The 48,892-nt window shown below is 73.6% G+C and carries 38 protein-coding genes and 1 tRNA gene; 24 read left to right on the top strand and 15 right to left on the bottom strand.

What is annotated here, in order from left to right:
• Positions 1–590 precede the first annotated feature (590 nt).
• Entirely contained in the window at positions 591–2,150 is a 1,560-nt protein-coding gene (locus JQN84_RS30720; RefSeq protein ID WP_239486516.1) for a helix-turn-helix domain-containing protein, read from the top strand.
• Positions 2,147–3,025 carry a PfkB family carbohydrate kinase gene (locus tag JQN84_RS30715; protein ID WP_204962083.1) on the top strand — a complete coding sequence of 293 codons (879 nt, stop codon included), beginning with the start codon at positions 2,147–2,149 and terminating at the stop codon, positions 3,023–3,025. The genes JQN84_RS30720 and JQN84_RS30715 overlap by 4 nt, the downstream gene beginning before the upstream one ends.
• Before the next feature lie 135 nt (positions 3,026–3,160).
• Here JQN84_RS30715 and JQN84_RS30710 read toward each other — a convergent pair whose 3' ends face one another.
• Complete coding sequence (locus tag JQN84_RS30710) at positions 3,161–3,490, bottom strand: HflX-like GTP-binding protein (protein WP_204962082.1); 330 nt, start codon at positions 3,488–3,490, stop codon at positions 3,161–3,163.
• Between the two features lie 111 nt (positions 3,491–3,601).
• On the opposite strand from JQN84_RS30710, the gene JQN84_RS30705 reads away from it, so the two are divergent.
• Entirely contained in the window at positions 3,602–4,183 is a 582-nt protein-coding gene (locus JQN84_RS30705; RefSeq protein ID WP_204962081.1) for a hypothetical protein, read from the top strand.
• Between the two features lie 192 nt (positions 4,184–4,375).
• Here the strand turns inward: JQN84_RS30705 and JQN84_RS30700 are convergent, their stop codons facing one another.
• Complete coding sequence (locus tag JQN84_RS30700) at positions 4,376–5,122, bottom strand: phosphotransferase family protein (protein WP_204962080.1); 747 nt, start codon at positions 5,120–5,122, stop codon at positions 4,376–4,378.
• Between the two features lie 448 nt (positions 5,123–5,570).
• Between JQN84_RS30700 and JQN84_RS30695 the strand changes: the two genes are divergently transcribed.
• A tRNA-Arg gene (locus tag JQN84_RS30695) sits at positions 5,571–5,643 on the top strand.
• 69 nt (positions 5,644–5,712) lie between these two features.
• Here JQN84_RS30695 and JQN84_RS30690 read toward each other — a convergent pair.
• A complete protein-coding gene (locus JQN84_RS30690) occupies positions 5,713–6,246 on the bottom strand; it encodes a hypothetical protein (RefSeq protein WP_204962079.1) in 534 nt (177 codons plus the stop codon).
• A gap of 179 nt (positions 6,247–6,425) precedes the next feature.
• On the opposite strand from JQN84_RS30690, the gene JQN84_RS30685 reads away from it, so the two are divergent.
• From JQN84_RS30685 to JQN84_RS30675, 3 genes are all read left to right on the top strand, one after another.
• A complete protein-coding gene (locus JQN84_RS30685) occupies positions 6,426–7,724 on the top strand; it encodes a hypothetical protein (protein ID WP_204962078.1) in 1,299 nt (432 codons plus the stop codon).
• Positions 7,725–7,878: 154 nt separating this feature from the next.
• A complete protein-coding gene (locus tag JQN84_RS30680; RefSeq protein WP_204962077.1) occupies positions 7,879–9,114 on the top strand; it encodes a hypothetical protein in 1,236 nt (411 codons plus the stop codon).
• 112 nt (positions 9,115–9,226) lie between these two features.
• On the top strand, positions 9,227–10,918 hold the full coding sequence (locus JQN84_RS30675; RefSeq protein WP_204962076.1) for a choice-of-anchor D domain-containing protein: 1,692 nt from the start codon (positions 9,227–9,229) through the stop codon (positions 10,916–10,918).
• 122 nt (positions 10,919–11,040) lie between these two features.
• Here the strand turns inward: JQN84_RS30675 and JQN84_RS30670 are convergent, their stop codons facing one another.
• From JQN84_RS30670 to JQN84_RS30655, 4 genes are all read right to left on the bottom strand, one after another.
• Positions 11,041–11,433 carry a PAAR domain-containing protein gene (locus JQN84_RS30670; protein WP_204962075.1) on the bottom strand — a complete coding sequence of 131 codons (393 nt, stop codon included), beginning with the start codon at positions 11,431–11,433 and terminating at the stop codon, positions 11,041–11,043.
• Positions 11,434–11,466: 33 nt separating this feature from the next.
• The gene (locus JQN84_RS30665; protein ID WP_204962074.1) at positions 11,467–12,255 is read right to left on the bottom strand and encodes a helix-turn-helix transcriptional regulator; all 789 of its coding nucleotides are present in this window, start codon (positions 12,253–12,255) and stop codon (positions 11,467–11,469) included.
• Positions 12,252–13,604: a COG1470 family protein gene (locus tag JQN84_RS30660; RefSeq protein WP_204962073.1), complete on the bottom strand. Its 1,353-nt coding sequence runs from the start codon at positions 13,602–13,604 to the stop codon at positions 12,252–12,254. Before JQN84_RS30660 ends, JQN84_RS30665 begins: the two co-directional genes overlap by 4 nt.
• Before the next feature lie 112 nt (positions 13,605–13,716).
• On the bottom strand, positions 13,717–14,337 hold the full coding sequence (locus JQN84_RS30655) for a Pvc16 family protein (protein WP_204962072.1): 621 nt from the start codon (positions 14,335–14,337) through the stop codon (positions 13,717–13,719).
• A 179-nt stretch (positions 14,338–14,516) separates the two neighbouring features.
• Between JQN84_RS30655 and JQN84_RS30650 the strand changes: the two genes are divergently transcribed.
• From JQN84_RS30650 to JQN84_RS30580, 15 genes are all read left to right on the top strand, one after another.
• Positions 14,517–16,082, top strand: coding sequence for a phage tail sheath family protein (locus JQN84_RS30650; RefSeq protein ID WP_204962071.1), 1,566 nt, complete (start codon positions 14,517–14,519; stop codon positions 16,080–16,082).
• 56 nt (positions 16,083–16,138) lie between these two features.
• Complete coding sequence (locus tag JQN84_RS30645; protein ID WP_088643766.1) at positions 16,139–16,621, top strand: phage tail protein; 483 nt, start codon at positions 16,139–16,141, stop codon at positions 16,619–16,621.
• A complete protein-coding gene (locus JQN84_RS30640) occupies positions 16,608–17,024 on the top strand; it encodes a hypothetical protein (RefSeq protein ID WP_204962070.1) in 417 nt (138 codons plus the stop codon). The genes JQN84_RS30645 and JQN84_RS30640 overlap by 14 nt, the downstream gene beginning before the upstream one ends.
• A gap of 948 nt (positions 17,025–17,972) precedes the next feature.
• The gene (locus tag JQN84_RS30635; protein ID WP_204962069.1) at positions 17,973–20,504 is read left to right on the top strand and encodes an eCIS core domain-containing protein; all 2,532 of its coding nucleotides are present in this window, start codon (positions 17,973–17,975) and stop codon (positions 20,502–20,504) included.
• Between the two features lie 101 nt (positions 20,505–20,605).
• The gene (locus JQN84_RS30630; RefSeq protein ID WP_088643770.1) at positions 20,606–21,091 is read left to right on the top strand and encodes a phage tail protein; all 486 of its coding nucleotides are present in this window, start codon (positions 20,606–20,608) and stop codon (positions 21,089–21,091) included.
• A complete protein-coding gene (locus JQN84_RS30625; protein WP_204962068.1) occupies positions 21,091–22,221 on the top strand; it encodes a phage tail protein in 1,131 nt (376 codons plus the stop codon). The genes JQN84_RS30630 and JQN84_RS30625 overlap by 1 nt, the downstream gene beginning before the upstream one ends.
• 13 nt (positions 22,222–22,234) lie before the next feature.
• On the top strand, positions 22,235–24,163 hold the full coding sequence (locus tag JQN84_RS30620) for a phage baseplate assembly protein V (RefSeq protein ID WP_204962067.1): 1,929 nt from the start codon (positions 22,235–22,237) through the stop codon (positions 24,161–24,163).
• 8 nt (positions 24,164–24,171) lie between these two features.
• Complete coding sequence (locus tag JQN84_RS30615; protein WP_204962066.1) at positions 24,172–24,600, top strand: GPW/gp25 family protein; 429 nt, start codon at positions 24,172–24,174, stop codon at positions 24,598–24,600.
• Positions 24,600–26,540 carry a putative baseplate assembly protein gene (locus JQN84_RS30610; RefSeq protein WP_204962065.1) on the top strand — a complete coding sequence of 647 codons (1,941 nt, stop codon included), beginning with the start codon at positions 24,600–24,602 and terminating at the stop codon, positions 26,538–26,540. Before JQN84_RS30615 ends, JQN84_RS30610 begins: the two co-directional genes overlap by 1 nt.
• Positions 26,540–27,088: a phage tail protein gene (locus tag JQN84_RS30605; protein ID WP_204962064.1), complete on the top strand. Its 549-nt coding sequence runs from the start codon at positions 26,540–26,542 to the stop codon at positions 27,086–27,088. The genes JQN84_RS30610 and JQN84_RS30605 overlap by 1 nt, the downstream gene beginning before the upstream one ends.
• A 610-nt stretch (positions 27,089–27,698) precedes the next feature.
• Positions 27,699–29,015: an NADase-type glycan-binding domain-containing protein gene (locus tag JQN84_RS30600; RefSeq protein ID WP_204962063.1), complete on the top strand. Its 1,317-nt coding sequence runs from the start codon at positions 27,699–27,701 to the stop codon at positions 29,013–29,015.
• 110 nt (positions 29,016–29,125) lie between these two features.
• Positions 29,126–30,547 (top strand): hypothetical protein, encoded by a 1,422-nt coding sequence (locus tag JQN84_RS30595; RefSeq protein ID WP_204962062.1) that lies wholly within the window; start codon positions 29,126–29,128, stop codon positions 30,545–30,547.
• 14 nt (positions 30,548–30,561) lie between these two features.
• A complete protein-coding gene (locus JQN84_RS30590; protein WP_204962061.1) occupies positions 30,562–31,317 on the top strand; it encodes a hypothetical protein in 756 nt (251 codons plus the stop codon).
• Between the two features lie 126 nt (positions 31,318–31,443).
• Entirely contained in the window at positions 31,444–32,769 is a 1,326-nt protein-coding gene (locus tag JQN84_RS30585; protein ID WP_204962060.1) for a hypothetical protein, read from the top strand.
• 12 nt (positions 32,770–32,781) lie between these two features.
• Positions 32,782–34,203, top strand: coding sequence for a hypothetical protein (locus JQN84_RS30580; protein ID WP_204962059.1), 1,422 nt, complete (start codon positions 32,782–32,784; stop codon positions 34,201–34,203).
• Here JQN84_RS30580 and JQN84_RS30575 read toward each other — a convergent pair.
• Positions 34,193–37,726 carry a BTAD domain-containing putative transcriptional regulator gene (locus JQN84_RS30575; protein ID WP_204962058.1) on the bottom strand — a complete coding sequence of 1,178 codons (3,534 nt, stop codon included), beginning with the start codon at positions 37,724–37,726 and terminating at the stop codon, positions 34,193–34,195. The two genes, JQN84_RS30580 and JQN84_RS30575, sit on opposite strands and share 11 nt — an antisense overlap.
• A gap of 481 nt (positions 37,727–38,207) precedes the next feature.
• On the opposite strand from JQN84_RS30575, the gene JQN84_RS30570 reads away from it, so the two are divergent.
• On the top strand, positions 38,208–38,834 hold the full coding sequence (locus tag JQN84_RS30570; protein WP_088647552.1) for a helix-turn-helix transcriptional regulator: 627 nt from the start codon (positions 38,208–38,210) through the stop codon (positions 38,832–38,834).
• A 73-nt stretch (positions 38,835–38,907) separates the two neighbouring features.
• Here JQN84_RS30570 and JQN84_RS30565 read toward each other — a convergent pair whose 3' ends face one another.
• From JQN84_RS30565 to JQN84_RS30535, 7 genes are all read right to left on the bottom strand, one after another.
• Entirely contained in the window at positions 38,908–40,098 is a 1,191-nt protein-coding gene (locus JQN84_RS30565) for a cytochrome P450 (RefSeq protein WP_204962057.1), read from the bottom strand.
• Positions 40,099–40,217: 119 nt separating this feature from the next.
• Positions 40,218–41,219, bottom strand: coding sequence for a MupA/Atu3671 family FMN-dependent luciferase-like monooxygenase (locus JQN84_RS30560; RefSeq protein ID WP_204962056.1), 1,002 nt, complete (start codon positions 41,217–41,219; stop codon positions 40,218–40,220).
• Positions 41,210–42,493 (bottom strand): condensation domain-containing protein, encoded by a 1,284-nt coding sequence (locus JQN84_RS30555; RefSeq protein WP_204962055.1) that lies wholly within the window; start codon positions 42,491–42,493, stop codon positions 41,210–41,212. The genes JQN84_RS30560 and JQN84_RS30555 overlap by 10 nt, the downstream gene beginning before the upstream one ends.
• Positions 42,494–42,501: 8 nt before the next feature.
• Positions 42,502–44,208: an AMP-binding protein gene (locus JQN84_RS30550; RefSeq protein ID WP_204962054.1), complete on the bottom strand. Its 1,707-nt coding sequence runs from the start codon at positions 44,206–44,208 to the stop codon at positions 42,502–42,504.
• The gene (locus JQN84_RS30545) at positions 44,205–45,920 is read right to left on the bottom strand and encodes a non-ribosomal peptide synthetase (RefSeq protein WP_204962053.1); all 1,716 of its coding nucleotides are present in this window, start codon (positions 45,918–45,920) and stop codon (positions 44,205–44,207) included. The genes JQN84_RS30550 and JQN84_RS30545 overlap by 4 nt, the downstream gene beginning before the upstream one ends.
• A gap of 158 nt (positions 45,921–46,078) precedes the next feature.
• The gene (locus JQN84_RS30540; protein WP_204962052.1) at positions 46,079–46,675 is read right to left on the bottom strand and encodes an ATP-dependent Clp protease proteolytic subunit; all 597 of its coding nucleotides are present in this window, start codon (positions 46,673–46,675) and stop codon (positions 46,079–46,081) included.
• A gap of 137 nt (positions 46,676–46,812) precedes the next feature.
• Complete coding sequence (locus tag JQN84_RS30535; protein WP_204962051.1) at positions 46,813–47,340, bottom strand: helix-turn-helix domain-containing protein; 528 nt, start codon at positions 47,338–47,340, stop codon at positions 46,813–46,815.
• A 271-nt stretch (positions 47,341–47,611) separates the two neighbouring features.
• On the opposite strand from JQN84_RS30535, the gene JQN84_RS30530 reads away from it, so the two are divergent.
• Entirely contained in the window at positions 47,612–48,628 is a 1,017-nt protein-coding gene (locus JQN84_RS30530) for a potassium channel family protein (protein WP_204962050.1), read from the top strand.
• Positions 48,629–48,892 lie beyond the last annotated feature (264 nt).

Below are 48,892 nucleotides of genomic sequence, written 5' to 3'. Positions count from 1 at the left end.
GACCAGCTCAATCGCGTCACGCTGAAACTCTTCCGTGTACTTCGATGGACGCCCCAACGGGGACACCCCTTCCTCTGGACCAACATCCAGTCTCAGGGTGTCCACATCTCAGGGGGAAGCCCAGTCCTCCTTGCGGTGCGGTCGGGGTCGGCCCCGGGCCACCAACTCGGCCGAGCGGGTTCTGTCCGTGTGTTGGGTGCCGATTGGCCCGGTGCTGACGGGCGCTCCGGCTACCTGTGCACCCCGTTCTGGCGACGACGACGCGCGAGGTGAGCAGACGACTGGCTGCTTGCGAGCCTGAGAGCGATATATGCCGGCACCACCGGCCACGATTCAGAGCATTCAGCCCTCCCAGTTCTGACATTCGAAAGCTCTACTTCGAGCGCTTGACGGCGCCGATCGAACTGATGGCACCGGCTGGGACAACACACAGGGCTCGTTATCGGACAACAACCCATTGGCTGTGCCGCCAGTGGCTTCTCTCGATCCGCTGTGGCAGGATCAGCACACCCGGTCGGCGGGAGTGTCGGCCAGCTCTGACAAACTGCCGACATTTCGAATGACAATTCTGATCACACAACTGGTCGGTGATGTGGATGCTGATTACGCCGGAGCAGGTGACCGAGTCACAGAAGGCGCTCGGCGCGCAGTTGACCGCGTGGCGGGCAGCCGCAGGGCTGACACAGGCCAGCCTGGCCGCGCGGATCCGCTACTCCCGAAGCACCGTCGCCAACCTCGAGATCGGCCGGAGCCAGTCACCCGCCAGTTTCTGGCAGCTCGCCGATCAGGCGCTCTCGGCAGACGGCGCGCTCATCGCGCAGCACCGGAAGGTCGCTGAGCTGCAGGCACGGTACCGAGCCCAGAGCGCCTTGGCCCGTGAACAGGCGCGGATGGCCCGGATCGCCGCTGCCCTGCCACCGATAGCCCGCGATGACGACGGTCCACTGTCGAGTTCGCGGCAGCCAGCGGTCGCTGCCGGCGCTGCGGATCCGCGCGCTCGCGCTCACCCTGCAACGCCGAGCAATGGTGTCCACGCGATCGTGGACACGATGCCCAACACTGCGGCACCGCTGTCGGCTGTTGCCGACATCGCCCTCACACCTGACGAGGAGCACCGTGACGGCGTCGCCACGGCTACCCTTGAGGTCATGTCCGACGGGCAGGCAATGTCATTCCGGGTGACCCGGCGGACACTGCTGGAACTCGCCGCCGGTCTCACCGCCCTGAAGGCTGCCGGCCCTGTTGGAGCGTCCCGCCCGACAGCCGTCGACCCCGCTGTCGTGGACCACTTCGCCGAACTCCGCGCCCTCCTGGTGCAGGCCGACGACAAGCTGGGCGGGCGCACCATCCTGGCGACCGTCGAGCAGCAGATCACGCAGATCGCCGCCCTCCGTCGACAGGCCCGGGGGCAGCTTCGCGACCGGCTTCTGAGCACCGAGGCCCGCTGGAGCGAGTTCGGCGGCTGGCTCAGCGACGACCTCGGCGACCGGGCAGCCGGGGACCGCTGGCTCGACCGCGCGTCCGGCATGGCCCAGGAGGCCGACGACCGGGAATTCAGCTCCTACGTGCTGGCACGCAGGGCGCAACGTATGGTCGGCACCGGTGACGACGACCGCATCGTCGGACTGGCCCGCGCCGCCTCCCGCCACCCCGACGTGCCCCCGCTCGTCCACGCCTTCGCCGCCGTGCAGGAAGCACACGGCAGCACCCTCGACAACGACACCGCCGGGTTCCAGACCGCAATGGAGCGCGCCCACACGCTCGTCGCGACCGACTCGGCCACCGACGACGAGCACGCACTCGGGTCCTTCTGCACACCGCCGTACCTGGCCGCCCAGGAGGGCGAGGGATGGCTCCGCCTCAACCAACCGCACCGGGCCATCACCAGCTTCACCACCGCCGTCAACCACTGGCCTGACCGCTATCGGCGGGAACGCGGCATGTACCTCTCCCGGACAGCACACGCCTACCTGGCCGCCGCCGAACCGGAGCAGGCCGCGACCACCGCCGACGAAGCGCTGACCCTCGCCACCACGACCGGCTCAGCACGCGTCCACCGGGACATTCTCGCCCTGACCCGGCAGCTCAAGCCCTTCTCTTACCACCAGCGGGTCCGGGAACTCCTCGACCGGGTCGCCGCCACCGGATGACCGACCACCAGCCCGACGGGACGTCCCCACCGCCACCGCAGGTGATCGTCGTCGGCCGCGCCAACATCGACATCACCGTCCGGATCCCCCGGCGACCACAGCCTGGCCGTACGACATTCGCCTCGGCACCCGCCACCACCACAGCCGGCGGTAAGAGCCTCAACCAGGCCAGGGCCGCTGCCGGCGCAGGTGCCCGGACCACCCTGGTCGCCAACGCCGGCACCGACGAATGGGGCACCTTCCTGCGACGCGCCCTCACCGACGCGGGCGTCGACGTGTCGCACTTCCAGCTCATACCGTCGGCGCCGACCGGCGTGGCGATCGTGGAAGTCACCCCCGACGCCGAGAACCACATCGTCCTCGCACTGTCTCCCGCGACAGAGCTCACCGCCGACCAGGTGCGCGACGCGCTACGGCGGCTGCACGCACCAACCGTGCTCACCCAACTCGACCTTCCACCCGATGCCGTCGACGCCGTTATCCAGCACCACCGGGCTGAGACACTTATCGGGAACCTCGTACCGCACGCCGCGCTCGGGTCAGCCGTGCTCGCCGCCCTCGACCTCTTCGTCTGCAACGAACACGAGGCCGCCGCGATCCTCGGCCGGCACCACGCCGATCCGACGATCGCGGCTCAGGAACTTTGTGGGCTGGGACCACGGGTAGCCGTGGTAACCGCAGGCGCTCGCGGTGCCGCCTACAGCACCGCCGAACACATCAAGCTGGTCCCCGCACCACACGTCCACGCCATCGACACCACCGGCGCAGGCGACCAGTTCCTCGGCACCCTCGCTGCCCGACTTGCCCAGAACACCCCGCTGGGGCATGCCGTCGCCGACGCGGTCTCCGCTGCGACGGCAGTGGTACGTGCTTAGCGGGGAGCCGTCGCCGCGCGCTGACGCGTTTGGTGCTGGCAGACACTGCGGGACCGTACCGCGATGGGCGGGTCCGGGCCGCTGACGCCAGCGGCCGATGACCTTCAGCGGCGCGAGAACGGCATGAGCGGATGTTCAGGTGAGGTCGTCGCCGCTGGCCACCGGGCAACCGAGTAGATCGCTGAGAACTGTCCGCTGATGCTCGGTCAACGGGTTGACAAAGACGGCCATGGCGACTGCGGCTGACCGGCAGGCGTCGGCGACTTCGTGGGCCTTGCCCGAGCTGAGCAGGGTTCGCCGAGAGAACGGCGACGTCATCCTGCTCGCGCCGCCGCGGGAGACGCCCCGCCGCTGGATCTGCCGGCCAACCACCCGTCCACCACGTGCTTCCACTGAAGCCGCCAGGAGGTCAAGTTTCGCGTCAACCCGCCTGTCCTTGGCGGAGAACAAGCCGACCAGCATCACGTCGGCGCCCGCCAGACGGATGCCTGGGCGCCCAGTTCGCCTTCCTGTCATACGCAACTCCGGACGAGGTATCTGGCGCTGTTCATACGTTTACAGTGGCAGGATCGTCCCGTGGGGGGTATCGATGATGAGCTTGGCCGCTTCGACTGGTCTCGGATCCAGACGTACCAGGGCTACGCCGAGATGGTGCCGCATGCCGTACGCGGGCTTGTAGCGGCCCCAGATAAGAAGGAAGCGGTACGGCTCGGTGAGTGGATCGAGCGCATTCTCCTGTCCGTGGCCGGTCCCTGTGAGGGCTGTACGCCAGTCGCCACCGTCCTGGTCGCGACGCTGCCCGAGATGACGTCGGCCGGGCGCAGCGTAGCCCTTGATCTCCTGTCACTCATAGGAACTGCCGAAATCACCGGACCAGCACACGAACAGATCGGCGCGGTCGACGTCGCCGAGATCCGGCAGGCTGTAGCGGGCGGCTTCCGGCACTACGTCGCGGTGCTCCAGACGGAATCCTCCTCGGAAGCCGACCTCTACTCCTGCATCGATCTCATGGACATCCTGGCGTTCGACGATCCCCGCCTGACGGCAGTCGCCACCGCAGCGCTCAAGGGGATCCGGACTGGCGGCCGCGACCCGGGCTTGGCTATGGCCATCGAGAACACGCTCGACGATCTGACCAATCCTTCGAGAAACTCCTGAAAGAGGCAAGCGGAACACTGTCATCGGCTACTCCGGAAGCTGGCGACCACCACCCTCACTCAGGATGACGATCCATTCGCGGCAGGTCCGGATGCCCACGCTCGGCGTCGCATACGACATGGCGACGGCACCGTTTGTGAGCCACGACAGCCGCGCCCCCTCACCGCCCGTGGCCCTCGGGCTCGTGCAGCCTCACATCCGGGATCTCAGTGCGTCGAACTCGCAGCCCGGCGAGGACGGGTCGAATCCGTGTTCGATCAGCCAGCGGGACGCCAGCAGGCTGCGCAGCGACCACCAGGCACGGATCATGTCCCGGTCGACCACGGTGCCGTAACCGGCGAGCAGATCGTCGAGCCGTTCCTCGTGTCCGAGGGTCAGGATGGCCAGGTCGAACAGCGCGTCGCCGGGTGCCGCCTCGGACCAGTCGATGACGCCGGTGACCTCGTCGCCGTCGGTGAAGATGTGGGTGATCTGCAGGTCGCCGTGCATGAAGACCGGCGTCCATGGCCGGATCGCGGCCTCGGCTATCTCGCGGTTGCGGTCGACCAGGTCGGCCGGCAGGACGCCGCTGTCGACGAGCCAGGCGCATTCGCGCTGGAGTTCCGCGTCCAGCCCGACGAGCTTCTTGCCGGCCCACGGCGGTGGTGGCGCGTCGTGCAGTTTCCGGATCGCAGCGCCTGCCGCAGCCCATGCCGCCGGTGACGCGGGCGACGGCTCGCCGAGCCGGCCGAGCGCTTGGCCGGGGACGGCGGCGATCGCGAGGACGGGCGGCCTGCGCCACAGGACCTCGGGGGTCGGTACGGGCGCCAGCCGCATCGCCTCGACTTCGACATCGATGCGCGCCTGATCGCTGTCGACCTTCAGGAACACGTCGCCGACGCGCAGGGTCGCGCGCTCGCGATGGGCGACGACGACCGAGACCTCCTCCACGCCGGCCATTATCGCGGGCTGATCATCAACCCCGCTGTGGGTTACTACGTGCGAGTCGAATGCGGTATGGCGTACAGGCAAGCGACCTGACCAACTCGCGCATTTCGGCATAATCAGACGCTCGGTGGAGGCCGTCGTAGTCGGTATGACGGCGGGGCGCGAGCTACCCCGGGGTGAGCGCTCCGTGCTCCTCTAGCGGCGACGCCGAAGGTGGGCATACAGACGGCAGGTCGTTGATCTTCGATGATGTGCGCGACGTGTGCTCGCCAGCAGATGCCAGCCCGGGTCAACCGGTACGAACGCGGGTGACCACAGCCGCTTGTGGTCGCAAACGGGGGTTCGTGTGCTCGAGCTGTGGTCCTGGGCTGGGCGAACGCAGGTCCGGGTGCTGCGGGGGAACGTGGGCCACTCCCTGCCACCCCAGGTGAACCCGCAGGTCGCTAGACTAGGCCGTCGCGCCCTCGTAGCTCAGGGGATAGAGCATCGGTTTCCTAAACCGTGTGTCGCAGGTTCGAATCCTGCCGGGGGCACCTCCAAGATCAGCACGCCGACATCCTTCGGTCACCCTGTGGCCCCAGCCCTGCGGCGCAGTCGCTGCTCTATCCGGGGCTGGGGACAGCATGGCGGTCGGCCCGCCGGACGATGTCCAGGAGCATGAGCAGCACCAGAGCCATCATGATGAACACCGCGAGGTAGAAGCCCCAGGCCACGTTCACCTCCCTGGCGGAGAGATGGTCACGCACGATGTCGCCGAGCCGGACCCCACCCGCGATCTCGTCCGCCGGGACGAAGCCGTACCCGCCCGGCGCGTCCACTGACGGGATCGCCAACCAGGAGACGGTCGCCACGAGCAGACCCGTCGTCCCGGTGAGCAGAAACAGCCAGCGCAGCCGTACCGACAGCGTCGGCCACCTGTTGGCGTAGACGCCACAGGTCACGTAACCGACCGCCGCGACGACGCCGAGGAGCACGGCCAGCGACCAGGCCGATGAGCTGTGCCACGCCGTGGCTGTGTTGACGTGGTGGGTCTGCTGTCCGCTGCCGTACCGGCTGACCGTCCAGCTCAACCGGTACCAGGGGAGGAAGCTGTCGGCCAGCAGCAGCACGCCGAGCGCCGCGATGGACCGCTTCAACCACGGTGAGCGGAGACGGCCGTGAAGGTTGTGCCGGATACCGGGTCGCATGGACGAATGTTGGCCTGTCGCGACGTTCCCCGTTGTCCGGGGTGCAGATCCGGCTACGGCTGTCCGGGCCGACAGGCGGGGGGCGACGAGGTCGGACGTCGTCTGGCGGTGCCGGATAGGGTGCTGTCGTGCTGACACTGCCGTGCGGGCATCCGGCGGATGCGGCCACCAGCCGGGTCTGCTCCCACCTGGTCGGCGTGCCGGAGGACCGGGAGGTGGCGTGCTTCCGCCTGCTGACCGGGCGCGGGCTGGCGTTCGACCTGGTCTGCCGGGAGTGCGGCGAGGCCGGTGGGTCGCCCGCGCTGGTCGTGGTGTGCGAGGGGTGCGTCGACCGGCTCGTCGAGGACGGGGAACTGCTCGGCTGGCGCGGCGAGCCGGAGATCCTGCAACGGCCGGAACCGCTCGATGCGACGGTGTCGGACTGGCCGCTGCCGGTGTCACTGGGGCAGGTGATCGATCTCGCCCCGGTCGACGACGCCGACGGCTCCCGCTGGCTGGTGCTCACCGCCGACGGCACGATCGTCGCGCTCGACCCGGACGACGACCGGGCCACCGTGCTGGCCACCGTCGAGTTGGTCGACGAGCCGGGGCAGCAGCCGTGGCTGGACCGTCGGCTACGACGCCGGCTGCACGTCTCCGGCTGTGGCCGCTTCGCCGCCGTGGTCAACGACTTCGGCCGGTACGGACGGGTGGTGGATCTCGGCCGGGGCGGTGTGGTGACGCTCGCCCTCGACGGCGGGGACTACCACGCGAACACGGTGCCGTTCGCGCTGGCCTTCGCCCGGGTCGACGGCCGACCGGTGGTGGTGCACCGCACCCGGTGGAACCGGCTCGACGTCAGCGACCCGGCCACCGGCGAACTGCTGACCGCACGTGAGCCGGAGACGACATCGGAGGGGGAGCGGCCGGCGCACCATCTCGACTACTTCCACGGCCGGTTGCTCTGCTCCCCGGGCGGTCGGGTCCTCGCCGACGACGGCTGGGTCTGGCATCCGGTCGGGGTGCCCTCGGTGTGGGCGTTACGCCCGTGGTTGGACGGCAACGTGTGGGAGTCCGAGGACGGGCCGACCCGCCGGACGCTGTGCCAGCGCGACTACTTCTGGAACGGGCCGCTCTGTTTCGTCGGTGACACGCTGCTGGCCGTCGGAGGGCTCGGCGACGACGACGAGACGATGCTGCCCGGCGTACGCCTGTTCGACGTGGCCTCGGGCCGCGAGCTGACCACCTTCGCCGGGCCCGCCGGGGCCTGGTTCTCCGACGGCCGGCGGCTCTACTCGGCGCACCCCGACGGCCTGCACGTCTGGGACCCGCTGACCGGGCACCGTACCGCGACGGTGCCCGGCTTCGTGCCGACCTGCCGGCACCGGGGCACCGGGGAACTCGCGGCGGTCACCGACGGGGTGTTGCGCCGGTGCCGGCCGGCGTGAGCGGGCCACCGCACGCGCGGCACCGACCCACCACCGGGCTTGCCCGCCGGGGCAGGGTGGACTGCCCCTAAGACGGTCGGTGGCCGCGTACCGTGCCGGCCGGGTTCGGGGCAGGGTGGCCGGGTCGACTGTCGCCGATCCGAAAAGAGCGGTCATGACCTGGGAAGACAACTACTGGGAAGATGCCACGCAGAGCCCGGACTACTTCCAGCTTGTCGAGTTCGCCACCGTCCTCGACGCCGACTACGGCACCCGGATGTTCGGCAGGTGGATCGAGCAGATGCACCCGGACCGCCACGACCTGATCCGCAGCCTGGAGTACCTGCTGGTCACCTACCGGCACGGCGACGACGCGCGGGCGACGCTCGACACGTTCGAGCGTCAACTGCCCCGGCCGTGGGACGACTGGGCGATGACCACGGCGCTGACGGAGACCGCCCAACGGTTCCCGGACGTGCCTGTCGAACTCCGCAACGATGACGACTTCACCGCGCTGGCCGCGTTGCTGCTCGACGACGAGCAACTGTTCGCGTTCTGGCGGGAGGAGGTGCAGCAGGCCGCCGTCCAGGCGCTGTCCGTGCCCGAGGTGATGCCCGCCTTCGTCGCCTCCTGCCAGGCCCTCGCCGAGGAGGCGCTCCGGTACCAGGGCAGGGGCAAGGAGGAGGAGAGCGACGAGGAGAGCGAGGAGAGCTACGACTACTCCGGGTACGACCGGGCGTTCGGTCACATCGCGTCCGACGACGACCTGGTGGCGCCCCCCGCCCCGGCGAAGTCGGTCCGGTTCGCGGAACCGCTGGTGGAGGGCGAGGACGCGCCGGAGTGGCAGCACAACGAGTTCAAGATCGGGGTGGCCTTCACCCTGAACCCGGAGGCCAACTCGAACCTGCCCGGCCACTACTCCTGGGCGCAGACCCAGGCCCTGGTCAGCCCGTGGGGGGTGGACGTGGACGAACTCGCCACCATGATCGGTACGGCGATGAACCGGATGCCCCGCATGTACCGGGACGATCGGCTGACCATCCACGTCTTCCCGCAGCACATCTTCATCACGGTGACCATCGACTCGGCCCTCAACGCGCACAACACCGGGATCATCGCCACCCTCACCGACGACGGGGCGTACGCGCACTACGTGCAGTTCAAGGACCTGGTGATGTTCTACACCGACGAGAGCGACATGGACACCCCGATCTACAACGTGCTCAAGACGTTCGGGGACCCGTGGGCCGGTGGCACGGCCGAGAGCTACGTGGTGCGCCACGGCCGGGGCCGCAAGGCGTACTTCACCGTCGACCCGGTGCGGACCAGCCACGAGCAGAGCGTGGCGGCGGTCGTCCGGCGTTGTTCCGGCGGGCTGGACGTCCGGGTGCTGACGGCCCGCCCGCAGTAGGGTGACAGCCGGCCGGGGCACCGGGTCGGTGCCCGAACGGGCAGCCGGGACTGCCCGCAGGATTTCCCGCGCGGTCGCGGTCGACCCGGTCGGGCCGCGTTCACTGTCCACCATGGCAGCGTCAGCGTCCCGTTCCCTGCGCGCCGCGTCGGCGTTCGCTGTGGTGGCACTCCTGGTGGCCGGCGTACCGCCGGCCGCGTACGCCGAGTTCTTCACGGCACCGCGACCGGCCGGTGGGCCGGCGTTGCGGATCAGCGTGGGCGACGGCGTCGCCCCCCTGGTCGGCGAACCGGCCGGGACGACCCTCGGGCTGACCCCGGGTGGCTCGGCGGTGGTCACCCGCACGGTGACCACCGCGACCATCCCGCCCCGGCCCGACGTGGTGCTGCTCGCCGACACGACAGGCAGCATGCAGGCGGCGCTGAACGACGTCCGGGTCAACGCGAAGCGGATCGTCGACGACATCAGCGGCGTCCAGCCCGACGCCCGGTTCGCGGTCGCCGAGTTCCGGGACGAGGGCGACGAGTTCGTCTTCCGGCTCAACCGGGATCTGACCGCCGTGCCGTCCGAGGTGCAGGATGCGGTGAACGTCTGGACCGCCGACGGCGGTGGCGACGACCCGGAGGCCGGGCTGAACGCCCTGTACTCCGTGGCCACCGGAGCGGTGAGCCTGCGGACGGAGAGCAGCCCGATCGTGGTGATCTTCGGGGACGCGCCGTCGCACGACCCGAGCGTCGGCCACGACCTCGCCGGCACCATCGGGGCGTTGACCGACCGGGGTGTCCGGGTGGTGGCCGTGGACGTCGGCAACCCGGGCAGCTACTCCCTCGACCAGACCGGACAGTTCACCGAGATCACCAGGCGGACCGGGGGCGTGCTGCTCAACGCCGCCGGCCCGTCCGAGGTCTCCAACGCCATCCTGGCCGGCGTCCGCGCCATCCAGAGCACCGTCGCCGCCCACGTCACCGACTGCGACCCGCAACTCACGGCGTCGGTCACCCCGGCCGAGCAGACCGTCGACAGCGGCGGCGCCGTCGACCTCACCGTCTCCGTCGCGGTCGACCCCGCGGCCCGCAACGGGGAGTACGCCTGCCGGCTCGACGTCTCCGTCGACGGCATCGTGCAGGGCGAGCCGGAACGGCTGACCGTGACCGTCAGCGGCGCGGCACCTGACGTACCCGTGCTGCACTCCGACGCCGCCACGCTCGACCTCGGCGAGGCCCCGCTCGGGGTGCCCTCGGCGGCCCGGACGGTGACCCTCACCAACACCGGCGACTACCCGCTGACCGTGGCCGCCGCCCTCGCCGAACAACCCCTCCCGGCGGTCTTCGCGGTCACCGGCTCCACCTGCGCCGGGGTGCTGGCCGTCGCCCGGTCCTGCACGATGGCCCTCACCGCCACCCCCCGGGCGATCGGCGCGGCCACGTCGGTGCTCAGCCTCGCCAGCGCCACCGACACCGGTGGGGTCGCCGCCCAGTCGCTGGCCCTGAGCGTCTCGGGCCGCAGCCCGACGTTGCAGTTCAACCCGGGCGTCGGCCGTCCCGGCCAGGTGGTCACCGCGCTCGGCCAGGGCTTCCCGGCGGGTGCCGAGGTGCTGGTCGGCTGGGTCGACGGCACCGGCACGGTGCCGGCGGTCGCCGACGCGTCCGGCCGGTTCGCGGTGCCGATGGTGGTCTTCGGGGAGGGGCTCGCCGGCCCCCGGGCCGCGCTCGCCTCGGTGCCGGCGGTGGGCCAGGTGACCAGCGGTACGTTCCTGGTGCAGTCGGCGACCGCCCAGCCGGGGCCCTTCACCCGCCGCCGCTGACCGGCCCGCCCGCATGACCGGCCCGGACCCGGGCCATGGCCGGAACGCACCGGGTCCATGGGTGGGCGCACCGGGACCCGGGCGACCCCCCGGTGGGGGTCGCCCGGGGCATGCGGCCCGGCTCAGCCGACCAGCACCTGACCGGTGGCGATGATGCTGCCGGCCGGCAGCGGCGCGGGATCGTTGCAGGTGTTGACCTTGTCGCCGTGCCGGGCCGCCGGCTTGCCGTTGATCAGCACCAGCGGGCTGCCGGCGATGATCGTGCCCTGGTTGTTCGGTGGCGTCTGGAACGGCCCACCGGTCGGCACGTGCGGCGGGGCGTTCACCGCGACGCTACCGACGACGGCGGCCGGCTTGCCCTCGATCAGCACGTCGGTGCTGCACCCGTTGGCGATCGTCCCGGCGAAGGGCATCGGAGTGGGTGTCGGCACCGGCCCGGTCGGTGAGGGCACCATGATGATGTGCGTGTCGGTGCCGACCACCTTGTCACCGAGCTTCGCCGCAGGCACGCCCACGATGACAACCTCCCCTGAAACGACGGGACCGGATCAGATCAGCCCCTCGCGGATGGCGTGCGCGACCGCCTGGGTGCGGTTGCGGACACCGAGCTGGGTGGTGATCTCGTGCACGATGTTCTTGATGCTGCGTTCCGAGTAGGACAGTTCCCGGGCGATCGTCGCGATGTCCGCCCCGGCGGCGATCATCCGGAGCACGGCGAGCTGACGTGGGGACAGCGGCAGGATGGTCAACCCCCGGGGCGCCAACACCTGCCGCTGCGCCCGACCGACCCGGGTCAGCAGCGAGCTGAGCAGGTCGGTGGGGAGTCGCGCCTCGCCCCGGGCGGCGGCCCGGACCACCTCGCGCAGCAGGGTGGCGGTGCTCTCCGAACGGCGTACCAGGTTGAGGCCGCCCGCCTCGATCGCCTGGAGGCCGGCGGTGTCGTCGAGCTGCCCCACCACCAGCACCGGCCGGGGGGCCGGCCGGCCGGTCAGGGCGTCGAGCTGGGCCAGCAGCCATCCGTCCACCGTGTCGGCGACGATCACCAGGATGTCCGGGTCGTCGTCGGGGCCGGCCACCACGACCGGCCGCGCCCCTGCGGGTTCCTCCGCCCCGACGGTACCGAGCTGGGCGGTCACCCCGGCCTGGGAGATCGGGTCGCGGGAGCGGACCGCCGCGCGGACCGGCGCGGGGTGGGCCCTGCCCGCCGGGTGGTCGCCGTCGGCAGGATGGTCGACGTCGGCAGGATGGTCGACGTCGGCCGGGTCGTCGGTGCCCGCCGGGTGGGCGGTGTCGACCCGGCCGGCGGGGCGGGGGCCGGGGGCCTGCGGGTCGCTCATCGGCTGGGGGAGGGGCTCGGGGTGGGCGCGACCGGGACGAGCTGACCGGCGAAGTAGGCGGCCGGGGTGCACGCCGTGGTGCCCGGGTTCGCACACTTCACCGCGACGGTCACCGGCTGACCGGCGGAGAACCGCAGCGGCTGGACGAAGTGGTAGTCCAGATCCCGGAAGTTGTTCAGGCCGGTCTCCAGCAGCACCGTGTCGCCCCGCCGCACCTGGAGCAGGCCGGCGTCGCCGTGCGGGTTCTGCAACACGATGTCGGTCACCCAGAGCACCTTCTTCTCGGCCGGCCGGTAGGTGGAAAGCGTGAACTCGTTGGTGGTGGTCGGCGACGCGCTGGTCGCCACCCGGAAGTCGGCGGCGGTCTCCGGGTCGGCGTTGTCAAGCGTCCCGCCCTGGGCACCCGGCCCGTTGCCGTTGCCCTTTCCGGTTTCGGTCGTCGGGCTCGGGGCCGCGCTCGGCTTGGGGCTGACGCCGGCCGCGACGATGGCCACCTTCTCGGCCTGCTCGGCGGTCTCCGCCGCCTCGCTGGCCTGGGTCTTCACCTCGGCCACCTCCTGGGACAACTCCTTGGTCTCCACCTGGGCGGCCTCCTTGGCGGTGGACTGCACGGTGGGCTTGAGCACCGCGAACCACAGCCCCACCAGGGCCACCGCCACCGCCGCGGCCACCAGCACCACCCGGGGCGACCAGGCCGGCAGGACGGACCGCTGCACCAGCAGGCCGTCGCTGGTGATCGGCTCGGCGTCGGGACGGGTCACCGCCACCTGGAACGGCAGGTTGCGGTCCGGGCCGAGCAGGAACCGCTTGCGGGGACGTACCCGCAGCTTCACGAACGTGGCCGTGCCCGGCCGCAGCACCGGCGCGGCCGGCAGCACCCGGAACGTCAGCAACCGGTCCGGGTCGGCGGGCAGCACCTCGACCGTGGTCTCCACGTTGCCGGTGTTGTCGATCACCAGCTGGTGCCGGGCGGCGCGTCGTGCCTGCGAGGTACGCGGCACCAGCTCCGTCGCCAGCTCCACGAAGGGCTGCACGGTGACCGTGCCCTCCTCGACCACCGAACCCTCGGGGTCCTCCCGCCCCCGCACCCGTACCCCGAAGTCGACGCTGCCGGCCGGCACGGTCGCCGCACGCGGCGGCGTGAACGTCACCCGCGCCTCCTGCTCGGTGCCGGGCAGCAGGTTCATCGTCGCCGGCTCGACCTCGGCCCACGGTGCGGCGTCGCCGACCACGTCCAGGGTGAACTGGTCGACGACGGCGGCGGTGTTACGCACCCGGACGGTGCAGCCGACCGTGCCACCGGCGGCGACGGTGAGGTCGGTCTCGACAAGTCCCACAGCGACACTCATGCCGGCAGTCTCGCCGCGCGGGCGGGGCCGGCAGAACCACGAACGAGGAACACCAAGGGGCAGCCGTGGCTACCTGAACGGGCAGCGGAACGCCTGATCGGGCACCGGGACGTCACCGGGGCTCGCTGATCCCGCCCCGGGGCCGGCGGCCTGGCTGCCCGAGCCCCGGGCCGGCGGGCCGGCCGCCGCCGCTGTTGACGCTGACCTCGCGCGGGGGCGGCGCCAGGTCGGTCTGCGTCTCCGGCACGAACGGCACGAGCAGTTGCAGGTGCAACCCGGTCCGGGCGGTCCCGCCGTACCCCACCCAGGCGGAACCGGCGTCCCCCTCGCGCCGGGGCGCGCTGCGCACCACCACCGGCTGACCGGCGCGGGCCACCGCGCCGGTCAGGAACCCGGACGGCAGGGCGGTGCAGCTCGCGCAGCCCACCAGCAGGTCACCCAGCAGCCGGTGCTCCCGCTCGGTGTCGGCCGCCCAGGCGGTCAACAGGTAGTTGAACCGGTACCGGCGGCCCGGCGGTCGACGCCCGACGAGCTGGCCGTCGGCGTCGCGCAGCTCGTCCCAGGTCGCCGAGACGCCTGCCGAGTCCTCCTCGACGTCCAGCAGGAACGCCGAGACCAGGTCACCGTCGGCGCGCTGCGCGCACCGGTCCGGCGGGTCGAAGACGACAGGCACGTCCGCCGGCAGGTAGTGGCCCAACCAGGCCCGGACCGACAGGTCGACATCCCAGATCATCCGTCCACCCTGCCGGCTGCCCGGACGGGAGCGCGGCCGGCGACCGGGCAGGCCGTCGGGGCGGATCGGTTGCCCTTGGGGGCAGTGGTGGCTACCCCGGCGGCGTCCCGGCGGGCAGCCCTGACGGCCGGTCGACGTTGGCAGGCTCGGTCACATCACACCGTCGTACAGGAGGTTCGATGCCGACGTATCTGTCGCCGGGCGTCTACGTGGAGGAGGTTTCCTCCGGGTCGAGGCCGATCGAGGCGGTCGGGACGGCCGTCGCCGCGTTCGTCGGCTTCGCCGAGAAGGGGCCGGTCGACGAGCCCACGCTGATCACGAACTGGACGCAGTACACCCGCACCTTCGGTGGTTTCGTGGCGGGTAGTTTCCTGCCGCTGTCGGTCTACGGCTACTTCCTCAACGGGGGCGGCTCCGCGTACGTGGTCCGGGTGGGCGGTGGTGCCGGAGCGGACTCCGCCGCCGACGAAGCCGCCGGTGAGTCGTACGCGGCTGCGGCCGTACCGGCGGCCGGCGACAACGGCCGGCTCTCCTTCACCGTCCGGGCGGCGCTGCCCGGCCCGGCCGGCCAGGACCTCTCGGTCGAGGTCGCCGACGCCTCCGAGGGCGGCGACGACGCGTTCAAGCTCGTCGTCAAGCAGGCCGGCAAGCCGGTCGAGACGCTGGACAACCTGACCACCAAGCGGGGCGCGGGCAACGTGGTCACCGCCGTCCGTCAGCAGTCCAAGCTGATCCAGATCGAGGAGGCGAAGGGCGCGACCCTCGCCCCGCCCCGACGCGGCGCCGAGATCACCCTCGCCGCGCCCGCGCTGCCGGCCACCACGACCGGCACCGGCGACCTGCGGGTACGCGCCGAGGACTACGTGGGCGACGTCAGCGACCGGACCGGCTTCGCCGGGCTGGAGGCGATCGAGGACATCACCATGCTCTGCGTCCCCGACCTGGCCGCCGCCCACCAGCGGGGGGCCATCGACGACGAGGCGTTCAAGGCCGTCCAGTTGGCGATGATCGCGCACTGCGAGCTGATGGGTGACCGGGTGGCCATCCTCGACCCGCCGCCCGGCCTGCACCCGCAGCGCCTCAAGGAGTGGCGGATGGACGTCGCCGGCTACGACTCCAAGTACGCGACCCTCTACTGGCCGTGGGTCAAGGTGATGGACCCGGCGCAGGGCCGGGCGGTCTTCATGCCGCCCAGCGGGCACGTCGCCGGGGTGTGGGCCCGTAACGACGACACCCGGGGCGTGCACAAGGCACCGGCCAACGAGATCATCCGGGGTGCGCTCGCCCTGGAGAGCGGGCTCACCAAGGGCGAACACGACCAGCTCAACCCGATCGGGGTCAACTGCATCCGGGCCTTCCCCGGGCAGGGCATCCGGATCTGGGGGGCGCGCACCCTGTCCAGCGACGCCGAGTGGCGTTACCTCAACGTCCGGCGGCTGTTCAACTGGATCGAGAAGTCGATCCTGCTCGGCACCAACTGGGTGGTCTTCGAGCCCAACGACCCCCGCCTCTGGGACGCGGTGCGCCGGGTCATCACGATGTTCCTGCGCCGGGTCTGGCGCAGCGGCGCGCTGATGGGCGACACCTGGTCCGAGGCGTTCTTCGTCAAGTGCGACGCCGAGAACAACCCGCCGGAGAACCTCGACGCCGGCATCCTCACCGTCGACATCGGCATCGCCCCGGTCAAGCCGGCCGAGTTCGTGGTGTTCCGACTCTCCCAGCTCTCCCAGGGCTCCGGCGACTGACCGGCCCCGGCGGCGAGCACCCGACCTGAGCGACGACGAGACCAGGAGAAACGAGCATGGCCGGTCAGGGTACCCAGGACCCGAAGCAGAACACCCAGATCATCAGTGCCGCCGTCTTCCGGCTGGAGGTGCCGGGCATGTCGGCGATCAACTTCGCCGAACTGGTCGGGATCAGCAGCGAGGTGGAGAACGCGGAGTACATGGCCGCCGGCACCACCGGGCCGATCTTCTCCCGGCACTTCGGTCGGACCAAGCCGCCGACGGTCACCCTCAAGCGGGGCCTCGACCTCAACGGCGACCTGTGGCTGTGGCACCAGAAGGTGCGCAACATGATGTACGACGCCTACCGGGACTGCGCGTTGAAGCTCTACGGCCCCGGTGACGACCTCAACGGTGACGCCCGGTTGACGTACATGATGACCAACGCCTGGCCGTCGCGGGTGGAGGTCAGCGGGGTCAAGGCCGGGGCCACCGACATCGTCTACCAGACGGTCACCCTGATGTGTGACGACCTGTTCGACTTCAATGCGCGGATCTAGCCTCGCCGAGCCCGCCGCCGGACCGGCGGCGGGCCTGCGGACCGAGTACCCGTTCGTGCTGCCGCGCGGGCTGGTCGACGACCGGGGCGGGGTGCACCGCGAGGGCACCATGCGGCTGGCCACCGCCCGCGACGAGATCACCCCCCAGGGCGATCCCCGGGTACGCCAGAACCCGGCGTTCCTCGCCGTGCTGCTGCTCGCCCGGACGGTCACCCGCATCGGTGGGGTGCAGGCCGTGGACGTCGACGTGATCCAGCACCTCTTCGCCTCCGACCTGGCCTTCCTCCAGGACCTCTACCGGCGGATCAACCAGCAGGGGCACACCGGGGCCGAGGTGGCCTGCCCCGGCTGCGGGGGGCGCTTCGCGGTGGACCTGGCCGGCGGTCGACCGGGCGACGCCTGACCCACCCGGCAGCTCGACGCCGCACACCCGTACCGGAACCCGAAGGAGGTGGGCATGTCCTGGTCGTTACGCCCCGGACAGCCGTTCTGGCCGCGTCGTCGCCGGCCGGTCGGGGCACCGCCGCCGGTTCCGGTCGCGCCATCCGTTCCGGTCGCCGCGCCGGTGCCCACCGACGGGTACCCGGTCCTCCGGGGTCTGCCGTTGCTGACCGTGACGCCCGCCTCGGCGATGGTGACCATCCCGCCGCCGGGGACGGCCACGGACGGCCCGGCACTGCCCCCGACCGCCGCTGCGCCGGCGCTCGTCGGCCCGGCCCCGGGAGCCTTCGCGCCGTCCGTCGGGCCGGTCGCGGTCACCGACCCGACCCCGGTCCGGTACGACACCGACCCGCCCCACCGCCCGCCGACCGCTCCGCCCGGATGGACGCCTACCGCTCCCGCCGGATGGACGCCCACCGGTTCGGTCCGGCCGGTGGTGACCGGGCCGGATGACCCGTGGCCGGTCGGTCCGGTGGCGTACCGGGTACCGCCGAGCGGGGACGACGTGTCGCGGTTTCCCCGGGCGGGCGGCCACCTTCCGGGCGTCCCGCAGTCGGCGACCGGGACGTCGTCGCCAAACGATCCGACCTGGTGGGGTGGCCCGCCGCCGGGGGCGGTCGAGCTCACCCCAGCGCACGTCGGGCCCCGGGCACCGGAGCCGACCGCGTTCCCGGCCCCGACCGACACCTACGGCCCGACCGGGGTGCAGGGTCCGGCACCGAACCACGGGCTGACGTCCGACCACGGTCCTACTCCCGGCCCGGGCCCGGCCATCGATCATGGCCTGACCCCCGGCCACGGTTCGCCCCCCGGCCTCCACCTGGCTCCCGGGCCGGGCCCTGCCCCCGGCCACGGCCCGACTTCCGGCCACGGCCCGACTTCCGGCCACGGGCCGGCGCTGGTGCGGGGGGTGCTTCCGGGGTCGGCCGGGGACGGCGGCCCGGCGCTGGGCGCGGCTCCGAACGTCGCCGGTGCTCCCGACCAGGGCCCGACCGTGGAGCGTGGCCCGATCGGGGCGGCGGGCGGGCCCCGGGGAGAGGGCGCGGCTCCGACGGGTGGACCGTGGGAGCCGCAGGGACGAACGTCCACCGGGCGACCCGACGGTGCCGGGGCGGATGCCGCAACGGCCCGGACCGCAGCGCAGTTCGCCGCCGCCGGCCTGCCCACCGCACAGGTCTGGCCACCACCGGGATTCGAGGTCGCCTACCTGGCGGCGGAGGCCACCCGGGCCGCCGAGGAGGCCCGGGCGTCGGGCGGCGGCGGGCGTACCCGGTCGGCGCAGCCGGACACCGGCACCGGTCGGGGCGCGGTCGCCATGGCGGCGGGTCACGACGGTCGGAACGCTCCGGAGGGGACCCCGCCGTCGGCCGTCGAGGTGCGTCCCGTCGAGGTGGCCTTCGCCGGACGCCGGGGTCGCGCCACCCGGCCGGCGACCGCCCGACCGGGCCCGGAGCCGACGTCCCCGGCCGACCAGGGACCGGATGGCACCACCGCCGCTGCCATGCGACAGCTCACCGGGGCCGCCGGCCCGGAAGCCGGGTCCGCCGCCCAGGACCAGGTCGGCCCGGGTAGCCGGGTCGGCCCGCAGGATGCCACCGGCGGCGACCGGGGTGTCCCCGCCGACAGTCGGCGGGACGGCCCGACGCCCGTCGGGCCGTCCCGGCCGGTGGACGACCGCCCGCAGGCGACCGGGCCGACGGACCACCGGTCCGACGGGGCCGTGGCCGGATCGGCCCCCGGACAGCTGACTCAGCCGGCCGGGTGGACCCCGGGCGGCGTGACCTCGCCGGCCACGGATGCCACGGCACCGACCCTGGTCGCGGACCTCGTCGGGCAGCCGACCCCGGAGAGTCGGCCGGTCACGGACCGCGTCGACCGACCGACCCCGGAGAGCCGACCAGGCCCGGCGGGACCCGGCAGCACGGACGACCTGCCGGGTTCGGCGGCGCGGGGCGACAGCGGAGACGACCTGCCGGGTTCGGCGGCGTGGGTGGACGACCTGCCGGGTTCGGCGGCGTGGGTGGACGATCTGCCGGGTTCGGCGGGGAGCCGCGACACCGGGGACGACCTGCCGGGTCCGGCGGCGGGGCGCGACACGTACCGCCCCGGGCCGGTGCCCCCGCCGTCGTCCTTCTTCCTCACCCGTCGTCCGGAGCAGCCGCCGCCGGCCGGGCCGCCGTCGGGAGTGGACCGGGAGCACGGCCGGGCCGGTCAGGGAGCGCCGGGCCGGGGACACGCGGAAGTGGCCCCGCACCCGCCCGTACCGTCGGCGGAGCAGACCGGGTGGGTCGACCGGCCGCAGCCGCGGACGACGGCCGTGCCCACCGACGCGCACGTCCCGGCGTACCCGGTGGGGGGTGTGACCGCCGCGCCGGTGGTGGCGGACGGACGGCCCGGCCCGACACCGGCCACGCTGGAGGGGACCGTGCCGGCGGCGCACCGGGCGGCCCCGCCGACCGCGCCGGTGGGCGTCGGCGAGCTGCCGGAGCAGGTGCCGGCCGCGCTGGTGGACGGCTTCCGGCAACAGTACGGCGTGGATGTCGCGGCGGTGCCGGTGTGGCGGGGCGCGGCGGCCACCGAGGTGGTGCAGCAGGCCGGTGCGCGGGCGGCGACCCGGGGCGGTGAGGTGCTGCTGCCGGCCTCGGCGGGGCCACTGGACGCGCCGCCGGCCCGCGCGCTGCTCGCCCACGAGTTGGCCCACGTGGTGCAGCAGCGGGCGTTCGGGGCGGCTCCGCCGGCCGAGTCGACAGGTGCGGGTCGGGACCTGGAGGCGCGGGCGCTCGCCGCCGAGCACGCCTTCGGCGGCGGGCCGGGCGTGGGCGGTCCGCTGCCACCCGTCGCGCCACCGGCCGGCGGGGGTGCCGCACCGACACCCCCGGGCACCGTCGGCACCTGGGGGACCACCCCCGGCGGCGGGCTGACCTGGCAGGCGAACCCCGGTGCGGGCGGCGTACCCCCGGCCCCGCCGACCGGTCCGCCGGCCGCCGCCCACCCGCTCCAGCGGGCGTCGATGGACACCCCGGCGGCCACCCTCGACGACCTGCGGGCGCTGGTACGTGGCGAACTCGACCAGCAGCAGGACCAGGCCGCCGACCCGCCGGCCGGGCCACCGCCGGACGCCCTGCGGGCCGAGGTGGCAGCCGCGACGGCGGCACCCGCGATCGACCGCAGCGCGGGCCGGATCGCCGAGGTACGCGACGCGGTGGAGCGGCTACGGGCGGAGCTGCGCACGGTGGCCGACCGGGGGCGGGCCACGGCGGCCCGGCTGGACCGGGACGCCGAACTGGTGCCGGACCGGTCGCCGGGCCGGCCGGTCGACCTGGAGAACCCCGACGACCTGGAGGAACTGGCCGGCCGGCTCTACGGACGGTTACGCGGACGGCTGCGGCAGGAACTGCTGGTCGACCGGGAACGCAGCGGACGGCTGACCCAGTTCCGCTGAGCACGGCAGGCGGCACGACGCACGGCAGGCGGCACGACGCACGGCAGGTGGCACGACCGCACGGATGCGGGCCAGGACGAGGCGACGAGGAGGGCGAAACGATGGCAGGCGGTCTTTCCACCGCGGCCCGCTTGATGGGCGGCTTCTTCGAGGTCACCGGCGTCAACCACAGGTACCTCGTGGTCATCGACGACGAGCGGTACAACCTCGGCTCCTGGTCCCGGGTCTCCGGGCTGGGGGTGACCTGGCAGGTCTGCGAGTACCGGGCCGGGGACAGCAACGACGTCTTCACGTACGTGGGGGAGCCGACCTACAGCCGGATCCGGCTCAGCCGGGCGGTCTGCTTCGACTCGCAGGTCGTCCAGGAGTGGCTCTGCCAGCAGGCCAACCGGTACCGCCCGCTCAGCGGCACGATCCAACTCGTCGACAGCGTCGGCCTGAAGATCGTCGGCTGGGACCTGAAGCACTTCTTCCCGGTCGGCTGGTCGGTGTCGGAACTCGACCCGAGCCACAGCGGGGTGGCGGTCGAGACCCTGGAACTGGCGCACACCGGCTTCCTGCACGACGACGTGAAGTTCTCGCTCTGATGGCCGCGATCTCCGCAGGTCAGCTCGGCGGGATGCTGGGCGACCCGAGCCAGACCGCGCAGGGGCTCGCCGCAGGCGGCCTGCTCCAGATGTTCCGCGACGGGCCGGGGGTCAAGCGGACCCTCAAGCTCGGCCTGGCGATGCGGTTCCAGGTGACCATCGGTGACGTCCAGATCGGGCTGTGGCGTTCCTGCCGGGGCCTGCGGGCCGACTTCCGGCCCGAGGTGGTCCGGGTGACCGGCGACTACGTCGGCCAGTACCACCTGCCCGGCGAGGTCAGCTACGCCCCGGTCGTGCTGGAACGGGCGGTGCACCGGGAGAGTTCGGCGCAACTGCAACAGTGGCTGGTCGGGGTGCTGCGCTCGTGGCAGGACGGCACCGGCGACGACACCCGGACCACCGCCCGGATCACCCTGCTCGACGCCGACGGCGAACCGGTCACCAGTTGGCTGCTCTACGGCGTACGGCCGTCGTCGTGGACGGGCCCGGACCTCTCCTCGGACAGCAACCAGGTCGCGGTGGAACGGCTGGAGCTGGTGCACGAGGGGTTCTTCCCCGACCTACAGGCCAAGGCGGAGACGGCCACCCTGTCGTCGCCGACGCTCGGCCGGGTCGCGTTCTCCTACAACCCGGCCAAGATGGGCATCACCCGTTCCTCCCGGGCCTCCCAGCTCGTCGGCCGGGGCCGGGGCGTGGAACTCACCTCGGACACCGCCCTGCGGGTGATGGCCGGCGAGGTGCTGCTGGTCGGTGCCGGGGTGGCCCAGGACGTGCAGAAACTGATCGCGTTCTCCGGCCCGCCGAGCGTCGACGAACAGAGCCGCAGCGCGTCCAGCATCGAGCTGCCCCGGTTGACGTTCACCTGGGGAAAGCTGTCGATGGCGGTCAACCTGAGCACGCTGAACGTCAACCTGACCCGGTTCGACGGGGAGGGGCAGCCGGTGCGGGCCCAGGCCACCCTGGACCTGATCGTCATCGAGGGGGAGATCTTCCCCAAGCGCGGCGGCCCGGTGCCGACCCGGTCGGTGCGGACCGACCCGGCGCAGTGGCGGCAGCGGGCGCTGGCCAGCGGCCTGGACGACCCGATGCGGGCGCAGGCCAGGGGCGCGTCCGTCGGGGCGCGGCGGTAGTGGGGGCGCGACGATGACCGCGATCGACCGGCACGGCCTGCTCTGGGGTACGGCAACCCTGCGCCCCCGGGTCACCGTCGGCACCGCCGGCCGGGCGCTGCCGGCCGCCGCCGCCGACCAACTGGTACGGGTGGTGGTGGACACCCAGGCCGCCCTGCCGGACATGTTCGAGCTGACCTTCGCCGACCTGGACGGCAGCGTGCTGCGTACGGCCGGGCTGGAGCTGGGCACCGCCGTGCAGGTCTTCGGGCCGACCGGGGACGGCTCGGCCGAGCACCGGCTGATCAGCGGCGAGGTGACCGCCGTGGAGGGGCACTTCGTGGACGTCAGCGCGCACGTGGTGGTGCGCGGCTACACCCACGACCACCGGCTGCACCGGGTACGGCGGACCCGTACCTTCCTCAACCAGTCGGACGCCGACGTCGCCCGGCAGGTGGCGACCGCCGCGAAACTGACTGTCGGCACGATCGATGCCACCACCGGGCGGCTGGCCCACCTGTCCCAGGTGGCCCAGACCGACTGGGAGTTCCTCAGCGCCCGGGCCCGGGAGATCGGCTACGAGATCGGCGCCGACGGGGACCGGTTCCACTTCCGGCGGGCGGCCACCGCCCGGCGGGCCGGCAGCCCGGTGCCGTTGACCTTCCGGGGCAACCTGCGCCGCTTCCTGCCCCGGGTCAGCGCCGGCAACCTCGCCCCCGAGGTCGAGGTGCGGGCCTGGGACCCGGTCGCCGCGACGGTCGTGGCGAGCCGTACCGCGACCACCGCCGACGGGGTGAGCCTGGCCGGCCGGACGCCGACCGCCGCCGCCGACACCTTCGTCCCCCGGGGTGCGCCGGCACCACCCCGGGCCGGCAACAGCGCGGTAGGTGACGTCGGCCCGGCCCCCGGACCCCGCGCGCACGTCCTGGTCGGCCGGGGGCTGCCCGTGCCCGGCCGGGCCGACGGCGCGGTCACCCAGGCCGCGAAGGGGCTCGCCGCCAGCGTCGGTGGCGGGTTCGCCGAGGCGGAGGGGGAGGCGCTGGGCGACGCCCGGTTGGTCGCCGGCAAGGCCGTCAAGGTCGACGGGGTGCCCGCACCCTTCGCCGGCACCTGGACGCTCAGCGCCGCCCGGCACGTCTTCGACGAGACCGAGGAGGGCTACCGCACCGAGTTCACCGTCGGCGGTGCCGAGGACCGTTCGTTGCTCGGGCTGACGAACGTCGGCGGGACCGGCGGGGGCGGTGATCCGGCCCGGATCGACGGGGTGGTCTGCGGGGTGGTCAGCAACGTCAAGGACCCGCAGAACCTGGGCCGGGTCACCCTGGCGCTGCCCTGGCTGTCGCCCGACCACGAAACCGACTGGGCACCGGTCGGGCAGCTCTTCGCCGGCCCCACAGGTGGCGCGTTCTTCGTGCCGGAGCCGGGTGACCAGGTGCTCGTCGCCTTCGAGTTCGGCGACGTCCGCCGCCCGTACGTGCTCGGCAGCCTGCCCAGCCGGCACACCGGCTACGGCCTGGACGGCGGCCAGTCGTCGTCGACGAAGCCGGGGGCGAGCGGGGTGAAGTCGGTGGGGCAGACCAGTTCGGTGATCCGGCGCGGCCTGCTGTCGCCGTCGGGCAGCCGGTTGGTCTTCCACGACGAGGTGCCGCCCGGTGGCAAGGGGCAGCCGACCGCCGCCGACGTGGTCCTCGGTACCAAGGGTGACAAGTTGTCGCTGGCGATGGACCAGGTGGCCGGCACGGTGACCCTGCGCTGCGCCCCCGACAAACCCGGCAAGTTGCTGATCGAGTGCACCGGACAGACCGCCGTCGAGATCAAGGCGGGGCCGAGCGGCAGCCTCACCCTCGACGGCGGCACCAGCCTGAAGCTCAAGGGCAAGACGGTCGACATCAGCGGTACGCAGGTCAACATCAGCGGCACCGCGTCGACCGCCATCAAGGGCAAACCCATCCAGCTCAACTGAGGAGTGCCATGCAGGCCGACGTCATCGGCACCGGGTGTGCCTTTCCGCTGCGGGTCCAGCCCAACGGCCGGCTCGCCACGATCAGCGGCACCGCCCTGCTGGAGCAGGCGATGTGCGTGATCCTGGCGACCTACCCGGGCGAGCGCCCGATGCGGCCGGAGTTCGGCTCCCGGCTGCGGGACTTCGTCTTCGAGCCGGTCACCGGGCAGACCCGGCGGGCGGTGGCGGTGGAGGTGCGCGCCGCGCTGGAACGCTGGGAGACCCGGGCCGAGATCGACGACGTCGCCGTCACCGAGGACCCGGCCGGCGGCGACGGGCTGCTGCACATCGAGATCCGTTACCGGGTACGCGACACCGACGAGCCCGGCACGCTCGGGCTCAACCTGCGGACCCTGCCCGGCGACCGGGAACTGACCGGTACGGGGGTGCTCGGCTGATGGCGCTGCCCGCCCCCGACCTCGACGACCGGGGCTTCGACGACCTGGTCGGTGACGCCCGCCGGTTGATCGCCGACCGCTGCCCGGAGTGGACGGACCTGCACCCGGCCGACCCGGGGATCACCCTGATCGAGACGTTCGCCTCCCTGACCGACCAGCTCATCTACCGGCTCAACCGGGTGCCCGACCGGCTCTACGTGAAGTTCCTGGAGCTGATCGGGGTACGCCTGGTGCCGCCGACGGCCGCCCGGACCACGCTGACCTTCTGGCTGTCCACCCCGGCCCGCGCCACTCAGGTCGTGCCGGCGGGGACGCGGGCGGTGACCGTCGGCGACGGCGGGGACCCGCTGGTCTTCGCCACCCTCGCCGACCTCGCCGTGCCGCCCTGCGCGTTGACCCAGCTCCGGGTCCGGACCGCCGACGGGATCACCGACCAGACCGGCGCCCTGGAACTGGGCGGCCCGGTGGCCGCCTTCTCCCCGGTGCCGCAGCCCGGCGACGAGCTGCTGATCGGGCTGGACCGGGCGGTCGGCGGCTGCGCGGTGCGGCTGGAGTTCGAGGGACGCGTCGACGGCGTCGGGGTCAACCCGCTGCACCCACCGCTGCGCTGGGAGGCGCGCGGTGCCGACGGCTGGCTCGACTGCGAGGTCGGGCTGGACGAGACCGGGGCGTTGAACCGTCCCGGCGCGATCCTGCTGCACGTGCCCGCCGGACACCAGGCCAGCCTGGTCGACGGGGTACTGGCCGGCTGGCTGCGGGCCCGGGTGGTGACCCCGCAGGAGGGGCAGCCCGGCTACAGCGCCTCGCCGGTGGTCCTCGGGCTGGCCGCCAACACCGTCGGCGGCACCACCGACGCGGTGCACGCCGACCTGGTGGACGACGAGGAACTCGGCGACTCCGAGGGGGTGCCCGGTCAGCGGTTCGCGCTGACCCGCCGGCCGGTGCTGGCCGGCTTCGGTGACCCGGTGCTGGAGGTCAGTTCCGACGACGGCTGGCAGCGGTGGTCGCCGGTCGAGCACTTCGCCGGCAGCGGCCCCGAGGACCGGCACTTCCTGCTCGACGGGGTGGCCGGCGAGGTGGTCCTCGGCCCGGCGGTCCGGCAACCCGACGGTAGGTTGCGCCGCTACGGCGCGGTGCCGCCCCGGGGCGGTCGGTTGCGGCTGCGCCGGTACGCGGTCGGCGGCGGCAGCCGGGGCAACGTCGGCGTCGGCGCGGTCACCGCGCTGCGGACCTCGATCCCGTACGTCGCCGGGGTGGAGAACCGGCACCCGGCCAGCGGCGGGGTGGACGGCGAGACGCTTGACGAGGCCCGCCGCCGGGGCCCGCTGACCCTGCGCAGCCGCAGTCGCGCGGTGACCGCCGAGGACCACGAGGTGCTGGCCCGGGAGGCCGCCCCGGAACTGGCCCGGGTCCGCTGCGTGCCGAGCAACGGCGACGGTCCGCCGGTGGCGCGGCTGCTGGTGGTGCCGGCGGCCCCCGCCGAGGACGGCCGGCTGCGGCTGGAGGACCTGATCCCGGCCGAGTCGAGCCTCGCCCGGGTGGCCGCGCGGCTGGACGCCACCCGGCTGATCGGCACCCGGGTGGTCGTCGAGCCGCCCCGCTACCGGGGGGTGACCGTGGTGGCCCGGGTCGTCGCCCGGCCCCGGGTCGTCGTCGAGCGGGTCCGCGAGGAGGGCCTGGCCGCCCTGTACGGCTTCCTCAGCCCGCTGACCGGCGGTGGCCCGGACGGTCGGGGCTGGCCGTTCGGGCGTCCGGTGCAGGCCGGGGAACTCTTCGCCGTGTTGCAGCGGGTACGCGGGGTGGAGCTGGTGGAGGACCTGCGGCTGTTCACCGCCAACCCGGTGACCGGCGAGCGGGGCACCGAGGCCGGCCGGATCGACCTGGAACCGGACAGCCTGGTCTTCTCCTTCGACCACCAGCTCCGGGTGGAGGAGCACTGATGCGGGGCCTGGTCGACGTGGCGATGCCGTACCCGATCGCCGGTTTCCTGCCCGCCCTGTTGCAGGAGGACGACCTGCTGGTGCGCTGGACCGAGGGGCTGGACGAGGTGCTCGCGCCGGTGGTGTCCACCCTCGACTGTCTCGACGCGTACCTGGACCCGGCACTGACCCCGCCGGACTTCCTGCTCTGGCTGGGCCACTGGGTCGGTGCGCAGCTCGACGAGAACTGGCCGGTCGAGCGGCAGCGCGCGATGGTGGCCGGCGCGGTCGCCGCGCACCGGCTGCGCGGGACGGTCGCCGGGCTGCGGATGGCCCTGGAGCTGGCCACCGGGGGCGAGGTGGAGGTCCTCGACTCGACCGGGGTGTCCTGGTCGACCCGGCCGGAGCCGCTGCCGGCCGTCCTGCCACCGCCCCGGGTGCACGTGCGGGTGTGGGTGGACGAGCCGGCGACGGTGGCCCGGCACGCCCTCGACGAGCTGTGCCGCGCGGTCGTACCGGCGCACGTGACGACGACCCTGGAGGTGCTCGACCGTGATCATCTGTCGTGAGTGCGGCAACCACAACGGTGACGCGGACACCTTCTGCGGGTCCTGCGGCAGCTTCCTGGAGTGGACCGGCGAGAAGACCGTGCCGAAGATCCCGGTCGAGACGGTCCAGGAGGCGGAGCAGGAGCTCCGGCAGAAGCCCACGCTGCTGCAACGTATCGCCGGGGTGATCGCGCCCGCACCTGGCGGCTCGCCTGTCGACGAGGGTGTGGTGCGGGTCGGCAGCGGGACGGGCCGGGGAGCGTCCGGCCTGCCCGGCGGCCCACCGGGTTTGCGTCCCGGGCCGCCGGGGGCCGGTCCGGCGGGGGTCCGCCCGGGTCCGCCCGGGGTGGGTCCGCCGGGGACGCGGCCGGGTCCGCCCGGCCTGGGCCCGCCTGGTGCAATGCCGCCTGGTGCAATGCCGCCCGGTGCCGTGCCGCCCGGTGTGCGTTCCGGCCCGCCGGGGACGACGCCGCCTGGTGTCCGGTCCGGTCCGCCCGGGGCGCGGCCGGGTCCGCCGGGGTCCGGTCCGCCTGGTGTCCGGTCCGCCCCGCCGGGGCTCGGCGCTCCCGGGGTACGGTCCGCGCCGCCCGGCACGTCGCCGACCGGGCCCTCCGCCGCCGGCGCGTCGACCGTGACGGCTGCGTCCGAGGGCGGCGCGGCGTCGGGGTCGACGCCGCCGCGCCGGCTGCCACCGCCGCCGCCGGGGGTGCCGGCGGCCCGGCTACCGGACCGGGCGGCCCGCACCGTGCCGCCCGCTGCCCGCCCCGACCCGTCCGAGGCGGACCCGGCGGCCGCCGCCGCGTCGTCGCCGACCGGCGGCCCCCCGGCCGGTGTGCCGGTCATCGCCCCGACCGGCGTCGCCGGGTCGCCGCGCCGGCTGCCGCCCCCGCCGCCGGGGGTGGCCGGGGCGAAGCTGCCGACCGCTCCGAGGAATCCGGCTTCCCCACCCCGGCGCGACACGCGTGCCGCGCCGCACACCAGCGCCCTGGTCGCCGCCGACGGGTCGGTCGACTCCGTGCTGCCCGGCGCGCCGGCCACCGGCGGACGGGTCGGCTCCCGGGCCACCGCCGCGACCGTCGAGCCCGACGAGGTCAGCCCGCAGGCGGTCCGGCCCCGGGTGGCCACCGTCGGCGCGAAGGCACCCACCCGGCGACGGCAACCCGGTGACCTGATCTGCGGCGGGTGCGGCGAGGGCAACGCGCCGACCCGTCGGTTCTGTAGCCGGTGCGGCGACTCGCTGCGGACCGCCGAGGTGGTGCGTCGGCGCTGGTGGCAGCGCCTGCTGCCACGCCGTGGCCCCCGGGTCACCGCGGCCGGGACCCGCCCCGGCGCGCCCGGCGGCGGCCGACCGGGTGGGGTCGGCGGTGTGCTGCACACCATCTACCAGCGGTCGAACGCGGTCGCCGCGGTGCTGCTCTTCGCGATCGGGGTGGCGTACCTGGTCTACCCGCCGCTGCGGGAACGGATCAACGGGGCGGTCTCCGGGCCGGTGACCGGGGCCCGGGACTGGGCCGACCGGAAGATCAACCCCCGGTTCGTGGCGGTCCGGCCGGTGGAGGTGACCGGCGGTGCGTCGGTCCGCGACCACGGTCCGGAGCTGAGCGTGGACCAGTACCGCAACACGCACTGGCAGGTGCGTTGGGACAAGGAGAAGCCGCCGACGGTCACCCTACGCTTCGCGGCGAAGGTCGACCTGGAGCGGTTGATCGTGACCGCCGGTACGGCCGAGGACTACACCGCGACCCACCGGCCGATGACCCTGCACCTGGTCTACTCCACCAACCGGTCGGACACCCTCACCGTCGAGGACACCGGGGAGCCCCAGACCTTGAGCCTCGACGAAGCCGACGGGGTCACCAGCGTGCAGATCCAGGTCACCGACGTGCACCGGGCCGAGAAGGGCACCGACGTGACGGTCAGCGAGTTCGAGTTCTTCGCCCGGGAGTGAGTGTGCCGGGCAGTGGGTGACGTCGGGGCACCGGGCCCCGGCGGCGGCACCCGACAACCACCACCACCGTCGGCCGACCGGCCCGACGGTCCCACGTCGGAGGTGTATCCGTGACAGAAGTCGCCATCGCCCTGAACACCACCGCGAACATGATCGGGTTCGCGCAGGGGCAGGCCAAGGGTCTGACGGACGGGGTGTTCCAGGTCAACGGGTTCAGCAACGCCGGGTTCCGGACCGAGCTGCCGCTGAACCAGTTGATCTCACCGGTGCCGATCGCCCACGGCCAGCTCGTCATGGTCCAGGGCAGCCAGTCCCGGCAGCACGTCTACTGGCTGCGCTACCTGCGCCGGGGCATCGGGGTCACCGACAAGAAGCGGGTCTGCGTGGAGCTGCTGGTGCGCTTCACGACCTTCGACTACGTACCGAAGGACGGTGAGGGGGGCCCGACCGAGCAGGAGCTGGAGATCCTGCGCGACTACCCGCTCTGGGGGATCACCGACCTGAGCGTGTCGCTGATGGCGACCGGCCGGGGGCGGAACCCGTTCAACAAGTTCAACGAGTCCGGCAGCCTGACCTTCGAGGTGGCCGCCGTCAACGGCGGCATGCCCCACCTGCGGATCAACTACCGGGTGCAGCACCAGGCGAAGAACCTGCTCGGCGCGCCCCTCGGGTTGAGTCACAACGACGTCGGCGCGTTCCTGGTGCACAGCAACGGCAGCTTCGAGATCAATCCGGGGGAGGGGCGGACCGAGAAGCACTTCCGGATCACCCCGCTCAGCGGCAGCGTGCACGACCGCCCGACCCGCGTCGCTCCGGCTGACGAGGACGGCCAGCCGGTCACGACCGGCGTGCTCAGGGCCCAACGCATCGAGCTGGGTGGGATCGACCACGGTGGCCGGATGCTCGACCCGCACGAGCACAAGGGCATGAAGGTGATCGGCTTCGAGCGGATGGACGGCCCGAACACCATCACCGTCCTCAACGACGGTCAACCGCCGGTGGTCGCCTCGGCGGCGGACGACGAGGGGCACGAGACGTCGCTGCGGCTGGAGTACGTCCGTGACGGGGCCGTGCTGGGCCGGAAGGTCCGCACCAAGATCAAGGCGTTGCTGCTGCTGCGGTTCACCATGGTCCAGTACGTCACCGCGCCCGACGACGGCCACCGGCAGATGGTCTACGTGGGCGGGGTGCGCTACACCGCCTTCCGCAACGTGTCGCTGCGGGTGCTGGAGGTGGGACAGGGCGATCCGGTGGTGGTCGGCGAGAAGGGCCGGCAGTACGACGTCGACGCGGTCAAGAACCGGCACCACGAGGAGTCGACGCTGTTCTTCGGGCCGTACGTCGAGGAGGTGCCGGGGCAGGTCGGGGTGCAGCTGCGCATCGACTGGACGGCCGAGCACGCCGGTGCCGACGGGCGGAGCCGCCAGCACAGCAACAAGGGGCAGTTCCGCCTCGGGATCGACTCGTCAGGCAGTCCGGTGCTCCGCCTGCTCGACGCCGACAGCAACAAGTACTTCACCGTCACGGGCTGAGTGGGAGACGACCGATGAACTATCCGGAGACCTTCGACACGACCGGCCCGGCCGGCCTCGACGACGCGTACGCCTATCTGTGCTGGGCGGCGGTCAGCGCGCACGGAATCCTCGCCGAGCAGCCGGAGGCCGGCTGGGAGCTGGTGCCGGACCTGCTCGGGCAGGGCTGGGGCGACCCGGGCTGGTACCAGCGCAACGGCTGGCTGGCCGACTTCTACGACACCGTCTACCACCACGCCAGCGCCTACCCGCCGGTGCAGATCTTCGCGGTCGACGAGCTGGGTGAGCCGGCGACGGAGATGGCCCGGGTGATCGACTCGGTGACCCAGAACTGGATCGCCGCCGCCCACCAGGCCGCCGACCAGGAAGCCTACGACCAGGCCGGCTACGACCAGGCCGGCTACGAGCAGGCCGGGCAGTCCCACGACGGGCAGGGTTACGACCAGCACGGCTACGACCAGCAGGGCCACGACCAGCACGGCTACGACCAGGACGGTTACGGGCAGCAGGACGACGGGCCGGCCGGGTCGGCGTACCCCGGCGGGGAACCGGAACCGGCCGACCAGGTCGGGGCGGCCGACCAGGTCGAGCCGGTCGGGCCGACGCCGGAGCCGCTCGCCGACCTCGACCCGCAGACCGCCCGGGAGGTGCTCGACCGGGTGGTCGACGACGAGGTGGACGACCTCTCCGTGGCCGACCAGCGGGTCCTGGCCACGGTGCTGACCGTCGAGAAGTTCCAGTACCTGGCCCGCGAGTACGACCTGGTGTGACCCGCCCGGTGCTGGGCCGGGACCGCGTCACCAGCGGTTCCCGGCCCGGCACCGGCGGGCCCGATGGACCGACCGGCCATCGTCGTGCCCGGCCCCCGTCGACCGGTCGAGCAGGGACGTCACCCCGTGACCAGCATCGAGTACGAGCCGGAGGAACTGTCCGGCAACCGGTTCGCCGTGACCGGCTTCCGGGACGCCGGCCTGCCGGTCGGGGAGTTCCTCGCCGACGAACTGTGGCCCGACCAGTTCGACGGCGCGGTGTGGCTGGACCGGGGCACCCGGACCCACCGGCACTGCTACTGGCTGCGCTACCGCCACCGGGGGCCGGACGGTCGCAAGCTGGTCGCGGCGGAGTTCCTGATCCGGTTCGTCACCTTCCCCTACCAGCCGCGCCCCGGCACCGACCGGTACTCGCCCCGTTCGACGGCACCGCCGCCGGGCCTGTGGGGAATCGAGGACCTGAGCATCACGCTGCGGGACACCGGTGCCGGCGGACGGAACCCGTTCAACAAGTTCAACGACCCGGGCCACCTCGTCTTCGAGCCGACGATGGTGTTCGCCCCCGCCGCCGGCACCGGGGCCCCGGTGCCGGCGATCCGGATCGGGTACCGGGTCCGGCACGCGGAGAACCCGGTGCTCGGCCCGGCGGTCGCCCCGGGCCACGAGGAGACCGGGGCGTTGACCGTGCACAGCGACGGCGGGATCACGCTGGAACCGGCGTCCGGGCCCTCGTCGTGGCGGCTGGTCCCGGTCAGCGGGGAGGTGCACGGGCGACCGCTGGTCGGGGCCGACCCGCCGCCCACCCGCAGCCTCACCGTCTACCAGGCCACCGGCGTCACCGTCCCGCCGCCGGTCACCGCGATGCGGGTGCTCACCGGCCGGGCCCGCCGGGGCGCGGTCGAGGTGCAGGGCTTCGAGCGGGTGGCCGGCCCGCCGCAGATCGAGGTGTGGCACGACGGGCATCCGCGCTGGCACCGCGCGTCGATGGGCGTCGACACCCGGGACGACGGCATGATCGTGGAGTACGCCCGGCCCGGCGACCCGGCCGAGGGGCCGCGAGCCGGCCGGGTCCGGGCCCGTCTCGCGTTGCGCCTGCTCACCTGCTCGTACCTGGTCGAGTCGAACGAGTTCGCCGACGCCGTGGTCTTCCACCACGGCCGCCGGCACCCCGGGTTCGCCGACGTGTCGCTGCGCCCGCTGCCCGACGACGCCGACCCCGCCCCGCCCGGGACGGTCGGCTCGCGGCTGCGGTTCGTCCCCGAGTGGTACGACGGCCCGGACGGCGACCTGCCGGGCCTGCTCGTCCGCTGGTCCGAGGTGCCGGTGGCCCCGGCCACGGGCCCCGGCACACCGCTCGGCGGCACGTTCCTGATCACCGTGGACGCCTCCGGCGGGCCGCTGGTCCGCTTCGGCGACGAGCAGACCTACCAGTACCTGACCGTGACGAACTGAGCGGAGGACACCGTGCCGAGTCGGATGCGGCTGGTCGGCTACCGGACCGACCCGCCGGTGGGTGACGCCTTCACCGTGACCGGGTTCGCCGGTGCCGGCTTCCCCGAGCAGGCGACGCTGCGGGACCTGGTCACTCCGGCCCAGCCCTACCTCGCCGGCACCGGGATGGTCCGGGGCGACCAGCAGCGGCGGCACTCGTACTGGCTGCGCTACCTGCGTCGGCGCGGCGGCCCGACCGGCCCGAAGCGGGTCTGCGTGGACCTGCTGGTCCGGTTCACCACCTTCGACTACGTGGCCGCCGACGTCGGGGCCGGCCCGGCGTCGTCCCGGCAGGCCGCGCTGGCGTCCTTCCCCTGCTGGGGCGTCACCGACCTGAGCGTGACGCCGCACGCGGTCACGGCCGGCCGTAACCCGTTCAACAAGTTCAACGAGGTGGGCTCGCTGGTGTTCACCGCCCGGCTGGAGGCCGGCCACGGGACGATGCCGGCGGTCCGGGTCGGCTACCGGGTGCACCACGAGCGGACCACTGTCGACGGGGTGCTGCTGACCCCGGAACACGACGAGGTGGGCTCGTTCCTGGTGCACAGCGACGGGCTGTTCGAGGTGGCCGACCGGTCCCTGGCGACCCGGACCCACTTCCTCGTCACGCCGGTCGACGCCGGGGTGCACGACCGGCCGCCGGTGGCCCCGGCCGCTGCCCGGCGATCCGACGCGGCCCGCCCGGTGTGGCACGCGACCGGGCTCACCGCCGCCCCGGAAGAGCTGGCCGGGCCCCGGCTGACCCCGTACGCCGACGACACGGTCGTGGTGACCGGCTTCGACGGGCTGGACGGCCCGCAGACGCTGACGGTCCGCGACGCGGCCGGGGAACAGCGGACGGCGATGCTGGACCAGGCGGCCCCGGAACCCGGCGCGTTGCTGCTGGCCTACCGGGCCGACCGGGGACCGGGGCGGGCCGGTGGCGTCCGGCTGCTGCTGGGGTTCCGGTTCACCATGCACCGCTACCTGGTCGCTCCGGCCGGGGTCGATCGTGGCACCGCCCACCAGCCCCCCGAGGACGGCGCGGACGTCGACGCCTACTACGGCGACGACCCGACGGCCAACCGGGAGGCGTGGCCGGTGTTGTGGCACCGGGGGCGGCGGCACACCGGCCTGCGGCAGGTGGGGCTGTCGGTGTCCGGCGTCGACGGCGGGCCCGGTCCGCAGGCCGTCCGCAACAGCACCGGAGCGTGGACGCGGCTGGTCCTCACTCCCGACTGGGAGCCGGGCGGCAACGACCGCGCGCCGCGACTCCGGATCGGCTGGCACGTCTCGCACCAGGACGAGACGGCCCCGGTCGAGGGCCGGCTGGCGTTCGACGTGGACCCCACCGGCCGGCCGACCCTGACCCCGCTGGACGACGAGAGCCGTCGCCGGTTCACCGTCACGGGCTGACCGGCACGTCCTCGTCCCGGGCGGGCCGCAGCCGCCGGGACAACTCGGCGATCTCCCGCCGGTACGTCGCCTGCTGGGCCGCGTCGACACCGCCGTCCGCGCCGAGCGCGACCAGCAACCGCAACGCGCGGACCTGGCCGAGCAGGTGCCCGGTCTCCCGGTGGGTCGCCAACGCCTCCTCGGCGGTCCGGGCGGCGGTCATCGGGCCGGTGGCCCGCAACGCCTCGGCCGCCACCATCAGCGCGTGCCCCTCCCAGACCCGGTAACCGGCGGCGCGGGCCACCGCGCGGGCCTGCCGGGCCAGCGCGAGGGCCTCCGTCGGATCGGTGTCCCGGTGCACCTCGGCCAGCCCGATGAGCGCCTCGACCTCCTCACCCCGGGCCCCACCGGCGCGGGCGAGTTCGAGCGCCCGCCGGTGTTCGGTGGTCGCGGCCGGATCACCGTTGCGCAGGTAGATCGCGCCCAGCACGTTACGGGCGGCGGCCTGCTGGGCGGTGTCGCCGATGAGGTCGGCGAGGGCCAGCGCGGCGTTGGCCAGTTCGGTCGCCGGGCCCAGGTCACCGGTCTGCGCGCGCAGCGCCGCCAGCCGGCGCAGGCTCTCCGTCTCGGTCGGCCGGTAGCCGGTGCGCCGGCTCAGCTCCAGCGCCTCCCGCAGGTGGTCGAGGGCCTCGTCGTGCTGGCCCAGGGCATGCTGCACCTCACCCAGGTTGCTCAGGCTGATCCCGATGCTCATTCGCATCCCGGTGCTGCGGGTCAACGCCAACGCCTGCCGGAAGACCTCGGCGGCCTCGCGGAGCCGTCCCATGTCCCGGTAGATCACCCCGAGGTTGCCGAGGCTGGTGCTGAGCCGCTCCGGACCGCCGAGGCGTTCGTGGATGCTCACCGCGAGCCGGGTCAGTTCGGCCCCCTCGGCCAGCCGCCCGGCCCGCAGGTGCACCAGCCCGCAGGTGCCGTACGCCGCCGCCAGGCCCTCCGGCCAGGCCGCCCGGTGTGCCGCGTCGATCATCGCGGTGGCGTGCGACAGGCCCACCGCGTACTCGCCGCGACGCAGGTGCAGGCTTGCCAGCCCGAGCCGGCTCGCGGCCTCGCCGGCGTGGTCGCCGGACTGCTGCGCGGCGCGCAGCGCACTGGTCGCGGCGACCAGGCCGTCGCTGTGCGGGCGGAACTGGAAGTAGCCGCGCAGCGCGTCCGGGATCCGCCAGGCGGCCGGGCCGGCGTCGTCCTCGGCGGCCTGCGCGATCACCCGCATCAGGTTGGTGTGCTCCTCCTCCAGCCAGGCCATCGCCCCGGCGGGGGTGGGGAACGGCGGGGACCCGGCGACCGGTACGGTCCCGTCGGGCGGCAACCGCACCAGGTGCGGGTAGACGGCGACGGCGGCGGCCTCGGTGCGCTGCCGGTACCAGTCGTAGAGGCGGCGGGTGGCGGCCCGCAGCTCCGGCCCGGGGTCCTCGGCGGTGGCCCGTTCCCGGGCGTAGAGCCGCAGCAGGTCGTGGAAGGCGTACCGGCCGGGAGCCACCTGCCCGACGAGGTGCGCGGCGGCGAGCCGGTCCAGCTCGCGGGCGGCCGTCGGCTCGTCCATCCCGGCCAGCGCGGCGGCGGCGGCCACCGTGACGTCCGTCCCCGGGGCGGTGCCCAGCAGCCGGAACAGCCGCCGCGCCGGGGCGGGCAGGGCGGCGTACGACAGGTCGAACGCGGCCCGGACGGCCGCCTGGTCGTCGCCCTCGATGCGCAGGTCGGCGAGCTGGTTACCGGCGGTGAGCCGGCCGGTGTGCGCGCTGATCGACTGGTCGGGCTGGTCGATCAGGTTGGCGGCGGCGATCCGCAGGGCCAGCGGCAACCGGGCGCAGGCGGTCGCCAGCTCGGCGATCTCGGTGGCGTGGGCGACCCGTCCGGTCGGGATGATCCGGGTGAGCAGGGTGCCGGCCTCGTCGGCGGTGAGCACGTCGAGGTCGATGCGGCGTGCGCCGTCGACCGCGACGAGCCCGCTGAGCCGGTCCCGGCTGGTGATCAACGCCAGACAGCCGGCGCTGCCCGGCAGCAGCGGGCGTACCTGGTCGGCGCCGGCGGCGTTGTCCAGCACCACGAGCATCCGGCGACCGTCCAGCATGGTACGCAGCAGCGCGGCGGCCTGTCCGACATCGACCGGCACCTGCTCGGCCGGCACCCCCAGCGCGTGCAGGAACCCGGCCAGGGCCTCCTCCCCGCGTACCGGGCTGGCCGTCGAGTAGCCGCGCAGGTTGACGTAGAGCTGTCCGTCCGGGAAGTGCCGGCGCACCCGGTGGGCCCAGTGCACCGCCAGGGCGGTCTTGCCGACCCCGGCCATCCCGGTGATGGCGGAGATGACCACCGGGCCCCGGGTCGCCGTCTCCCCGGTCAGCAGCGCGTCGAGCGCGGCCATCTGGGTGTCGCGCCCGGTGAAGAAGGCGACGTCGGGGGGCAGCTGTGCCGGTGGGCGGTGGCTGGGCGGGCGGGCCGGCGGTGACGCCTCGGGCCGGTGCGGCGCGACGCCGGGGCGTACGGCCGGGGCGTCACCGGCGGCCGGGCGGGCGACCACCCGGGGCAGGTCCTGACGCAGGATGCGTAGCTGCGCCTCGCGTAGTTCCGGGCCGGGTTCCACGCCGAGCTGCTCGGCGAGGCGGTCCCGCAGCTTACGGTGCAGGGTCAGCGCACGGGCCTGCTGGCCGCAGGCGGCCAGGGCGAGCATGAGCCGGGCGTGCACCTGTTCGTGCAGGGGTTCGTGGCGGGCCACCGCGTGCAGCTCCCGGACCGCCCGGTCGGGCAGTCCCAGGTCGACGGCGAGCGTCGCGTAGGTGACGGCGGTGGCGATGCGGCGTCGGTTCAGGGCGACGGCGGTCGGGTGCTGGGCCAGGCTCGGTGCCGCGTCGGCCAGGACCGGCCCGCGCCACAGCGCCAGTGCGCCGGCCAGCCGGTCCAGGCTGGCCAGGTCGCCCGCGACGCTGCCCTCGGCGCGTTCGATCACGGTGGCGAACTCGCTCAGGTCGAGCTGGGTGGGGTCGACCCGGAGCCGGTAGCCGCCACCGACGTGGGTGATGGTGGTGCCGGCGTTGCCGGGCCGGTCCAGCACCCGGCGCAGCCGGGCGACATAGGTGTGGACGAGGTTCAGGCAGCTGTCCGGCGGGTCGTGACCCCACAGCACGTCGACGATCTCGTGGCGGGACACGATCGTGTCCGGGTGCAGGGCGAGCAGGCCGAGCAGCATCCGTTGCCGGTTGGCGCCGAGCGCGACCGGTTCGGCCCCGATCTGGATGCGCAGCGGGCCGAGCACGTCGATGCGGAGGGTGGGTGCCGACGCGGCGGGTGGCGCGGGGCCGGGCGGATCGAGGTGGGGCAGCCCGACGGCGTCGGCGATGCGTCGGAGGGATTCGGCGCGCGGGTTGCGTACCCGGCCCTGTTCGATGTCGCGCACCGCCCGGACACTGATTCCTGCCCGTTCGGCCAACTGCTCCTGGGTCAACCCGGCACCCAGTCGTCGTCGTCGGATCTCACCACCGCCGTCGGCCATCAACCGGCCTCCCTGTCATGGCTGCGCGTCCTTCCCACCAGCGCGGCCAGCACATGATTCTGCCGGTTGGCCGGTCGGATGACCATGATCTTCGACACTCATTCACCGGGTGACACACCGGCGAAACCTGCCGATCGGGCACCAGTGGTCGCCCGTCGGGGCAACGGTTCTGCCGGTTCTGCCGGTGCTCCGGCGGCTCACTTCTGGACGGTCGGGCATTTGGGCAGCTCAAAACGTTGCCGCCTGGCAAGGATGTCGATTCGATGGCGTCCAGTCGGCCTCCAGTGCCCGGCCGACCGCCGTCTCTACCGTGGACGACGGACACGGCCGCCACCCGTCGGCCGGTGTCCACCTCGGCGAAGCGACTTGCCCCCGGTCACGGAACCGCACGGCACCGGCCTCCGGACCACCGATCTTGTCCCCTGCTGAACGGCAGCCTGGCAGCTGACGCTCGACTCAGCCCGGAAGCTAAGGAACCGCCATGAACGGACGTGCCCAGACCTACATCCGCACCCCCGACCCGATCTCCACGGCCGGCATCACCGCAGCGCTGCGGGGCCGGGCCGAGATCGAGGTCGTGCCCGCGCAGATGATCACCGCCGAGACCGTCGGCGTGGTCGCCGCCGACACCCTCGACCACGGCACGCTCGACGTGCTGCGGGCCGTACGCCGGCTGGGCTGCCGGCGGTTCGTGCTGGTCGCCGCCGTCGAGTCGGACTCGGCGCTGATCCCCGCGGTGGAGCTGGGGGTACGCGCCCTCGCCTCGCGCACCGAGGCGACCGGCCACCGGCTGGCCCAGCTCGTGGTCAGCACCGCCTCCGGTGGCGCGGCGATGCCCCCGGAGGTGCTCGGGCTGCTGGTCAAGCAGGTGACCCGGCTCCAGCAGACGGTGCTCGCCCCGCGCGGCATCGACGTCAACGGGCTCTCGGTACGGGAGAGCGAGATCCTGCGGCTGGTGGCGGACGGGATGGACACCCGGGAGGTGGCGACCCGGCTGAGCTACTCGGAGCGGACCGTCAAGAACGTGCTGCACGACATCACCAGCCGGTTCCAGCTGCGTAACCGCACCCACGCGGTGGCGTACGCGGTCCGGGAGGGGCTGATCTGACGCTCGGGAGGGCGGGACGTGGCGGACGGACGGGCCGACGGGGGCGGGTGACCCACGACGGCCTGGGCGCCCGCTACCAGCGCACCGGCAGCATGGTGACCATCCCACCCACCTCCCGCTCCACGATGGGGAACGGCCCGTCGGCGGCCAGCCGCAGACCGGGCAACCGGGCCCGCAGCCGGGCCAGCCCCACGGCCAGGATCGCCCGGCCGAGCCGCCGACCCGGGCAGTAGTGGCGGCCCCCGCCGAACCCGACGAACTTCGGCCCGCGGCGGTGCGGCAGGAGCGCCTCCGGCTGGCGGTAGACCTGCGGGTCGTGCAGCGCGGAGATCCAGGCGAGGAGCACCGCCGTGCCCCGGGGCACCGTGCCGGAGGGCAGCGCCAGGTCGGTGGTCGCGGTCCGCAGGGCGGCCACGTTGCCGGCGTACACCAGACGGAGCAGTTCGTCGGCCATGGCCACGGGGTCGGTCCGCCGCCTGACGAACGCCCGCCAGTCGGTGGCGTCGTCCCCCAGTAGCCGCAGCATCGCCCGGCCGAGCACGGTCGCCGGGGCCTCCACCCCCGCCGACAACATCAGCCGGGTCAGGCTGACCAGTTCGTCGGTCGACAGCCGGGGGCCGGGGTCCGGTGGGTCGACCAGGTCGGCCAGCAGCGCGGTGTCGGACCCGCCGGTGACGACCCCACGCACGTACCCGCCGAACTCGTCGACGAGCCGGGCCCGTTCCTGCGGGGTGCCGGGATGCGAGTGGGTGTACGCCCCCGACCAGCGGCGGATCCGGTCGCAGTCGTCGTCCGGGATGCCGAGCAGCCGGGTGATCGACAGCAGCGGGAGCCGGTCGGTGTACCCGGTGACGAGGTCGCCCCCGCGGCGTCCGTCGGCGGTCATCGCGTCCACGAGGTCGTCGGCGACCTGCCTGACCACCGGCAGGTGGGTGGCGACCCGCTCGTGGTTCATCGCCCGGGTCGCGACCCGGTGCACCGCCGTGTGGGACCGCTCGGACTGGTTGATCAGCAGATCCGGGTCGTACAGGAAGTTGGGTTCGCCGCTGCGCCTGGGCGCGTCGGTGAGCAGGTGGTTGCGGGACAGCGCCGGGCTGGTGACGGCGGCGGCGACGTCCGCGTGCCGGACGAGCAGGATCGCGCTGTCGCCGCTGGGCAGGCGGACGCGGCCGAACGGGCACTGCTCACGTCGCCGGGCGTAGTCGGCGGCGGGGGCGAGCCCCGCTGCGGGCGGCAGCGGGAAACCGGGGAGGTCGTCGTCCATCAGCGCTCCTTCGATCGGCGGACGGCGGGTGTGGGCACCGGCCGGCGCGGAGGCGGCACCACCGGGCGGGCGGTGGCGCAGGCGCTGCCGGTGCGCGCGGGCCGGGGCCGACGTCGGGGTCACCGCCCGACCAGCCGGGCCAGGTGGGTGAGGCCGGACCGGGTGGCCTCGGCCGGCACGCCGAAGTCGACCAGGCAGGCGACCTCGTCGACGCCTGCGTCGGCGAGCCGGCGCAGGGTACGGGCGCAGGTCGGCACCGAGCCGAAGAGCCCGCGTTCGATGAGGAACCGGTCGAGCACCCGGCCGATGAGGAAGTCCGCCTCGTCGTCGGTGACGGTGCTGTCGTGAAACGGGGAACCCGGCAGCATCCCCGCCACGAGGTCGAGCGAGGACCGCAGATACCTGGTCATCGGCTCCCGGGCCAGCGCGGCCACGCCCGGGTCGTCAGGTCCGACGAGGGTGTGCAGCATGAGGGTGACCTGGCCCCGCCCGGGGTGCAGCCGCCGGTACCGCGCGATCTTGGGACGTAGCTCGTCGAGGCTCTGGGTGAGCAGGTGGGTCAGGACGCCGACGCCGAGCCGCCCGGCGAGTTCGAAGGTGGCCAGGTCACCGGCGCTGGTGAGCCAGACCGGCAGGTCGGTCTGCACCGGCTTGGGGAACGCCTCGACGTCGACGAGACCGCCGGCACCGTCGGGCCGGGACGTCGTGCCACCCCGCCACAGGGCGCGCACCTGGTCGATCAGCTCCGGCAGCGCCGCCCTGCGGTGCGGGTACCGGTCGGGGGCGAGGACGAAGTCGACGGCGTGCCAACCGGAGGCGAACGCGACCCCGGCCCGGCCGTGCGAGATCCGGTCCACCACCGCCCACTCCTCGGCCACCCGCAACGGGTCGTGCAGCGGGAGCACGACACTGCCGGCGCGTACCCCGACCCGCCTGGTGACCGCCGCGACGGCGGCACCGGTCACCGCCGGGTTCGGGTAGGGGCCGCCGAACTCGTGGAAATGCCGCTCCGGCGTCCAGACCGCGGTGAAGCCGTGCCGGTCGGCGAACCGTGCACTGTCGAGCAGCAGGTCGTGGGCGTCGCCGTCGCTGGCGGAGAAGAAGAACAGGCTCAGGTCCACGGGGGCGGCTCCTGCGACGGCCGGACGACGGGTGACTCCGGCGCGGCGAGGCTGCGGTCGAGCCCGGCCAGGACGTGGTCGATCAGGGTGCCGGCCCGGCGGCGTGCCCCGGTCGACGCCGGGAACTGGAACGTGACCCGGGTCTGCTCACCGTCGGCGATCATGACGTGCAGGGCGTTGCGGGCGACCCCGTTGAACGGTGACCAGTCCACGGTGGTGGTGAGGCCGGGGAAGACCGGGCCGGGGGCGATCCGCCGGTAGCTGACCGAGACGGCGGCGGTGGCCAGGAACGGCCGCGTCCCGGGCCGGCACATCGCCAACGGGACCGTACGGTGGGCGTAGAGCTGGCGCAGGCCGGTGCGGACGGTCGCCAGCGCCGCCGCGTACGGGCCGGCCGGTGGGGTGGGAAGGGTGAACGGAAGCTCGTTGACGTACATGCCGATCCGGCCCGCCTCGGCCGGCGTACGCGTCGACAGTTCGAGCGCGATCGAGGTGGGCCCGTCGGCGGGGGCGAGACAGCAGGTGAGCACGGTGAGCAGCAGCTCGAACCGGGTCGCGGCCAGGGCGACGGCCGCCGTGGCCAGCAGCGTACGGGTCCGGGGGGTGAGGGTCCGGACGACCCGGTCGCCGGGCCGCGCACCGCCGTCGCGGGGCAGCTCGACAGGTCGCGGAGGGTTCCGCCACCAGTATTCGGCGGCGGCGACGACCAGGTCCTCCGACGGCTGGTGCGCCCCGGGGCCGGCGGGCTCCCCGTGGTCACCGGGGTCGGTGGGCTCCCCGGGGTCGGTGGGCCCATCCGGCCCGGCGGGGTGCGCCGCCGTCGCCGGGGCGTCGTGGCCGTAACAGTCGGCCAGGTCCCGCAGCAGCACGTCCTTGGACCGGCCGTCAACGATCAGGTGGTGGGCGGCCAGGACGAGCACCCCCCGGTCGTGGGCGGGGGCGAACCACCAGACCCGGGCCAGCGGCCCGGCCGACAGGTCGAACCGGGTTCGGGTGGCCCGCTCGACCCGCCCCCGGAGGGTCCCGTCGGTGACCGGTTCGACGGTGAGCGTCAGCGGGTGCTCGTCGACCGCCAGCCAGGGCAGGCCGTCGAGGTTGTGGCAGCCGGCGGTCAGCAGCGGATGTCGCGTGGCCAGCGCCGTGCAGGCCCGCGCCAGCCGGCCCACGTCGAGCGGGCCGCGCAGGTCGGCGGTGACCGCGACCGTGTACGCCGGCCCGAGGGCGGCCACCTGCTCGTTGAACCAGACGCCCCGTTGCAGCGGTGAGGTCGGCACGAGGTGCGTCACGGTGAGTCGGCGATCCGGTCGGCGATCCAGGCGGCCTGCTCGGCCAGGCCGGGCCGGGCGTACAGGGCCGACACCGGGGTGGGGACCGCGAACTGGTCGGCGACGAGGCGGGCCAGCCGCAACGCCGACATCGAGTTCCCGCCCAGGGCGAGGAAGTCGTCGTCACGTCCCACGGCGGCCACGCCGAGCACGGTGGCCCAGATGTCGGCCAGGTGCCGTTCGACCACGGTCACCGGGGCGGCGGTGGCCGTCGACCCGACCGGCGGGAAGAGGTCGCGCAGCGCCCGTACCACCACCTTGCCGCCGTCGTTGCGCGGCAACGCGGCCACGCAGACGACCCGCTGCGGGATCTCCGCACCGGACAGCCGGCCGGCGAGAAAGGTCCGCAGGTCGGCAGGTACGGCACCGGTACGGGTCACCAGTACGGCGGCGGGCCGTTCGCCCAGCACCGGGTCGGCGAGGGCGGTCACCGCGCAGTCCCGGACGTCGGGGTGCTCGCGCAGTGCCTGTTCGACGGTGAACGGGGAGACCGTCGTCCCGCCGGTGTGGATGGTCGACGAGTCGCGGCCGGCGAGGTGCAGGTAGCCCTCGTCGTCGAGCCGGCCCCGGTCGCCGGTACGGGTCCAGCCGTCGCGGAACGTCCCGGTGTCACCGCCGTCGAGGTAGCGGCGCGGCGGCGCGGCGGATCCGATCCAGACGTGACCCACCTCGCCCGTGGGGACCTCCCGACCGGCATCGTCGGTGATCCGTACCCGGCCCCGGCCGACGGCGTCCGGGCGTCTGCTGTCGAACACCATCGTCGTCCGGGCCGGTGCGGCCTCGGTCGAGCTGTAGGTGTTGACGATGGTGGCGTACGGCAGCGCCTCGGCGAGGGCCCGGGCGACGGACCCGGGCAGCACGTCGCCGGTGGTCCCCACGAGCACCACCGACGACAGGTCCCGACTGTGGAGTTCGCCGGAGTCCAGCAGTTCCCGGGCCATCGCCGGGACGAGGAACAGGGTGCCGACCTGGAACTCCTCGACGGCGGCACCGACTTCGGCGGCGTCGAACCGGGGCATGACGAGCGCGGCGGGCTCGGCGGTCAGGCCGGTGAGGAGCATGGTCTGGGCGGCGTTCGTGCCGAGCGGGAACGCGTGCAGGAAGTGACGGGAGTGGGCGAGCTGCCGCCGGCCGGGTGTGGCGTCGTGCCCGTGGGTGAGGTTGCCGTGGGTGGCGACGACCGGCCGGGCCGACCCTTCGGTTCCCGAGGTGAAGATGATCTGGGCCGGGCCGGCCGGGGTGGCCCGGTCGGGGACGGCGTCGGCGTTGGCATCGGCGTCGGCCGGCCTGCGCTGCCAACCGCCCAGCTCCGGGGGCACGGCGCAGCCCTCCCGGATGGTCCCGACCGCCCCGGCGACGGTGACCCGGTCGACGAGCTGCCCCGGCGGCAGCCGGGCCGACAGCGGCACCGCCACCCCACCGGCCCGGAGCACGCCGCAGAACGCGGTGGCGAACCCGAACCACTCCCGTTCGTCGAAGAGCAGCGCGACCCGCTGGCCGACCCGTAGCCCGTCGGCGGCGAGCGCGGCGGCGAGCGCGTCCGTCGACCGGTCCCACTGCCCGAAGGTCAGGGTCGAACCGTCCGGGTGGCACAGGGCGACGGCGTCCGGGGTGTCCGCCGCGCGCTGCCGCAACAGGCCGGGCACGGTCGACCTGCCGTTCATCGGGCGTCCGGCGTCCGACCGCCGGCCACCGCCGCGATCCGTCCCACGGTGCCGGCCCGCACGATCTCCTCGATGGTGAGCCGGATGCCCAGCCGCCGTTCGATCCGGAACGCGACCTGGGTGGTCAGCAGCGAGTGCCAGCCCACGTCGGTCAGGTCGTCGTCCAGGCCGACCCCGTCGACGCCGACCAGCTCCTCCACGATGGCGGTGATCGCGCGTTCGGTCGGGGTGTGTGGCGGTCGGGGTCGCGCCGGCACCGCGAGCTGCCGCCTGTCCACCTTGCCGGCGGCGGTGAGCGGCAGGGCGTCCACCACCACGACCACGTCCGGCACCAGGTGGGCGGGGACGGCACGGGCGAGGGCCGCCCGTAGCGCCGTGCCTGAGGGTCGGTAGCCTGGTGCCGGCACGACGTGCGCCACCAGCGACACCGGATCGGCGTCCGCCGGGACGGGGGAGACGGCCGCCGACCGGACCCCGGGCAGCCGGCGCAGCGCCGCCTCGACGCCCGCCGGCTCGACCCGGAAGCCGCGTACCTTCACCTGCGTGTCGAGCCGACCGAGCAGGTGGACCGTGCCGTCGGCGTCCCGGCGGGCCCGGTCCCCGGTGCGGTAGGACCGGTGCCCGTCGAGCATGCGGAACCGTTCGGCGGTGAGGTCGGGGGCGTCGAGGTAGCCGCGTGCGACGCCGACACCGACGATGACGAGTTCACCGGGCCGGCCGTCGGCGACGACCTGCCCGTCGGGGTCGACGACGAGGACGTCGTACCCGGCGATCGGACGGCCGACGGGCACGTGTTCGCCGGTGGTGTCGGCGCGGGTGACCCGGTGCAGGGTGCTGGCCACGGTGGCCTCGGTGGGTCCGTAGCCGTTGACCAGCTCGCACCGGTCGACCCAGCGACGCGCCGTGGCCGGCGACAACGCGCTGCCGACGCTGAGCACCGTGCGGAGCCGGGGGAGGTCGTCCTCCGGCAGGGTGTCGAGCACGGCGGCGGGCAGGACGGCGTGGGTGACGGCCCGCTCCGCCAGCAGCCGCACCAGCGGCGCACCGACAAGCGACTCCGGGTCGGCGACCTCCAGCGGGCAGGCGGCGCCGAGACCGAGCAGGAGTTCGAAGATCCAGCCGTCCGCCGCCGGGCCGGAGTGGAGCAGGACGCGGGCGTCGTCGCCGAGTTCACCGAACCAGCGACGCTGGGCCGCCAGGAGGTTGGCGACCGCGTCGTGGCCGATCATGACCAGTTTCGGGGTGCCGGTCGTGCCGGCGGTGGGGATGACGTAGGCCAGCCCGGTCGGGTCGACGGTGGCCGGCAGGGCACCCGGTGGCGTCGGACCGGGCCGGGTCGGGTCCACCTGACGCACGCCCGGGGCCCGGTGGAGCGCGGACGTCGACACGACCACCGTGGCGTCCGCCGCCGTCGCGACCGCCTGGTTCCATGACGGCGGGCTGGCCGGGTCGAGCGGGAGCAGGACGCCGCCGCTGCGCCAGGTGGCGAGGGCCGCCGTGACGAGGGGGAGGCCGCGTTCCAGGACGACCGCGACCATGGTCGCCGGCCCGACTCCGGCTCCGGACAGCGTCCCGGCGAGTCTGTCCACCCGCTGTTCCAGTTCGGCGTACGTGACCGTTGCGGTCCGGTCGGCCAGGGCCACCCGGTGCGGGAAGCGGCGGGCGAGGATGGAGACCCGGTCGCTCACCGGGGCGAAGTCCGTGTCGCTCAACGGCGACCCCCTCGTCGACCTACCGAGCCATGCACACCTATCTATGGGTGAGGCTGTCACGACGTTGTCGGCGGGTCAAGGCGCGACGGCCGGCGGCACCCGCCGCCGGCCGTCGGCACGTGCTCCCCCGGGCCGGCACCGTCCCGGGGCAGCCACGGTCAGCCGGGAAGCTGGTCGACCCGGGTGAGCACCTCGTCGATCAGGCCGTACTCCCGGGCCTGCTCGGCGGTGAACCACCGGTCCCGGTCCCAGTCGGCCTGGATCTCGTCGAGGGTGCGCCCGCTGTGCCCGGCGATCAGCTCCTGCATGGTCCGCTTCACGTGCAGCATGTTCTCCGCCTGGATGGTGATGTCGGCGGCGGTGCCGCCCATCCCCCCGGACGGCTGGTGCATCATGATCCGCGCGTGCGGCAGGGCGAACCGCTTGCCGGCGGCCCCCGCGCAGAGCAGGAACTGCCCCATCGAGCCGGCCAGCCCCAACGCCAGGGTGGCCACGTCGTTGCGGACGTACCGCATGGTGTCGTAGACGGCCATGCCGGCGCTGACCGAACCACCCGGCGAGTTGATGTAGAGGTAGATGTCCCGCTTGCTGTCCTCGGCGGCGAGCAGCAGGATCTGCGCACAGATCTGGTTGGCGGAGGCGTCGGTGACCTCGGTGCCCAGGAAGATGATGCGTTCGCGCAGCAGCCGCTCGAAGACCTGGTCGCCGAAGGCCGGCTGCCCGCCGTCCAGCATGCGCACGTCGTACCCGATCATGGTGACCACCCTCCGCGTCGCCGGTGGGCGACCTCGCTCCGCCCCGGGAACCGGCGGGTCCAGCCTGCGCCGCCGGGCGGTCACCTGCCCAGCCTTTCTGCCCCCGGCAGATCCGCCGTCGGCAGAACCCGGCCGGCCTACCCGACCGGCAGCCGCCGCCGGCCCGTCCGGGCCCACCGCCGCGCCGGCACCCTGGCGGTACGCGCAGCGGGGCGGGCGGCCGACGCCACGGCGACCACCCGGACGGGCGTGGCGACCCTCGTCACCGCGAACCCGGCGCCCCCGACGGTGGACGGCACCCCGCCACCCGGACGGCCGGACCCGACGGTGGGCCGACCGATCGACAGGTGGGCGGTGGTGCCGTCGCGGCGGGCGGTCGGCACCCGGTCCAGCCGGGCCAGGCTGCCGCCCGGCGGCACGGGGACCCGACGCTCGACCCGGCGCAACTCGTCGCGGGCCTCTTCGAGCAGGTCGGACAGGTTGATCCCGAGCGCCCGGCAGATCGCCGCCAGCACCTCGGAGGAGGCCTCCTTCCGCCCACGCTCGACCTCGGAGAGGTAGGGCAGGGACACCCCGGCGGCGGCGGCCACCTCGCGCAGGGTGCGGCCCTGACGCAGTCGTACCCGGCGCAGCACCCCGCCGATCACCCGACGCAGCAGCGACATGCGGGCCTCCTCGTGGCCGGTGTCCCGGGACCCTCCCATCATGCCCCGTCGGTGGCCCCGGCACCGGCCCGGCGGGGTCACGACAGGCCGACCGCATCGGCGGGCCCGGGGAGCCCGGCACCGGCGGTGGCCCGGCCGGTCACCTGACCCCGGCCGGTGCAAGGTGACGGGGTGCTCACCGTTGGTGCGGGTCGTCGGCCCGGCGGGTCGACCGGCCCGCCAACCGCTATGTTGTGCTCGTGCAGGCGACCCAGGGGGAGCAGGACCGACCGTGATCCATTTCCCGGCGCAGCGGCGGGGTCCGCTCAGCGCGTTGAGTCTCCGCCTGGCTGCCGCCCTGGGGCTGGTCCTGGTCACCGTCGCGGTGGTCTATCTGGACCGTGGCGGCTACCGCGACGTGGACGAGAACGGGCTGACCCTGCTCGACTGCTTCTACTACGCGGTGGTCACCCTCTCCACCACCGGGTACGGCGACATCACCCCGTTCGACCAGTCGGCCCGGCTGGTGAACGTCCTGTTCATCACCCCGGCTCGGGTGATCTTCCTGATCATCCTGGTCGGCACCACCCTGGAAGTCCTGACCGAGCAGTACCGGACCGGCCGTCGGCTGGGGCGGTGGAGGAGAACCGTGAAGGACCACGTCATCATCTGCGGCTACGGCACCAAGGGCCGCAGCGCGGTCTCCGCCCTGCTGGAGAACGGGTTGGACAAGTCCCGGATCGTGGTGGTGGAGCGCAACGGGACGGCGCTGCGGCAGGCCACCTCGGCCGGACTGGTCGCCATCGAGGGTTCCGCCACCCGCTCGTCAGTGCTGGAGGAGGCGCACGTCCGCAACGCCAAGGCGGTCATCATCGCCACCGACAGCGACGACGCCTCGGTGCTGGTGGCGCTGACCACCAGGCAGCTCACCGCCGGCCAGGTACGCATCATCGCCGCCGTACGGGAGGCCGAGAACGCCCCGCTGCTGCGGCAGAGCGGCGCGCACCACGTGATCGTGTCCTCGGCGACCGCTGGTCGGCTGCTCGGCCTCTCGACCTCCGCGCCGCCCCTGATCGACGTGGTGGAGGACCTGCTCACCCCCGGGCAGGGCATGGCGCTGGCGATGCGTTCCGCCGAGCGGCACGAGGTCGGTAAGTCCCCCCGCGAGCTGGAGTCCCTGGTCATCGCCCTGGTACGCCGCGGCAAGGTGGTCACCCTGGCGGACAAGGCCGGCGCGGTGATCGAGACCGGCGACATGCTGGTGCACGTGCGCGACGACCGCCCCACCGCCACCGCCACCGCCTCCTGAGCCCGGCCGGCCGGCCCCTGCTCTCCGGCCGGCCGCTCCTGACGCCGGCCGGTGCGCCTGACACCGCTGGTCTTCCCCACCGACGAGTGGCCGGTCCCCGACGCGGGGAACGGCCACTTCGACGTGTCGGCGGACGACTAGCTGATGGTCCAGGTGTCGCCGGTGTGGAGGAGGGTGGTGAGTTGTTGTTCGGGGGTGTCGGTGGTGGTGTTTTTGGCGGTGGTGATTTGGTGTTGGACGAGGGTGTCGTAGGTGGGGCGTTGG

It is taken from the genome of Micromonospora humidisoli (assembly GCF_016900955.1).
Classification (GTDB): Bacteria; Actinomycetota; Actinomycetes; order Mycobacteriales; family Micromonosporaceae; genus Micromonospora; species Micromonospora wenchangensis.
The sequence above is the reverse complement of the archived record's forward strand: the minus strand, read 5'-3'. Positions and strand labels throughout refer to the sequence as shown.

What these genes read in the sequence shown, in the direction of transcription:
- JQN84_RS30720 (WP_239486516.1), top strand. Translation starts at nt 591, where the DNA reads ATGTGGATGCTGATTACGCCGGAGCAGGTGACCGAGTCACAGAAGGCG.
- JQN84_RS30715 (WP_204962083.1), top strand. Translation starts at nt 2,147, where the DNA reads ATGACCGACCACCAGCCCGACGGGACGTCCCCACCGCCACCGCAGGTG.
- JQN84_RS30700 (WP_204962080.1), bottom strand. Translation starts at nt 5,122, where the DNA reads ATGGCCGGCGTGGAGGAGGTCTCGGTCGTCGTCGCCCATCGCGAGCGC.
- JQN84_RS30680 (WP_204962077.1), top strand. Translation starts at nt 7,879, where the DNA reads ATGACCTGGGAAGACAACTACTGGGAAGATGCCACGCAGAGCCCGGAC.
- JQN84_RS30675 (WP_204962076.1), top strand. Translation starts at nt 9,227, where the DNA reads ATGGCAGCGTCAGCGTCCCGTTCCCTGCGCGCCGCGTCGGCGTTCGCT.
- JQN84_RS30665 (WP_204962074.1), bottom strand. Translation starts at nt 12,255, where the DNA reads ATGAGCGACCCGCAGGCCCCCGGCCCCCGCCCCGCCGGCCGGGTCGAC.
- JQN84_RS30660 (WP_204962073.1), bottom strand. Translation starts at nt 13,604, where the DNA reads ATGAGTGTCGCTGTGGGACTTGTCGAGACCGACCTCACCGTCGCCGCC.
- JQN84_RS30655 (WP_204962072.1), bottom strand. Translation starts at nt 14,337, where the DNA reads ATGATCTGGGATGTCGACCTGTCGGTCCGGGCCTGGTTGGGCCACTAC.
- JQN84_RS30650 (WP_204962071.1), top strand. Translation starts at nt 14,517, where the DNA reads ATGCCGACGTATCTGTCGCCGGGCGTCTACGTGGAGGAGGTTTCCTCC.
- JQN84_RS30645 (WP_088643766.1), top strand. Translation starts at nt 16,139, where the DNA reads ATGGCCGGTCAGGGTACCCAGGACCCGAAGCAGAACACCCAGATCATC.
- JQN84_RS30640 (WP_204962070.1), top strand. Translation starts at nt 16,608, where the DNA reads ATGCGCGGATCTAGCCTCGCCGAGCCCGCCGCCGGACCGGCGGCGGGC.
- JQN84_RS30630 (WP_088643770.1), top strand. Translation starts at nt 20,606, where the DNA reads ATGGCAGGCGGTCTTTCCACCGCGGCCCGCTTGATGGGCGGCTTCTTC.
- JQN84_RS30625 (WP_204962068.1), top strand. Translation starts at nt 21,091, where the DNA reads ATGGCCGCGATCTCCGCAGGTCAGCTCGGCGGGATGCTGGGCGACCCG.
- JQN84_RS30620 (WP_204962067.1), top strand. Translation starts at nt 22,235, where the DNA reads ATGACCGCGATCGACCGGCACGGCCTGCTCTGGGGTACGGCAACCCTG.
- JQN84_RS30615 (WP_204962066.1), top strand. Translation starts at nt 24,172, where the DNA reads ATGCAGGCCGACGTCATCGGCACCGGGTGTGCCTTTCCGCTGCGGGTC.
- JQN84_RS30610 (WP_204962065.1), top strand. Translation starts at nt 24,600, where the DNA reads ATGGCGCTGCCCGCCCCCGACCTCGACGACCGGGGCTTCGACGACCTG.
- JQN84_RS30605 (WP_204962064.1), top strand. Translation starts at nt 26,540, where the DNA reads ATGCGGGGCCTGGTCGACGTGGCGATGCCGTACCCGATCGCCGGTTTC.
- JQN84_RS30590 (WP_204962061.1), top strand. Translation starts at nt 30,562, where the DNA reads ATGAACTATCCGGAGACCTTCGACACGACCGGCCCGGCCGGCCTCGAC.
- JQN84_RS30575 (WP_204962058.1), bottom strand. Translation starts at nt 37,726, where the DNA reads ATGGCCGACGGCGGTGGTGAGATCCGACGACGACGACTGGGTGCCGGG.
- JQN84_RS30570 (WP_088647552.1), top strand. Translation starts at nt 38,208, where the DNA reads ATGAACGGACGTGCCCAGACCTACATCCGCACCCCCGACCCGATCTCC.
- JQN84_RS30565 (WP_204962057.1), bottom strand. Translation starts at nt 40,098, where the DNA reads ATGGACGACGACCTCCCCGGTTTCCCGCTGCCGCCCGCAGCGGGGCTC.
- JQN84_RS30550 (WP_204962054.1), bottom strand. Translation starts at nt 44,208, where the DNA reads ATGAACGGCAGGTCGACCGTGCCCGGCCTGTTGCGGCAGCGCGCGGCG.
- JQN84_RS30540 (WP_204962052.1), bottom strand. Translation starts at nt 46,675, where the DNA reads ATGATCGGGTACGACGTGCGCATGCTGGACGGCGGGCAGCCGGCCTTC.
- JQN84_RS30535 (WP_204962051.1), bottom strand. Translation starts at nt 47,340, where the DNA reads ATGTCGCTGCTGCGTCGGGTGATCGGCGGGGTGCTGCGCCGGGTACGA.